This window comes from Morganella sp. GD04133 (assembly GCF_029835375.1).
Lineage (GTDB): Bacteria > Pseudomonadota > Gammaproteobacteria > Enterobacterales > Enterobacteriaceae > Morganella > Morganella morganii_B.
Map to the genome: position 1 here is coordinate 1 of NZ_JAODZS010000010.1, position 57065 is coordinate 57065.

The following is a 57065-nucleotide window of genomic DNA, read 5'->3' on the forward strand; positions in this document are numbered from 1 at the left end:
ACTTTTATGCCAGGGTTTTTTTATGCCCGAAAGAGGAACAGCACTATATCATCAGCATGATCAGGCCCTTTGTGAGCATGAATAACTGATTTTCGAAATTAAGCACCAGTGGCAGCGGGGAGTCCGTTAACGGGGAAAAGGCAAGAACGTGCAGCAGACTGAATGTTGACATAGTGGCTCCGGAAAGAGGAAAGATAAGCCATCATGCAGAAAAAGAAGGGAAAATGGAAGCTGCGCCCGCAGATTGCCTGAAACGGACGCAGAGCAGGCTTAAAGCGGATTAACGGTGTAATTCACCGGCAGCTTCAGGCTGATAGATAATTTCTGATACTTTTACGCGCGTTGCTTCACCGTTCGGCAGTTCCCATGAGATCTCATCGCCGACAGAAAGCCCGAGTAACGCAGCTCCCAGTGGTGCCATCACCGACAGCTGTTCTGCGCTGTCTTTCAGTGATGCCGGGTACACCAGGGTGCGGATACTCTCTTTTCCGCTCGATAAATCTTCAAAGCGCACGCGGCTGTTCATCGTCACAACCGTGGCCGGCATTTCTGCAGGCGGCAGGATTTCCGCGCGATCTAACTCGTCATTCAGGGCTTCAGCCACCGGATTGTCAGCATAAGCCGGCTGTTCCAGCAGCATATCCAGACGCTCCGCGTCCAGTTCATTAATAATTATATTGGGCTTTTTCATACCACACTCCAAATCATTTCCAATACAAAAGAACACCCCCACACCAGAAGGAGGGGGGTGCTCATTTGATAATTAATCTGATAGTAGGCTGTTCTCTCCGGAAAGGGAAGAGATCAGGATCACGAACCGCCGGGCTGCGTGAACGAAACAGCGTATCAGTTTTCTTTAAGTAAAATATTTCGGTTAGTATAACTAATCTTCATCAAAACCTGAATCAAAAAGGGAAATAATTGCCTCAATGGCAGAATTTTCATCAGGCCCTGTTGCTTCCACTTCAATAAAACTGCCCTGTTCGGAATCCAGCATCAGCATGGCAAGCACACTGTCTGCCCGGGCTTCTTCATTTTGCTTATTACGGAATACCACCGTTGACCGGAAGGTCTGGATCAGTTCAAACAGCTTCATGGCCGGCCGGGCATGCAGCCCCAGCCGGTTTTTGATTTCAACCTGACAACGGATGGTCATGGATTACTTCCGTTTTTCCAGGGTCCGGTGGCGCGACTGTACGTTTTTCCCGCGTGAGCGGAAGTAATCCGCCAGCTGTTCCGCCACATAGACAGAACGGTGTTTGCCGCCGGTACAGCCGATAGCGACGGTCAGGTAGCTGCGGTTGTTGGTTTCCAGCATCGGCAGCCACAGTTCCAGATAACTGCGGGTCTGGTAGATAAAGTTGTGTACTTCGGTATGGCGGTCGAGGAACGCCGCCACCGGTTTATCCAGACCGGTCATCGGACGCAGTTTCGGATCCCAGTGCGGGTTCGGCAGGAAACGGACATCAAACACATAATCCGCATCGATCGGAATACCGTGTTTAAACCCGAACGACTCGAACACCATGGTCAGCTCGCGTTCGCGCTTGCCGAGCAGGCGGGTTCTCAGCATCTCTGCCAGTTCATGCACTGACATCTCAGAAGTATCGATAATCAGATCGGCACGGGAACGCAGCGGCTCCAGCAGATCGCTCTCTTCGTCAATCGCACTTTCCAGCGAGAGATTTTTACTGGAAAGGGGATGCAGACGGCGGGTATCACTGTAACGGCGGATCAGGGTGTTGCGATCCGCATCCAGGAACAGCAGCTGGGGAGAGAAACTGTCCGGTAATCTGGTCAGGGCTTCCTCAAAGACTTCCGGGGACTCCGGCATATTGCGGACGTCAATACTCACTGCAGCAGAGATATCGCGTGTTGCCAGGGTAGCGGCAAGCTCCGGCAGAAGAGTGACCGGCAGGTTATCAACGCAGTAGAAACCCATATCTTCCAGCGCCCGCAGGGCAACAGATTTACCCGAACCAGAGCGGCCGCTGACAATCATCAGCACCATGAGGGGACTCCCTATCGTTTCTCTTTCAATGGCAATACGCCATTATCTGTTGTCGTCAGCCGGTTATCATCACTCTGTGATGATACTGTACAGCTCTTCATCACTTTGCGCCTGACGCAACCGGCGGCAGAGCGCTTTGTCAGCCAGTTTTTTGGCTACTAACGACAGTGTGTGTAAATGCGTCTGACACTGATCAGACGGAACAAATAACGCAAACAGAATGTCCACATTCTGATTGTCAATCGCATCAAACGCGATAGGTTGCTCCAGATGTAAAAATACGCCGCAGGCAGTTTGTGCCTCGCTTTTATCCAGTTTTCCGTGGGGGATGGCAATCCCGCCACCGATACCGGTTGTCCCGACTTTTTCCCGTGTAAGGAGTGCCTCAAACAGCGTGTTTTCCGGCAGCGCCAGCGCGGTGGCAGCCAGTTCACTGATAATCTCCAGCGCGCGCTTCTTACTGGTACAGTGAATATTATTGCGTGTACAGCTGATACTCAGTACATCGCTCAGGGACAAATTTGCTTCGTTATTCATTTCATTGTTCACTTAGGATCAGAATCCCGGCAACCACCATGGTAACCGGGATCAGAGCACTGCTTTTTCCTGAGAAAATTCAGACTGTTAATTCAGTCATGCACCCGGGTGCAGAAAGTTTACCGGTTTCTCAGTTTTTCTTTGTGTTTGGACAGCTGGCGGCCGAGTCTTTCTGCCATCTCATCAATTGCCGCGTACATATCCTCTTTTTCCGCTGAGGCGTGAAGATCCGCACCGTTTACCTGAGCCGTTGCCTCCGCGATTTTACTGACTTTCTCAACCTTAAGGATCACCTGAACGCTGTTGATTTTATCGAAATACTGCTCCAGTTTTTTACACTTGGCTGTCACAGTCTCACGTAAAGCATCTGTAATTTCAACGTTGTGGCCGGTAATTTGTAATTCCATAGTGTCTTCCTTCTCAATGTGTATCAAATCAGCTGTTTACGCTGATTTGAGGGCGGGATGGATAACGACTCGCGATATTTTGCGACAGTTCGTCTGGCGACCTGAATACCCTGTTCGGCAAGCATGTCGGTCAGTTTGCTGTCGCTGAGCGGTTTCGCCGGATTCTCGGCGGCAACCAGTTTTTTCACCAGTGCACGGATGGCGGTGGAGGACGCCTCGCCCCCGCTGTCAGTGCTGACGTGGCTGGAGAAAAAGTACTTCAGTTCAAAGATCCCCCGCGGACTGTGCAGGAATTTCTGCGTTGTTACCCGGGAAATCGTGGATTCATGCATCTCAACCCGCAGTGCGATATCCGCCAGCACCATGGGCTTCATATATTCTTCGCCCTGTTCAAAGAACGCCTGCTGCTCTTCCACAATACAGGTCGCGACTTTGAGCAGCGTATCGTTCCGGCTTTCCAGACTTTTAATGAGCCACTTTGCTTCCTGCAAATTATTACGGATAAACTGACTGTCGCTCTCACTGCGGGCCCGCGAACCCATTGCGGCATAGTGATTATTGACCCGCAGACGGGGAATGCTGTCGGAATTGAGTTCCACTGCCCAGCGTTCGCCGTGTTTTCTCACAAGGACGTCAGGAATAACATACTCTGATTCTCCGGTGTTGACTACCAGGCCCGGACGCGGTTCCAGCGACTGAATCAGATCAATGGCGGATTTCAGTGCCTCTTCTTTCAGTTTGGTCACCCGGCCCAGGGTGCGGAAATCCCGGTTCCCCAACAATGCCAGATGCTGATCCGTAATAGCAAGGGCTTCTTTCAGGCTCGGGGTCTCCGGCGGCAGAATTTTCAGCTGCACCATCAGACACTCCCGCAGGTCACGGGCGCCCACACCCACCGGATCAAAACGCTGAATACGCTTGAGTACTGCTTCGACATCTTCGGTGGTGACGTCATCGTCACCGATACTCAGGCGGATATCATCGACAGAGACGGTCAGATAGCCGGTTTCATCAATCGCATCAATGATTGAGAAGGCAATCGCGGCATCGGTTTCGGTAAAGGGGGTCAGGCGGGCCTGCCAGATCAGATAATCCTGTAAGGTTTCGGTGGTTTCGCCCTGATAGAGCGGCAGTTCATCGTCGCCGTAATCATTGCCGGTGCCGGACGGCGTACCGGCGGTGTAGATTTCTTCCCACTGCGCATCCAGCGGCAGATCATCCGGCATGGCGGTCTGCTCGAGTGCTTCGGCGCTGTCCAGTTCTTTTTGTGTTTCAGATTCAGCAGGCGTGTCAATTTCCTGATGGTTATCATCAAGTTCCAGCAACGGATTAGATTCCAGCGCCTCGCGGATCTCCTGCTGGAGTTCAAGCGTGGAAAGCTGCAACAAACGGATAGCCTGCTGAAGTTGTGGCGTCATCGCCAGTTGCTGGCTGAGTTTAAGCTGCAGACTCTGCTTCATTACGGACACGGGCTCCTTACGGCATTACAGGCGGAAACCTTCGCCTAAATAAACACGTTTAACCTGCTCATTATTCAGAATGGATTCCGGGCTGCCGTGGGCAATCATATGGCCCTGGCTGACAATGTAAGCCCGTTCACAGACATCCAGCGTTTCGCGGACGTTGTGGTCGGTGATCAGGACGCCGAGCCCGTAATCACGGAGGTGCTGAATAATCTTTTTAATATCAATAACGGAAATCGGGTCAACACCGGCAAACGGTTCATCCAGCAGGATGAATTTCGGGTTGGCGGCCAGCGCGCGGGCAATTTCCACACGGCGGCGTTCACCCCCGGAGAGTGACTGGCCCAGGTTATCGCGCAGATGACTGATATGGAACTCTTCCATCAACTCTTCCGCCCTGTCCCGGCGTTCATCATTGTTCAGATCTTTGCGGATTTCAAGCACCGCCATCAGGTTCTGCCATACCGTCAGACGACGGAAAATAGAGGCTTCCTGCGGCAGATAGCCAATCCCTTTGCGGGCACGTTCGTGCAGCGGCAGCAGGGAAATATCTTCATCATCGATGCTTATTGCACCGGCATCACGGGGAACAATACCCACGACCATATAGAAGGTCGTGGTTTTCCCGGCACCGTTCGGGCCGAGCAGTCCGACGATTTCGCCGGAACTGACTTCAAGCGTCACATCTTCGACGACTTTGCGCCCTTTGTAGGCTTTGGCTAATTTGCTTGCAATTAATTTTGCCATAAATCGTTACTTACCTTTCTGGCCGGTTGCCGCCGGGCCTTTTTCCTGAATCTGTGACGGCAGCAGTACGGTAGTCACCTGTTTGCCTTTGTCACTGAATGCCTGCATTTGTTGTGTCGGCACCACATAGGTAATCTTGTCACCGGTGATATTGCTGTCCAGCTGTTCCAGATAGGCATTACCGGTCAGCGTGACCAGCTCATTGGCCATTTCGTAACGCAGTTTGCTGCCGCGTCCTTTGATTGGCTTGCCGTTATCCTGCATCTGGTAGAAGGTCACCGGATTACCGAATGCTTCGATCACCATTTTGTTGGAATCGCCGCCCGGACGGGTGACCACCACTTTGTCAGCGCGGACATCAATCGTTCCCTGTTTTACCACAACATTATCCGTAAATGTGGTGATATTTTTTTCTAAATCAAGGGCTTGTTTTAATGATGTTACCGTCACCGGCTGCTGTGTATCTTCTTTTAACGCCAAAGCAGGGACACTGACGGCCAGAATTGCTGTTGCAATCAGAGTATTAAGGATGTTTGCTTTCATTTGGGATCTCATAGTAAGTCTGTACATCTTTGATCAGTTCCGCATTACGACTGCGTAAATTACCCCGCATCTGCAATCCGGCGGAACGCAGTCCTGTGCCCGTGATGGTGACTTTGTCGTCAGAACTCACATCCTGGGTTATCAGATTGACTTCGGCGTTATCCGTGGTGATCTGCCTGAGCTGCGTATCGGTGGTCAGGCTGTCAACCTGCACATCACCGTATAAATATAACATTCTGTCATTGGTTAATTTGGCCCGCTTTGAACGTATCGTCCAGGTGGCGGTTTTATCAGGATCGTAGGTGGTCAGCACCGGATTAGTAAACCATGTTACTTTTTCCTGAGCAAAGTTCTGCACATCATCTGCATTCAGCCGGTACGCCAGCAGCCCTGTCGGTTCGTAAGCCAGGGTTGAGGACGTTTGGGTTTTATACGTCGGCGTACCGTCTTCCACAATTCTGCCGTCGGCGTCACCTGAACGGGTGACCGACAGGTTCCAGCCGAGCAGACCGAGGGCGATAAGTGCCAGAATAATGATCAGCCAAAGCTTAAATTTACTCATGAGATCCCTGATAAAGCCATTATAACCAATAAAATACTTTTCAGACGGACAGGCCTTTCGCCGCATCCAGCTTATTTTGTGCCAGCAGAATCAGATCACACAATTCGCGGACAGCGCCGCGGCCGCCTGCAATCTGTGTAACATAATCCGCTTTGGGTAACAATAACGGGTGGGCATCCGCCACTGCGGCGGATAAGCCGACCTCTGCCATAACCGGCCAGTCAATCAGGTCATCGCCGATATAGGCGACGTCGCCGGGGCGAAGCGCCAGTTTAGCTAATAGTTCGTGATACGCCAAAAGCTTATCGCTCTGTCCCTGGTAAAGATGTGTAATGCCGAGTGTATTGGCCCGATCTTCCAGTAATTTTGCGTTGCGGCCGGTAATTATAGCCACTTCTATGCCGGAGGTCAGCAGGCAGCGGATACCGTAGCCGTCACGGACATTAAATGCCTTCAGTTCTTCACCGTTGTTGCCCTGATAAATCAGGCCGTCAGACATCACGCCGTCCACATCACAGATAAGAAGCCGTATTTTAGCGGCTTTTTCCATTACTGTTTGCGCTATCGGGCCATAGCAGGTGTCAATAGTGGTAATTTGTGTCATCGTCAGTCCTTATACCACCCCGGCCTGGAGCAGATCATGCATATGCAGTACGCCGAGCAGTTTATCACCTTCTGTGACTAATAAAGAGGTGATATGACGGGACTGCATTAAATTCAGTGCCTCAACCGCCAGGGTATTGGCTTTGATGCGGATCCCGCCCGGGGTCATCACATCGGCAATCTGGCAGTTATTGAGGTCGGTGCCCGCATCGAAAATCCGGCGCAGGTCACCGTCAGTGAAAATGCCCTGAATAATCATGTCATCATCACAAATCACGGTCATGCCCAGTTTTTTACGGGTGATTTCCACCAGCGCTTCGCGCAGTGAGGCGGTTTTCGGTACACGCGGGATGTCATCCCCGGTGTTCATCAGGTCGGAAACCAGTAACAGCAGTTTACGGCCGAGCGCGCCGCCCGGATGCGAGAGGGCAAAATCTTCAGCAGTAAAGCCGCGGGCCTGCAATAAGGCAATCGCCAGTGCGTCCCCCATCACCAGTGTGGCGGTGGTGCTGGTGGTCGGCGCAAGACCGAGCGGACAGGCTTCCTGCGGAACTTTAATACACAGATGGACATCCGCTGCTTTTCCCATGGTACTGTCCGGGTTGCCGGTCATGCAGATAAGCGGGATGTTCTGACGTTTGATAACCGGGATCAGCGCCTGAATTTCTGAGGATTCACCGGAGTTTGAAATCGCGATAACCACATCTTTCTTTGTGACCATTCCCAGGTCGCCGTGCGCGGCTTCGCCCGGATGCACAAAGAAGGAGGAGGTACCGGTGCTGGCAAATGTCGCAGCCATTTTGTGGCCGATATGACCGGATTTTCCCATCCCCATGATGATCACTTTGCCTTCACAGCGGAATATCAGTTCACAGGCTTTATCGAAATCATCATTAATATACTGCTCGAGTGACGCGAGACCTTCACGTTCAATCCGGAGGACACGTTTACCTGTTAGTTGAAAATCAGTTCGGGACATCAGTTTTTTCTCACTTTCAGTATCTGTCTGTGTATTCATGGCTGACGCTTATCAGCCGGTAAAAAGACTTATCAGCCAGGCGGTGAACGCGCTGAGCAGAATAATGCCTTTCAGCCGGTTCAGCCGCTGGTTCCGTCCGGCCGCGAAGAAAATAAATAACACACCGGCGGCGAACATCACGGCGAAATCGGTCATAAAACGGTCTGCCGCCATCGGCGCAGTGGCTAACAGCGCCGGGATCCCCGCCACGACCGTGGTATTAAACAGTGTCGCGCCGATAAGGTTCCCCAGCGCGATATCTTTTTCACCTTTGACTGCCGCCGCAATCGTGGTGCACAGCTCCGGCAGACTGGTACCGATAGCCAGGATAGTCAGCCCGGTGATACGCCCGCTGATCTCCGCATAGCGGGTGAAGGCAGAGGCGTTATCGATCACAATCCGGACCGCTACCGGCATAATCAGCAATCCGGCGACCAGCCACAATAAAGCAACCGGTAAATTATTTTCCTGCGGCAGTTCATGGTTTTGTTCAGTCGTGAAGCCGTCATACTGATCACGCCGCGCCATTGCGGCAATTTTCACCACCAGCCAGAGACTGGTGAGTCCCGCAAGCACCAGAAACCCGCCCTGAACCCGCGTGATACCGCCGGACCAGATAAACAGCCCGAACAGCGCCATTACCGCCAGCATCAGCGGAAGCTCACGGCGCAGCACCGCAGACTGCACACTCAGCGGACGGATAAGGGCGGCAAGCCCGGCAATCAGCAGTAAATTGATAATATTGGAACCGATAATAGTGCCGAGCGCCAGATCCGGCTGCCCTTCAAGCACCGCACCGGCGGAGGTCAGCAGTTCCGGCAGCGATGTGCCGGGACCGGCCACCAGAATACCGGTGATAAACGGGGAGATGCCGAGCGCGCGGGAAAATACCGCGGCACCGTACACAATCCGGTCAGAGGCATAAACCAGCAGAATCAGCCCGGTCAGTAAAAGGATGCTGGTGAGTAACATGGCTCTCCTCCGGGCTGAAAAACAGTCAGAAATAATGAAATGCGGGAAATTGAGGGTATTGTACGGGCTGAGACGCAAAAGTAAAACAGACGTTTTGTACCCGGCAGAGCGTTAATGTTAAATGCTGATATACTTGTGTATCACGCTGTTTATGTCCCGTTACTCAGGGGGGATAAATAATTCAGACAGTAACACCCGCATTTAAAGGCGAAAACTGCCGGATTTTTTTATATTATGATGGGTCAGTCCTGTATGTGTTGTAAAAACACGAAAAACATAACGTTAAGGTTGTGAGGTCATGAACCGACAGACGGAAAATATTATTGAGATCCGGAACATGTGTTTCCGGCGCGGTTCGCGCATGCTGTTTAATGATATCAGCCTGGATGTGCCGCGCGGCAAAGTGACCGCGATTATGGGGCCGTCCGGGATCGGGAAAACCACGCTGTTGCGTCTGATCGGCGGGCAACTGCGCCCGGACAGCGGTGAAATCTGGTTTGACGGTGATAATATCCCGGCACTCTCCCGCAGCAAACTGTATCAGTCGCGCCGTAAAATGAGCATGCTGTTTCAGTCCGGGGCGTTATTTACCGATATGACAGTCTATGACAACGTGGCATTCCCGCTGCGTGAACATACCCGGCTGCCGGAATCCCTGATCCGGACAACCGTGATGATGAAACTGGAAGCGGTCGGTTTACGGGGGGCGGCAAACCTGATGCCGTCTGAACTCTCCGGCGGGATGGCCCGCCGTGCGGCACTGGCGCGGGCCATTGCACTGGATCCGGATCTTATCCTGTTTGATGAACCATTTGTCGGCCAGGATCCGATTACCATGGGTGTGCTGGTAAAACTGATTGATGAACTCAATCAGTCGCTGGGTGTAACCTGCGTTGTGGTTTCTCACGATGTGCCGGAAGTGCTCAGTATTGCGGATAAGGCCTATATTGTCGCGGAGCAGTCCGTGATCGCGCAGGGTACCGCAGAAGAGTTGCAGGAGAACACCGAACCGCGTGTGCGCCAGTTCCTGGATGGTATCGCTGACGGGCCGGTTCCTTTCCGCTATCCGGCGGGTGATTACCAATCAGATTTATTAGGATAAACGAGACATGTTGACACAGGCACTTGCTGCTTTGGGACGCCGCGCGTTAGCGACATGCGCGTCTTTCGGGCGGTCAGGATACATGCTGTTCCGTGCGCTGTTCGGCAAACCGCAGTTTGCCCGGCAGTGGCCGCTGCTGCGCAAGCAGCTGTACAGCGTCGGTGTGCAGTCCCTGCTGATTATTTCAGTGTCCGGGCTGTTTATCGGGATGGTTCTGGCCTTACAGGGATATCTGGTTCTGAAAACCTTCAGTGCGGAAGCCAGCCTCGGCATGATGGTGGCGCTGTCGCTGCTGCGTGAACTGGGGCCGGTGGTGACCGCACTGCTGTTTGCCGGACGCGCCGGTTCCGCACTGACAGCAGAAATCGGGCTGATGAAAGCCACAGAACAGTTATCCAGCCTGGAAATGATGGCGGTCGATCCGCTGCGCCGTGTGATCGCACCGCGTTTCTGGGCGGGTTTGATCAGTATGCCGCTGTTATCCATGATTTTTGTCGCCGTGGGTATTCTTGGCGGGGTCATGGTCGGGGTGGACTGGAAAGGGATCGATGAAGGGTTCTACTGGGCTTCCATGCAGGCCAATGTGGACTGGCAGAAAGATGTGATGAACTGCATTTACAAGAGTGTGGTTTTCGCCTTCACCGTCACCTGGATTGCCCTGTATAACGGGTATGACGCTATTCCGACGTCTGAAGGGATTAGTCGGGCAACAACACGCACGGTCGTTCATTCATCGCTTGCCGTGTTAGGGTTAGATTTTGTGCTTACGGCACTGATGTTCGGGAATTAAACAATGCAAAGCAAGAAAAATGAAGTTTGGGTCGGGCTTTTCGTCTTAATTGCCATTGCGGCGATTATCTTCCTGGCACTGAAAGTGGCGGATATCCGCTCTGTCGGCAGCGAAAAAACCTACCGCGTATCTGCCACCTTTGATGATATCGGCGGCCTGCAGGCCCGTTCACCGGTAAAAATCGGCGGTGTGGTGATTGGCCGCGTCAATGACATCCGTCTGGACAAGGACTATAAACCGGAAGTGACGCTGGACATCTACAGCCAGTATGACCAGATTCCGGACACCAGTTCGTTGTCTATCCGTACCTCCGGTCTGCTGGGTGAGCAGTATCTGGCACTCAGTAAAGGGTTTGAGAATACAACAGACCCGGATCTGCCGATGACTGAAATGCTGAAAGACGGCAGCCGTATTCAGGACACCAAACCAGCGATGGTGCTGGAAGATTTAATCGGTCAGTTCCTGTATAAGAGCGGTGACGGCGAAGGGGGGAATACCCCGGAAGCGGCACCGGCTGCACAGCACTGATACGAAAAGTAATGTAAAAGCGGATGTTTTTGCCCGCAGGGGCGGACATCCTGCATAATACTGTTTACCGAAGATACCTTCACGGCGGAAAGTGCCGGTGATTAATCAGGAGTTGATTATGTTTAAGCGTTTACTGATAGCGGCAATGCTGGTGGTGATAGCCCCGTTTGCCGGCGCTGTTGACCAGACAAACCCGTATACACTGATGAATGATGCGGCGGCGAAAACCTTCAGCCGTCTGAAAGCAGACCAGGCGCAAATCCGGCAGAATCCGGACTATCTGCGCACCGTGGTTCAGGAAGAATTACTGCCGTATGTGCAGATCAAATACGCCGGTGCGCTGGTGTTAGGTTCTTACTACAAAGATGCGACACCGGCACAGCGCGACGCCTATTTCAAAGCCTTTGAGGCGTATCTGGCCCAGGCATACGGCCAGGCACTGGCAATGTACACCAACCAGACTTATCAGATTGATCCGGCACAGCCGCTGGGTGATAAAACCATCGTGGCTATCCGTGTGACACTGACCGAGCCGGGCGGGCGTCCGCCAATCCGTCTGGATTTCCAGTGGCGTAAAAATACCAAAACCGGTCACTGGCAGGCGTATGACATGATTGCTGAAGGCGTGAGTATGATTACCACCAAACAAAATGAGTGGGCCTCTATTCTGCGTCAGAAAGGGGTTGATGGTCTGACTGCGGAGCTTGAGCGCAGTGCGAAAACCCCGATTACCCTGGATCAGAAATAATGACGGCTGCGCTGACGTGGGAAAAACAGGGTGAAACCCTCGCCCTGAACGGGGAACTGGATCGCGATACACTGCTGTCGTTCTGGAATGCACGTCAGCAGCAGATGAACGCCGTGCAGACGGTGGATGTTTCCGGTCTCAGTCATGTGGATTCCGCCGGGCTGGCTATGCTGGTCCGTCTGCGGGGAGAGCGTCCGGAAGCACCGTTTGTGTTATCCGGAGTAAGCGCTAATTTGCAGATGCTGATGTCACTCTACAGTGTTGAGTTCGAATTCAGTCAGAACGCGTGAATTAAAAATAATGTAAATAACGGCAGGACAGATACTTATTTGCCGTTATTTTCCGTAAGGTAACTGCCTCCGCCTGTGTCACCACAGCCGGAGGCATTTTTAATGGTTTAAGAGCGGGGCATATTCGATTACGATAGTGCCTATAACACACAATCTGATAACCAATTTGAGAAATTATGGATACGAATGAAATCAAACAGGTGCTGATGGATAAGTTAGCACTTACTGACGCAATTGTGACCGGTGACGGCAGCCATTTTCAGGTGATCGCTGTCGGCGATCTTTTTGACGGCATGAGCCGCGTTAAACAGCAGCAGGCCGTGTATGCGCCGCTGATGGAATATATTGCCGATAACCGTATCCACGCGTTGTCTATCAAAGCCTATACCCCGGCTCAGTGGGAACGGGATCGTAAACTGAGCGGGCTGTAACCGCGGCGGCTGACAATGCAGTGACAAGTCACGCGGCAGCAATTAATGATAATGAGAGTGTCTACAGATGGATAAATTTCGGGTAAAAGGTCCTTCCGTTCTTCAGGGCGAAGTGACTATCTCAGGGGCAAAAAATGCGGCATTGCCTATCCTGTTCGCGGCAATTCTGGCGGAAGAGCCGGTTGAGTTACACAATGTGCCGGAACTGCGGGATATCGACACCTCTGTGAAGCTGTTAACGCGGCTGGGTGCCAAAATTGAGCGCAAAGGAACCACACTGCGTGTGGATGCCTCTGCGATTAATGAATATTGTGCGCCTTATGATCTGGTCAAAACTATGCGCGCGTCCATCTGGGCGCTGGGGCCGCTGGTGGCCCGTTTTGGTCACGGTCAGGTTTCTCTGCCGGGCGGCTGTGCTATCGGCGCCCGTCCGGTTGATTTGCATATCACCGGCTTAGAGCAGTTAGGGGCGAAAATCACCCTCGATGAAGGGTATGTCAAAGCGGAAGTGGATGGTCGTCTGACCGGCAACACTATCGTGATGGATAAAGTCAGCGTGGGTGCCACCATCACTATTATGTGTGCGGCGGCCCTGGCGAAAGGCAAAACCATTATCGAAAACGCGGCCCGTGAACCGGAAATTGAAGATACCGCTGCATTCCTGAATGCACTGGGTGCCAAAATCACCGGTGCAGGGACTGATCACGTGGTGATTGAAGGTGTTGAACGCCTCGGCGGCGGCTCTCACACCGTTGTGCCGGATCGTATTGAAACCGGGACCTTCCTGATCGCTGCAGCGGTTTCACGCGGTAAAATTCTGTGCCGTAACGCCAAGCCGGATACACTGGATGCTGTGCTGGCCAAGCTGCGCGAAGCCGGGGCGGAAATCAAAACCGGTGACGACTGGATAAGCCTGGATATGAAAGGGCAGCGTCCGAAAGCAGTCACCTTCCGTACCGCGCCGCATCCGGGTTTCCCGACAGATATGCAGGCGCAATTCAGCCTGCTGAACCTGGTGGCGGAAGGATCCGGCATGATCACGGAAACCATCTTTGAAAACCGCTTTATGCACATTCCGGAACTGATCCGTATGGGCGCACACGCGGAAATCGAGAGTAATTCGGTGCTGTGTCACGGTGTGGAAAAACTGTCCGGTGCTCAGGTGATGGCGACCGATCTGCGTGCATCTGCAAGCCTGGTACTGGCGGGTTGTATCGCGGAAGGCACCACAATCGTTGATCGTATTTATCATATCGATCGCGGTTATGAGCATATTGAAGAGAAATTACGCGGCCTGGGTGCGGATATCGAACGTATTCATTCAGCAGAGTAATTCCCTGATATAAGTGATAAACAGAAAAGAGCGGATATCCGCTCTTTTTTTGTGCCTTATTCCTGTCCGCCGGGGGAGGGAGTGAACTCTTCGATGGTCACATCGACAGACCGCATCTGGCCATTGCGTAACAGGGTGACCGGCACAACACTGCCCGGGCTCAGTTCCGCCACCTGATCCATCATTTCCAGTGGTGAGGTGCTTGGCTTGTTATTGACGCTGGTGATGATATCCCCGACCTGAATCCCGCCTTTATCTGCCGGGCCGTCACGGGCAACCTGAAAGACCCGCAGACCGGTTATCTGATTGATATCACTGTTGTTAGTCCGGATCGGTGGCAGCTCTTTGGAAGTGATACCAATGTAGCCCCGGATCACACGGCCGTCTTTTATCAGTTTATTCATAATGCGCAGGGCAAGCTCTGCGGGGATCGCCAGCCCGATGCTGTCACTCATCCGTGACGGATCGTTGCTGTCGTAAGACATGGTATTGATGCCGACTAACTCGCCCTCAGTATTGACGAGGGCACCGCCGGAGTTACCGGCCATAATCGAAGCATCAGTCTGGAGAAAATTCTGGCGGCGGGTCGGACTCAGCCCGACACGGCCCATTGCACTGATAATGCCCTGATTGACCGTTTGTCCGACATTAAACGGGTTACCGATTGCCAGCACCACATCACCCACATGGGACTGACGTTTCGGGTTGATCGGGATCACCGGCAGTTTATCGGTGGTATTGATTTTCAGCACCGCGAGGTCAGTCAGATCATCCGCACCAATCAGCATACCTTCATACAGGCGGCCGTAATTGCCGTATTGCAGTGCGATCAGAATCTGATCGGCATTTTTAATCACATGCTGGTTGGTCAGGATGTAGCCCTGATCATTCATGATCACGCCGGAGCCGAGGGAGTTCAGCTCGGGGCCCTGCTGGGAGAGGCTGCCCATACTACTGCTGTAAACGTTGACCACGGCAGGTGCGGCACGGCGTACTGCCTTGTTGTAGCTGACCGGTTCGTCATTATTAAACAGATTCGTAAACCACTGGGTCACAAATTGCGGGCGAATAGACGGGACGCTGGCCAGAAGCAGGGCAGCCACAAGAAGTCCCATAAAAACGGAGCGCAATAATTTAAACCACATAGTCCTTAACCGGTGTTGTGAGTACGGGAAGAAAATACTCCCGGCAGAATAGCATAATCCGGGCGAATTATATGTGGGTAATTGCGGTATTTTATGATGTGGTACAAATAAACAGGTGCGGTATCAGGCGGTTATTTATCACTTCCGGTCATGACGCGCCGGGCCGCCGGCTGCGTCATGTTATACAGGTGTTTAAAACGGTTTATCACCGATCACGGTTGCTCTGTGCATAATGCGGTGAAAATCGCCGTAATCAAAACTGGCGAGATGCTGGGTGCAGCGGTTATCCCAGACGGCCATATCACCGTTCTGCCAGTGCCAGCGGACAAAATATTTCGGCTGTGTGCTGTGTTTAAACAGGAACGTCAGCAATGTATCACTCTCTTCCGGACTTAATTCACAGATACGGCGGGTAAAACCTTCGGTTACAAATAAGCCCTTCTTACCGGTAACCGGATGGGTTCTGACCAGCGGGTGGCGTTTCGGCGGGAAATCACGGCGGGCTTTTTCCAGCGCGTCTTTTGCTTCGCCGGTCTGCGCAAAGCGGCTGTCCGGGAACGAGAGGCTGATATCATGCTCCGCCGTCAGGCCGGATAAAAATGCCTGTAACGGCGGTGATAAATCATCATAAGCACGGGTCAGACTGGCCCACAGGGTATCGCCGCCGAAAGGGGGAACCTGTACGGCGGATAATACACAGCCCATGGCCGGTTTTTCCAGAAATGTCACGTCGGTGTGCCACAATTCGTTATCTTTCAGATCCAGAAGATGGCTGTCGAGCACAATCAGTTCCCGCACGTCTTTATGGGAAGGAAAAACCGGATGGATATGCAGCTCACCCAGCGCGGCGGCAAAGTCCCGCTGGGCTTCCGGCTCAATATACTGCTGACGGAAAAACAGCACCTGATGTTCCAGTAACGCATCCTGTAATGCAGCCAGTGTGGCGGCATCCGGTGTTTTATTCAGGTTAATCCCTCCGACCTGTGCGCCGATAGCGGGTGTTAACTGTTGGATTTCCATATGCATGACCTCTCTGTCAGTTAAGATTCTTTGCCGTACCACGGCACTAATGCCTGCTGCAAATGACGCAATGCCAGTTCGATGGCCAGCGCCACCACGGCAATCACAGCGATGCCGGTGATGACGATGCCGGTGTTAAGAAACTGCGCGGCGGACTGCACCATAAACCCCAGTCCCTGCTGTGCCGCGACCAGCTCTGCCGCCACCAGGGTTGACCAGCCCACGCCGAGGCCAATCCGGATGCCGGTCAGCATCTGCGGCAGTGCTGACGGCAGGATCACATATCTCAGTACCTGAAGCCGGTTTGCCCCCAGAGACTGTACAGCGCGGATCCGGTTTCCCGGCGCAGCCATAATGCCCTGCATTGTTGAAATCAGAACCGGCGCAAGGATCGCCAGCCAGATCAGCAGGATCTTGGTGGTTTCTCCGATCCCGAACCAGATCACGATCAGCGGCAGATAGGCAAGCGGGGGAACCGGGCGGTACAGTTCAACCACCGGATCCAGTATGCCGCGTATCCGGGAACTCAGTCCCATCAGTACGCCCAGCGGGATCCCAGTGATAACCGCCAGAAGCAGCGCTTTGAGCATGCGGTCAAGACTGGCTGCCAGGTGCTGCCACAGCGTGGCATTCATATAACCGGATTCGGATAACGCCAGAAACTGGTGTCCTATCTGAGCCGGGGCGGGTAAATAGAGGGGATTAACCCACTGAAATGCGGTGATCAGCCACCAGCCGGCAATCAGCACGGATAAACTCACGATACTGAGAAATACACGGCTGTAGCGGGTCTGTTTATTTATATCTGCCATTGATGTCACTCCGTACCGGTGAATTAACCGCGCTGGTATGCCATTATTTTGTCTGACAGTGTGTCGCGGTGATGAATAAAGGCCGGGTCTGATTTAATTTGCCGGATCGGCCGGCCCTCTGACCATTGTTTATAAAACGGGGGTTCTTCGTCCGATATTATCCGTCCGGGAGACGGCGCCATTAATATCAGCTTCGTCGCCATTAACAGCGCCTCTTCAATATCGTGAGTGATAATAAAAAAGGCACTCTGCTGTTTTTGCCACAAGGTCAGAATTAAGGTTTGCATCTGCTCCCGGTTGGCGGCATCGAGTGCGCCGAAGGGTTCGTCCATCAGAATAAAATCAGACTTTACAGCCAGTGCCCGGGCAATGCCGACCCGCTGCCGCATTCCGCCGGACAGTGACCAGATATTATCGGTAATGGCATGCAGTAATCCGACTTTTTGCAGATTCTCTTCGACCACTGCTTTTTCTTCCTGTTTACCGAGTTTTTTAATTTTCAGTCCCAGTGCGACATTTTCATAGACATTCAGCCAGGGCATCAGGGCGTCATTCTGAAATACCACGGCTCTGTCAGAGGCGGGATGCCGGATTTCGTTTCCGTCCCGTGTTATTTTTCCGCCGGAGGGCGGCAGAAAACCGGCGACAATATTCAGCAACGATGTTTTTCCGCAGCCGGACGCACCGAGGATCACGGTAATACCGTTATCCGGAATGGTTAAATCAATACCGGATAAGGTTGTCTGCGGCTGACCGTGATATATCAGATCAATATTCTCCAGTACGATATCCGCCATGGTTATTTCCCCGCTGCCGTGGTGACAGCGTCCGTATTGATATTGCCGGCATAGGAATCTTTAACCGAATCAATACTGCCCTGCTGCTGTAAAAACAGTGCGGTATTGCGGATATCATCCGCCAGGGTGGTCGTCAGGATCTGTTTTTGCTCTTTCAGCGCGGGATAATCACTACCCGCCATTACACCCGCCACATCCTCCGGACGGGCACCGGTCAGTTGAGCAATTTTGTCTGTGATGTCAGGAAAGTCCGCAATAGTACTTTTATTCCGCTGATACCACTGAACCTCAATGTCAGTAACGGCGGCAAACTGCGTCAGCACATCAGGATGCTGTGCGGCAAAGTTGCTGTCCGCGACCCACAGGTCATAGGTTGGTTTACCCCATGCCCGTACGTCGCGACCGGAAATCAGGATTTGCCCGTTGGCTTTCAGCTGACTTAAGGCCGGTTCCCAGACATACGCCGCGTCAATATCGCCTCTCTCCCATGCCGCGACAATGTCAGCAGGGCGCAGATTGACCAGCTGTACGGATTTTTCATCAATATTCAGGTTCTCCAGTGTCGCAAGCAGGCTGTAATGGGCAGTGGAGGTAAAGGGTACGGCAATTTTTTTACCGGCCAGTCCGCCGGACGGATCACGGTCATTGCGGATAATCAGTGCTTCGGCGGTGTCCGGGATGCCGGAAATATAAAAAACCTCCACCGGCAGTCCGCGGCTGGCGGCAACAGTAAACGGTGCGGATCCCATATTGGCAATATCCGCTTCACCGGCAGCCAGGGCGGTCAGCACATCCGCACCGCTGTCGAATTTCTTCCAGATGAGCGGTTTACCGGTGGCGGCTTCGTAGGCATGGTTTGCCTGCGCGATTTTACCGGGGTCGATAATCGCCTGATAAGCGATCACCACCGGTTTTTCCGTTGTTGCCGGAGGTGCCGGTGCTTTCTGGCTGTAAATAAACCCGCTGATAATGACCAGTGCTGCCAGCAAAGAGATAACCACCTTTACTTTATTTTTTCTCTGAGGCTGATATAACGACATTGTTCTCTTCCGTTGCGAAGTCACGAATAGTTATCTATTTAGTGTTATGGAATATATTCCGGGAAAGAATTACTTCTTATATTGAAATTCCTTTTTGTTATACATGAAGAATATTCCCGGCAGAGATCCTTATTTCATTAAAATGAAGGGTGGGTTCGTTATTTTTTTATACGTAATTCATTGTTTATCTGTGTGTAACCCGGAGAGATACGGTTGGTAAATAATCATCATGATATATCAGATTATTTTGTTATGAGTTATGGCTTTATTTTCTTATTCTCAATAGGCCGTAATGCGATAACCTGGAAAATAACGGAATAATAATCACAATGAGCAATGCGGGAGTAACGGGATTATGGCAGCACAGATACCGCCGGAGCAGGTATTTCCGGTTTCTGCGGAGCAGCTTGCGGCTTTGCAGACAGCAACAGCAGGTTTTACCTCTCAGCAACTGGCCTGGTTATCCGGTTATTTGTGGGGACGGGGAAATACGTCTGTACCGGCAGATATTTCTCCGGCATTAAATACAACAGACCGTGAGATTATTACGCTTATTTCTGCCTCGCAAACCGGTAATGCACGTCGCGTGTGTGAAGAATTAAAAACGCGTTTTCTCAGTGAGAAATTCGCGGTTAATTTAGTGAATGCCGGAGACTATAAATATAAGCAACTCGCCAAGGAGAAGATTGTCATTATTGTGACATCTACTCAGGGGGACGGTGAACCACCGGAAGAAGCGGTGGCATTTTATAAATATCTGCATTCATCAAAAAGGCCGGATCTCAGCGGAACTGCTTATGCTGTTTTCTCGCTGGGGGATTCGTCATACGAAAAATTCTGTCAGGCAGGAATCGATTTTGATACTCAGCTGACAAAGGCCGGTGCAACCGCACTTGTGCCGAGAACAGATGCGGATGTGGATTATCAGGCAGCGGCAGCGGCGTGGACTGAATCACTGACACAGGTGCTGAAAGCGCGGGGCAGTGCGGCGGGAAGTTCGCTGCAGACTGTCGCTCAGGCGGTTAGTGTCACTGAAAACCGTTACAGCAAAGAGGCACCGCTGACGGTATCTCTCTCCGTTAATCAGAAAATTACCGGTCGTAATTCACTGAAAGATGTGCGGCATATTGAAATTTCTGCGGGGGATTCCGGTCTGCATTATCAGCCCGGTGATGCGCTCGGGGTCTGGTTTGAGAATAACCCGGTACTGGCGGATGAGATTATCAGCCTGCTGCATGCGGATGCGGCAACGGCGATCACGGTATCCGGCAATACCTGCAGCCTGCGCGAGGCATTGATCCGGCATCTGGAGCTTACACAGAATAACGGGGTGACGGTCAGCAAATACGCTCAGTTATCACAGCATGACGTGTTATCCGCTCTGATCAGTGATAAGCAGGCTGCGCTGCATTACGCGCAGACTACGCCTGTCGCGGAAATGCTGCGTCAGGCACCTTCCCGGCCTTCTGCACAGGCTTTTGCCGATATTCTCCGGCCACTGACTCCAAGGCTTTATTCAATTTCATCCTCACAGGCAGAGGCGGACGATGAAATTCATCTGACGGTCGGTGTGGTGCGTTATGACACGAATGGCCGGGCGCGGACCGGCGGGGCTTCCGAGTTTCTCGCCGACCAGATACAGGAGGGCGGGGAGGTGCGGGTTTTCATTGAATCTAATGATAATTTCCGCCTGCCTGCCGACCCGGATGTGCCGGTCATTATGATCGGCGCGGGTACCGGTATTGCGCCGTTCCGCGCCTTTATGCAGCAGCGGGAAAATGACGGTGCCTCTGGTAAAAACTGGCTTTTCTACGGCAATCAGCATTTTACCGAGGATTTTCTGTATCAGACCGAATGGCAGCGTTATGTCCGTGACGGCGTGCTGACCCATATCTCGCTGGCCTGGTCGCGGGATAAACCGGCGAAAACCTATGTCCAGGACAAACTGCGCGAGCAGGGAGCGGACGTGTGGCGCTGGATTGAGGACGGCGCACATATTTACGTCTGCGGTAATGCAGGCCTGATGGCCCGTGATACCGAGGACGCATTACTGGCGATCATCAGCCGGTACGGTAACCGGGATCATGAATCAGCCGATGAGTTTTTAAGTGAGCTGCGCACAGCGCGCCGGTATCAGAGGGATGTCTATTAATGAGCGATAAACACAACGGGCCTTTAATCGTGGAAGGCAAACTGAGCGACAGCGAAAGAATGAAGCGCGACAGCAACTATCTGCGCGGCACCATCAAAGAGGATCTGAGCAACGGGCTGACCGGCGGATTTGAGGGGGATAACTTCCTGCTGATCCGCTTTCACGGCATGTATCAGCAGGATGACCGCGATATCCGGACGGAACGCACAGAACAGAAACTGGAGCCGCGCCACGCCATGATGCTGCGCTGCCGATTGCCGGGAGGGGTGATCACCCCGGAACAGTGGCTGAAAATAGACAAGTTCGCCGCAGAGCAGACGCTGTACGGCAGTATCCGGATCACCAACCGGCAGACGTTTCAGTTCCACGGTATTCTGAAAGGGGATGTTAAACCGGCGCATCAGATGCTGCATGAGGCGGGGCTGGATTCACTGGCGACCGCCAATGATGTGAACCGCAATGTACTCTGCACCTCAAATCCGGTTCAGTCCGGCCTGCACCGGGAAGCGTATGAATGGGCGAAAAAAATCTCCGAACATCTGCTGCCGCGTACCCGCGCTTATGCTGAAATCTGGCTGGATAAAGAAAAAGTGGCGGCAACCGATGAGGAACCGATCTTAGGTGAAACCTATCTGCCGCGTAAGTTTAAAACCTCGGTGGTGATCCCGCCGCTGAATGATGTTGATTTACACGCTAATGATATGAACTTTGTGGCGATTGAGGAAAACGGCAAACTGATGGGTTTTAATGTGCTGGTGGGTGGCGGTCTGGCAATGACCCACGGAGATACCGCGACGTTTCCCCGTCTCGCCAGTGAATTCGGTTTTATCCCGCTGAAAGACACACTGGCGGTGGCGGAGGCGATAGTCACTACCCAGCGCGACTGGGGAAACCGGACGGAGCGCAAAAATGCCAAAACCAAATACACGCTGGAGCGGGTGGGGGTTGACACATTTAAACAGGAAACCGAACGGCGTGCCGGTATCACGTTTGCCCCGATCCGCCCGTATGAATTCACCCTGCGCGGTGACCAGATCGGCTGGTTAAAAGGGATTGATGATCACTGGCATCTGACGCTGTTTGTTGAAAACGGGCGTCTGATCGATTTACCGGGTAAGCCGTTAAAAACCGGTGTGGCGGAAATCGCCAGAATCCACTGCGGGGATTTCCGGTTAACCGCCAATCAGAACCTGATTATCGCCGGTATTCCGGAGGCGGAAAAATCCCGCATTGAATCCATTGCACGGGCACACGGCCTTATCAGCGATAATGTCACGCCGCTGCGGGAAAATTCCATGGCCTGTGTGTCATTCCCGACCTGTCCGCTGGCAATGGCGGAAGCGGAGCGCTTTCTGCCTGAGTTTGTCACAGAGGTTGAGAAAATTATGTCTTCACACGGTGTGGGGAATGAAGAGATTGTTCTGCGGGTCACCGGCTGCCCGAACGGCTGCGGAAGGGCCATGTTGTCAGAGGTGGGATTGGTCGGTAAAGCGCCGGATCGCTATAACCTGCATCTCGGTGGTAACCGCACCGGCACCCGTATTCCGCGCATGTACCGCGAAAATATCAGCTCAGCAGCTATTTTATCGGTGCTTGATGAGCTTATCGGTCGCTGGTCACAGGCGCGGACGGACGGGGAGGATTTCGGTGATTATCTGATCCGCGCCGGGGTGGTGAAACCGGTTCTGAATTCCGCCGTGGATTTTTATGAGGCCGGCGCCGCCTGAAATAAAAAACCGCGCCGTGTTACGCGGCGCGGTTTCAGTACTCACTGCAAAAATGTATCAGCGACCGGCATTATTCAGCAGCAGATAGATATTGTCGTCGCCGCGTAAAATATTCAGTGCCAGCACGCTTGGCTTGCCGTCGATAATTTTGCGCAGTTCAACAATGGTCATCACACGCTGATTGTTGACGCCGATAATCAGGTCACCCGGCTGAAGGCCGGACATGGCCGCCGGAGAATCTTTCTGTACCGCGTCAATATTAACGCCTTTATTACCCTCTTTATTGCTGCCGTTACTCAGGGTTGCGCCCTGCAGCAGAGTGGTCAGGTTTTCCGCTTTGGTGGTCTGGCCTTCGCTGTCATCCAGTATCACGGTGACTTCCTGCGGTTTGCCTTTGCGCAGCAGACCAATTTTCACTTCTTTGCCCGGCGCGGTGGTGCCGATTTTGGCTCTCAGTTCCGCAAAGCTGCTGACACGTTTGCCGTCAACGGAGACCAGCACGTCACCGGATTTAATCCCCGCTTTGGCGGCGGCAGATTTCGGGATCACTTCACTGACAAACGCTCCGCGCTGGGCTTCCACATTCATTGCCTTGGCGATATCGGCGTTCATTTCAGTCCCGCGGATGCCGAGGGAGCCGCGTTTGACTTCACCGGTGGCAATCAGCTGGGAGGTCAGGTCTTTGGCCATGTTACTCGGGATAGCAAAGCCGATCCCGATATTACCGCCGCCCGGTGCCAAAATCGCGGTGTTGATACCGATCAGTTCACCGTTGAGATTTACCAGCGCACCACCAGAGTTACCCCGGTTGATGGAGGCGTCGGTCTGGATAAAGTTTTCCAGCCCTTCCACATTCAGGCCGCTGCGGCCTAATGCTGAGATAATCCCGGAGGTTGCGGTCTGACCCAGACCAAACGGGTTACCGACAGCAACGGTGAAATCACCGACGCGCAGTTTATCGGAATCCGCCAGGGTGATGGCGGTCAGGTTCGGGGCATTTTTCACCTGTAACAGGGCAATGTCGGTCTGCGGATCACGACCGATTAAGGTCGCGTCATATTTGCGGCCGTCATTGAGCTGGATCTGAATTTTATCTGCATTCTGGATAACGTGGTTGTTGGTCAGAATATAGCCTTTCTGTGCATCAATAATGACGCCGGAACCCTGTCCCTGGAAGGGACGGACACTTTCCTGCTGTGACGGCATATTCGGACCGAAGAAGAATTTAAACTCTTCCGGCACCTGCTGACGGGCAACGGCTGTCCCGGAGACTTCTACGCTGACCACCGCAGGCAGTACTTTTTCCAGCATCGGTGCCAGGCTCGGCAGCGATTCGCCGGTGGCCATTTTGGCCGGTAACGCTGCATTGGATACCGCAGGCAGTGCCGCGAGGGATAACCCGAGGCTGATGGCAACAGCACTGAGCAGGTTTTTTTTCTTTTTATTCATCATTCGTTTTGTGTCTCATCAATTAATAAGCTGAATCTGCAGGCATGAGAAGCCGCAGCATACGCAGATACTCCTATGACTCTATGTGTGTGTAAAAGTTCCGCATTCAACGGAAATAAAATAACCTTTACAAGGCTTTACGTGAACTGAAGATTAGTGCGGGGAATGGTTCGGGAGGCTGCATTAAGCGGCTGAATTCAGGCGGAAAAAAACCGCAGTCGCCTGCGGTTTTAATGATTAGCTTTCTTTGTTTTCGACGGGACGGAACAGGCCGGATGAGCCGTCTGAATAATCCCGCGGCGGCATTTTTACCGGCGCCTGATCATTATCGGCCTCAGCTTCCGTCAGGCGGTAGCTGAACGGATTATCCTGTGCGGACAGTTCCGGCATCAGTTCTGATGAACTTTTCGCCATGTGCTGATATAACTGGCGGTAATCTTTCGCCATGTTATCCAGCAGTTCTGCACTGCGGGCAAAGTGGCTGACCAGCTCTTTGCGGTACTCTTCCAGCTCGGCCTTGTTCTTTTCCAGGTCCCGTTTCATGGCTTCCTGCTCTCTGAACTTAGAACTGCCCAGACGAACGGCCAGCGCACCAATGATTAAACCAACTGCTAATCCGATGAGTGCATATACCCAAATCATGGCTACTCCTTTAAGTGCATCATGCGCGTTAGAATCTGTTGTCACTATAACCGGATTTGCTGTCCGGGGGGAATAGTGAAGGTAAGGCTTTCCGGCATTATCCCGGATTTCCGGGTATAATACCCGCCGCTACATCATAAAAATCTCAATAAAAACCTCTGATAATATTAAGGGATTACTGTTTATGAGCACAACACCGCGTGAGTTGTATCAGCAGGCACTGAACGGCAGCGGATTTGCGCCGGACGAGGTGCAGCGGCGTACCGTTGAACGGCTGACAGAGATGCATCAGGCGCTCCTGATGCGCACACCGAGTTCCCCCGGGCCGGAAAAAGGGCTGCGCGGCACCCTGAGCCGCTGGCTGAAAAAAGCGCCTGAACCGGTGAGTTGTCCGCCGGTACAGGGCATTTATATGTGGGGCGGGGTCGGGCGCGGCAAAACCTGGCTGATGGATCTGTTTTATGACAGCCTGCCCGGGCCGCGCAAGCTGCGGCGGCATTTCCACCGTTTTATGCTGCGGGTGCATGAGGCGCTGACGGCGCTTCAGGGACATGAAAATCCGCTGGAAAGTATCGCCGACGGTTTTGCACAGGAAACGGATGTTCTCTGTTTCGATGAATTTTTTGTCTCCGATATCACCGATGCCATGATCCTCGGCACTCTTCTGGAAGCGCTGTTTCAGCGCGGTATCGCGCTGGTGGCGACCTCCAATATCCCGCCGGATGACCTGTACCGTAACGGATTACAGCGCGCCCGGTTTCTGCCGGCCATTGAACAGATCAAAAAATATTGTGATGTGCTGAATGTGGATGCGGGAATTGATTACCGCCTGCGTACCCTGACACAGGCGCATCTGTGGCTGACCCCTGTGGATACGGAAACGTCAGCGGCAATGGACAGCATATTCTCCCGGCTGACCGGTGGGCAGAAAGCCGGACAGGCGGCACTGACCATCAATCACCGTCAGCTGCCGGTGGTGCGGGAAACGGACGGCGTGCTGGCGGTGACCTTCCGGACGCTGTGCGAGGATGCGCGCAGCCAGCTCGACTATATTGCGCTGTCGAAAATCTATCACACCGTACTTTTATATGATGTTCCGGTGCTGACAACGGAAAATGAGAATGCCGCACGGCGTTTTCTGGCGCTGGTGGATGAGTTTTATGAGCGGAAAGTAAAACTGGTTATTCAGGCGCAGAACGCGATGGATTCTCTCTATCAGGGGCAATTATTGTCCTTTGAGTTCGCCAGATGCCTCTCCCGGTTACAGGAAATGCAAAGTGAAGAGTACCTGAAACTGCCGCATCTGATATAATGCGCCCCCCGAAAAGGGTTTCGGGGAAATTTTTTTAATTTGGGGTCGATTTTTTGCAGGGACTTCTCTATAATCTTGCGACCCCACGTTACAGCGGTTTTCTTTATTTCCCAAAGAAGACTGCAACTAGCGCCAGATGATTCTGCTCGAAGGGGTAGGTTTACTGGACAAGCGTCGTGTGAGCCTCAGTTTCTGAACATTGGTTCACCAACATGTAACTTATTTATTGGGTAAGCTTTAATGAAAACTTTTACAGCTAAACCAGAAAGCGTACAACGCGACTGGTTCGTTGTTGATGCAACCGGCAAAACGTTAGGCCGTCTTGCAACTGAATTAGCCCGCCGCCTGCGCGGTAAGCACAAAGCGGAATATACTCCTCACGTTGACACCGGTGATTACATCATCGTTCTGAACGCAGAAAAAGTTGCTGTAACCGGCAACAAGCGTACAGACAAAGTGTACTATCGCCACACTGGCTACGTTGGTGGTATTAAGCAAGCGACCTTCGAAGAGATGATCGCACGCCATCCTGAGCGCGTTATTGAAATCGCTGTGAAAGGCATGTTGCCGAAAGGCCCTCTGGGTCGTGCAATGTACCGTAAACTGAAAGTTTACGCAGGTAACGAGCACAATCACGCGGCACAGCAACCGCAAGTTCTGGACATTTAATCGGGATTATAGGCAATGGCTGAAAATCAATACTACGGCACTGGTCGCCGCAAAAGTTCATCCGCTCGTGTCTTTATTAAGCCGGGTAGTGGTAACATCGTCATCAACCAACGCAGCCTCGAAAACTATTTCGGCCGCGAAACAGCACGCATGGTCGTTCGCCAGCCGCTGGAACTGGTTGAAATGTTAGAAAAACTGGACCTGTACATCACTGTTAAAGGTGGTGGTATCTCTGGTCAGGCAGGCGCAATCCGTCACGGTATCACCCGTGCTCTGATGGCGTACGACGAATCTCTGCGTTCTGAGCTGCGTAAAGCCGGCTTCGTAACGCGTGATGCACGTGAAGTTGAACGTAAAAAAGTGGGTCTGCGCAAAGCACGTCGCCGTCCACAGTTCTCCAAACGTTAATCACTGGTTTCGTTGGAATACAAAAAACCCGCCACCGGCGGGTTTTTTTATAACCGTACAACTGCCGCAAATTATCCCGTCATAACCTGTAGTTTCATGTTTATTTCATGAATCTGTCGCTGTTAACCCCCATTTCTGGTGTTTTTGAATGATTTTTTGCCCGGAGTCACCCTAAGTTGGGCAAAATCTGGTAAACTGGCACAAACATTTTCTCGCCCCTGAACACACTGCCGCGCGCCCGGATTGGCTCGCTGTGGTTTTCTTTCCCGGATTCAGTGAGAGATTACAGGTAGGAATGGCGTAGTGCGCTGTTCATTCCTTTATTTTGATAAACTTGGAGGTTTTCATGGCTGTCGCTGCCAACAAACGTTCGGTAATGACTCTGTTCTCCGGCCCGACCGATATTTTCAGCCACCAGGTACGGATTGTACTGGCGGAAAAAGGGGTAAGTTTTGAAATTGAGCATGTCGAAGCAGGCAATCTGCCACAAGACCTGATCGATCTGAACCCATACCAGACGGTACCGACACTCGTGGATCGCGAGCTGACCTTATATGATTCACGTATTATCATGGAATACCTTGATGAGCGTTTCCCGCATCCGCCACTGATGCCTGTTTACCCGGTGATGCGTGCGCAGAGCCGTGTGATGATGCACCGCATCGAGCAGGACTGGTACTCGCTGATGAATAAAATTGAAAAGGGCTCTGCCCAGGAAGCGAACCAGGCCCGCAAACAGTTAACGGAAGAGCTGGTTGCCGTTTCGCCGGTATTCAAAGAATATCCGTATTTTATGAATGAAGAATTCAGCCTGGTGGACTGCTATCTGTCCCCGCTGTTATGGCGTCTGCCGGTACTGGGTATCGACCTGTCCGCACGTCCGTCTTCGGATACCAAACATCTGCAGTTCTACATGCAGCGCGTGTTTGAGCGTGACTCTTTCCTGGCTTCCCTGACGGAAGCTGAGCGTGAGATGCGTTTACAGTCACGGGGTTAATCACTGATGGATATTCAGGAATTAACACCGCGCCGCCCTTATCTGTTGCGGGCACACTATGAGTGGTTACTGGATAATGAGCTGACACCCCATCTGGTGGTGGATGTGAACACCCCCGGTGTCAATGTGCCGATGGAGTATGCTCAGGATGGACAGATTGTCCTGAATATTGCACCGCGTGCTGTGGGCAATCTGGAAATGACCAACGAGTGGGTCGGTTTTAATGCCCGTTTCGGCGGCGTTCCGCGTCAGGTGGATGTGCCGATGGCCGCCATTATTGCGGTCTACGCCCGTGAAAACGGTGCGGGTATGATGTTTGAGCCGGAAGTGGCTTATGAGGCTGCGGAAGACGAAGACATTCTGACCCCGGCGGTGGATAACATCACCCTGATCCACGACGAACCGGCAAAACCGGCGGAAGAAAGCACTGACGGGGATGACCCGGAGCCGCCGAAACCACCGCGTGGCCGTCCGAACTTACGTGTCGTGAAGTAACAACCGATAAATAAAAAAGACCGCTTTCGCGGTCTTTTTTATTGAAATTCTGCGGAGGCTACCGGAGTATCGGGCAGGTAAATGTTTTTGCTTCTTTGTCTGCAATAAACGTCTCAATGCAGGCTATTTTTGTGCGAAGGTGTTGTTTTTCATCTGCGGATAACTGATTAATCTGATTATCCACGGTTTCAGCCGAGCGGTAATAGAGAAGTGTATCCGGTACAACCACGGTATTAAACTCAGTTAAGGCATTGTTCCGGGTTTTTACGTCTTTAAGCATTAATAACCGGGCATCAGCATAGTGCACGATAGTGTCAGGTGAAGGATAACGCAGCATCTTTTCACCATACATTTTTCCGGCAGCTGACCAGTTTTTTTTTGCCATTGCGTTGACAGCCGGCGTATTAAATTGCGAAAGCACGGCATCATCAGGTGATATCGCAGCATTTTTCAGGCCATCAAGAACCAGGCCGGGTTGCCGGGCATCAGCCGTATTTTTCAAAACAAGCGTATCAATACCGGCACTGGCAGGTGCAATAAAAAGACTATTAACGAGTAACAGTAACACGACCGACAGTTTTTCCATCTCCGCTCCTGCAACGAATAAGATATTCGTATAATTCTGTCCATTTGGTAGGGTCAACAGTAATACAGCCTAAAGTACCTCTTCCGGGATGTAAATACCGGTCATTATTACCCGGGACTGCATTTCCTGTTCCCAAATAAAACCAATTTTTGGCAAACGGTGATTGTACGGTATATCCCAAACCGCCATCATGCGGGAAATCAGGTATTTGAATATTGTGAATACCCACGGGGATTGGGTTGATATCATCGGTGAAGGCATGTATTTTCCCGTAAGGATATTCCAGTATTTCATTTGAAACAGAAAAACTGAGTGACGCGGCTGATCGGTAATTCGGACTGACCCGTGATAAATATCCCTCTTTAACAGAAAAGTTTTTCCCTTTTTCAACACCTTCTAACGCTGTAAAATAGTCGCGACCATTCTTATTACTGGTCACATCAACTTTTAATGTACCGGGGAGTGCAATAATATTTTGTGCGGGTTCTCTTTTGACATTAAGCCAGCCATCTGCACCGCCTGTAATATAGCGTAAATCTGCCATTGGATATTTCCTTATGATCCGAAATTCAGATAATACTAACAGCCGGTAATTAAAAATAAATGAGTAGTAATAATTAGACAATAAAACGGTGCCGTCAAATCTGAAACACAAAACCGGATTTCAGGGGACAGACAATAACGGGAAGGGAAATTTTCAGCCTTCCCGTTACCGGGTTTTATAGAAGTGTGGATCCGTTTTTATACATGCAGATAATCCAGAATACTTTCTGCCGCCCGGCGGCCTTCGGCAATAGCGGTAACCACCAGATCCGAACCGCGTACCACATCCCCCCCGGCGAAAATGCCGCTGACAGAGGTTTCAAACGGATAGGTTGCCTGTGCCGGGGCGCTGATCCGCCCCTGCTGATCCCGTGTGACACTGAGAGCATCCAGCCACGGCATCGCGTGCGGCCGGAAACCGAACGCGATAATGACCGCATCGGCATCAATAACAAAAGCGGAATTATCATCCGTTTCAATCTGACGGCGGCCGCTGCTGTCCGCATCACCCAACCGGGTGGTTAATACACGGACACCACAAGCGTTACCCGTTGCATCGGTTTCAATAGCCGATGGCTGACAGTTAAAACGGAAAGTAACCCCTTCTTCTTTGGCATTTTTCACCTCACGGCGCGAACCCGGCATATTCTCCTCGTCGCGGCGGTATACACAGGTCACTTCCGCCGCCCCCTGACGGATGGCGGTCCGCAGACAATCCATTGCGGTATCTCCGCCGCCGAGGACCACGACGCGTTTATTTTTCAGGTCAATAAACGGGGCAGAATCCTCATCCGGCAGTCCCATCACCTGGCGGGTATTGCCAATCAGATACGGCAGGGCGCTGTATACCCCGGCGGCATCTTCATTTTTGAGCCCGCCGCTCATCGGCTGATAGGTGCCCGCGCCAATAAAGACGGCATCATAATTCTGCTGTAATTCACTGAGCGTGATCTCTTTTCCGATCTCGGTATTCAGCTGAAATTCCACACCCATCTCTGTGAACAGTTCACGGCGGCGCTGCATAATGGATTTTTCCAGCTTAAACGACGGAATACCAAAGGTGAGAAGTCCGCCGATTTCCGGGTGCTTATCAAACACCACCGGGGTGACGCCGTTGCGGATCAGGACATCGGCACAGGCCAGACCGGCAGGACCGGCACCGATCACGGCAACTTTTTTTCCTGTCGGGCGGACAGCAGAGAGATCCGGTCTCCAGCCCATCTCAAAGGCTTTATCGGTAATGTAACGTTCAATATTGCCGATAGTGACCGCACCGAACTCGTCATGCAGGGTGCAGGCACCCTCACATAGCCGGTCCTGCGGGCACACCCGGCCGCACACTTCCGGCAGACTGTTGGTCTGGTGTGACAACTCAGCGGCCTCAATAATCCGGCCTTCCTCCGCCAGCCGCAGCCAGTTGGGGATATAGTTATGTACCGGGCATTTCCATTCACAGTACGGATTACCGCAGCCGAGGCAGCGGGTTGCCTGCGCTTTCACCTGCGGCGGCGAAAAAGGCTCATAAATCTCGATAAATTTGGTTTTACGGAGTGCCAGCGGCAGCTTTTGCGGATCTGTACGCTGTAATTCAATAAACTGATAAACATTGCGGCTCATCTTGATTCCCCTTACTGTGCCCGGACCCGTAATTCACTGTCTGACCGGTTGTTTATCCCGGCAAGTGCATGAATATCCGCAGATTTCGGCTTGACGAGGATAAACCGCCCGGCCTGTTCTGTCCATTCTCTGAGAAGTGCATCTGCTCTGGCGGAGCCGGTCAGGCGGCGGTGGTCTTCCAGCATGCCGCGCAGGTGTTCCTGCAGAACCGGCAGCCCGCTGATATCGCGGGTTTCCGCCATTTCCGGATTAACACGCCCGGCGGCGGTGCCGTCTTCATCATAGAGATATGCGAATCCGCCGGTCATCCCGGCAGCGAAGTTAATCCCGGTTTTGCCGAGCACACAGACAATCCCGCCGGTCATATATTCACAGCCGTTATCACCGACACTCTCGACCACCGCGAGAGCGCCGGAGTTACGGACAGCAAAGCGCTCTCCGGCACGGCCTGCGGCATAGAGTTTGCCGCCGGTGGCACCATACAGACAGGTATTACCGGCAATCGTGGTGTCATGAGCGGCAAAGGCGGAGCCCAGGTGAGGATGCAGAACAATCTGCCCGCCCGCCATGCCTTTACCAACGTAGTCGTTGGCATCACCCGTGAGCGTCAGTTCAATCCCGGCGGCATTCCAGACGCCGAAACTCTGCCCGGCAGTGCCGGTAAAATACAGTTTCAGTGGTGAGGCGGCGATCCCGCTGTTGCCGTACAATTCCGCCACAAAGCCGGAGAGGGCAGCCCCCACCGAGCGGTCGGTATTGCGGATATCGTAATAAAAAGCGCGGGATTGCTGTGTTTGCACGCAGGTACGGGTATCTTCCAGGATGCGGCGGTTCAGTTCACCCTTATCAAACGGCGGATTGGTTTGTGAACAGAACAGAGCAGCACCCTCATGCGGCACCGGGGAGACCAGCAGATCAGACAGATTCAGTTTTTGCTGGCGGGCGGTGGTGCCTTCAATCCGAACCAGCAAATCTGTGCGGCCGATAAGATCAGTCAGTTTTCTTACACCCAGTTGCGCCATCAGCTCACGGGTTTCCTGCGCAATAAAGCGGAAATAGTTCATTACCCGCTCCGGCAGGCCGTGATAGTGATCGCGGCGCAGCGTTTCATCCTGGGTTGCCACGCCGGTGGCGCAGTTATTCAGGTGGCAGATGCGCAGATATTTGCAGCCGAGCGCGACCATCGGTCCGGTGCCGAAACCGAAGCTTTCCGCGCCGAGAATGGCGGCTTTGATGATATCCAGCCCGGTTTTCAGCCCGCCGTCTGTCTGTAAGCGGATTTTATGACGCAGACCGTTGCTCACCAGTGCCTGCTGGGCTTCCGCCAGCCCCAGCTCCCACGGCGTACCCGCGTATTTGACAGAGGTGAGCGGGCTGGCGCCGGTGCCGCCGTCATACCCCGAAATGGTGATAAAATCGGCATAGGCTTTCGCCACACCGGTGGCAATGGTGCCGACACCCGGTTCAGAAACCAGTTTGACGGAAATCAGTGCGTCCGGGTTGACCTGTTTGAGATCGAAAATCAGCTGAGCCAGATCTTCTATCGAGTAAATATCATGATGCGGCGGCGGAGAAATCAGGGTAACGCCGGGCACCGAATAGCGCAGCGAGGCGATATACGGCGTGACTTTATCACCGGGAAGCTGACCGCCTTCACCGGGTTTCGCGCCTTGTGCCACTTTGATCTGGATAACCCGCGCACTGCGCAGATACCCCGGTGTCACACCAAAGCGACCGGAGGCCACCTGTTTGATTTTAGAGTTTTTTTCCGTACCGAAGCGCGCCGGATCTTCGCCGCCTTCGCCGGAATTGGAACTGCCGCCGAGCCGGTTCATGGCGACAGCCAGTGCTTCATGGGCTTCCGGGCTGAGGGCACCGATAGACATGGCGGCGGTATCAAAGCGGGAAAACAGGGATTCAGCCGATTCGGTTTCATCAATACTGATAGGTTGTGTGTCGGTGCGCAGCGCCAGCAAATCGCGCAGCATAGCCGCCGGACGGCCGTTTACCAGGGCAGCGTAGTGCTGGTAATCCGCATAATGTCCGCTGTGAACCGCTTTTTGTAATGTTGCGATCACATCCGGGTTATAGGCGTGATATTCACTGTTATGAATGTATTTCAGCAGACCGCCCGCATCGAGCGGTTTGCGCGGCAGCCAGGCGAGACGGGACAGGTTATGCAGATCCTGCTGGAAATCACTGAAATCCGCACCGCCGATCCGGTTCGGCACACCCCGGAAACAGAGTTCCGCCACAGAATCACTCAGGCCGACCGCTTCAAACAGTTTGGCGCAGCGGTATGAGGAGACAGCAGAGATCCCCATTTTGGACATGATTTTATACAGTCCCTTGTTGATGCCGTTGCGGTAGTTGAGTAACACCTGCGCCGGTGAGTGCGTGAGGACGTTATCGCTGCACAGTTTCAGCAGGGATTCACAGGCAAGATAAGGGTAAATGGCGGTAGCGCCGAACCCGAGCAGGACGGCAAAATGGTGCGGGTCACGGGCACCGGCGGTTTCGGCAATAATGTTGGCATCACAGCGCAGGCTCCGGCTGACAAGGCGCTGCTGTACCGCACCGACAGCCATCGGTGCCGGGATAGGCAGGGTATCCGGGGAAGTCTGCCGGTCACTCAGCACCACCAGGACGGCACCGGCGCGGACAGCGGCTTCCGCATTATCACACAGGGTGCGGATTGCCTGCTCCAGTGTGGTTTCCTGCGGATCAAAGCAGAGTGACAGATGTTCCGCGCGGTAATAATCCGGATCGCGGCTCAGCAATTGTTCAAAGTCCGTGTGCATCAGTACCGGCGAGGCCATACTCAGCCGGTGTGCCTGGCCTTCCGCTTCGCAGAAAACATTCATTTCCCGGCCGATGCTGGTGGCGAGCGACATAACGTGGGCTTCCCGCAGCGGATCGACCGGCGGGTTGGTTACCTGGGCAAACTGCTGGCGGAAATAGTCATAAATCAGACGCGGGCGGGTGGAGAGTACCGCAAACGGGGTATCATCCCCCATCGAGCCGACCGCTTCCTGGCCGTTTTCCCCCAGCACGCGCAGCACTTGTTCCAGCTCTTCCAGGGTGTACCCGAACTGCTTCTGATACACCGCCAGTTGTGCATCATCCAGCGCACGCTGCGGCGGTGTTTTATGCATCAGATCCTGATACGGCGTGAGACGCACAACGTTTTTTTCCAGCCACGCCTTGTACGGATGACGGGTTTTGAGATCGTTATCGGTCTCGCGGGTATGCAGAATGCGGCCTTCCTGTGTATCGATCACCAGCAGTTCTCCCGGTCCGACACGGCCTTTTTCAGTGACCTCATCCGGCTGATAATCCCAGATGCCGATTTCAGAGGCGCAGGTGATCAGTTTATCTGTGGTGATCACATAGCGGGCGGGGCGCAGCCCGTTGCGGTCAAGGTTACAGGCGGCATAGCGCCCGTCAGAGATAACAATCCCCGCCGGGCCGTCCCACGGCTCCATATGCATGGAGTTAAAATCAAAAAAGGCGCGCAGATCATCATCCATGTCCGGATGATTCTGCCAGGCAGGCGGTACCAGCAATCGCATGGCGCGTACCAGATCCATCCCGCCGTTGAGAAACAGTTCCAGCATATTATCCAGTGAGCTGGAATCCGAACCGGTTTCATTCACAAACGGGGCGGCAGTGATGAGATCCGGGATCAGCGGCGTGCGGAATTTATAAGCGCGGGCACGTGCCCATTCGCGGTTACCGGTGATAGTGTTGATTTCGCCGTTATGAGCGAGATAGCGGAAAGGCTGTGCCAGCGGCCAGCGCGGAACGGTATTGGTTGAAAAGCGCTGATGAAACAGACAAATAGCAGATTCCATTCTTAAATCGGCCAGATCCGGATAAAAACGCGGCAGATCGGCGGCCATGCACAGGCCTTTATAAATCGTCACCAGATTGGATAAACTGCAGACATAAAAATCCGGGTCGCTGATGCGTTTTTCAATCCGGCGGCGCGCCATAAACAGGCGGCGTTCCAGATCCCGGGCCCGCCAGCCTGCGGGCGCATTGATAAAAACCTGCTCAATCTGCGGCATACCGGCGAGAGCGATTTCGCCGAGGATTTCCGGTCTGACCGGCACTTTACGCCAGCCTGCGATAAACAGCGTCTCGTCCGCCAGCTCTTCTTCGATAATATCGCGGCAGGCTTGTGCAATGACCGGATCCTGACTGAGAAACAGCATCCCGACTGCATAATTACGCGCCAGCCGCCATTCATTCTCCGCAGCAATCATCTGAAAGAAACGATCGGGTTTTTGTAATAACAAACCGCAGCCATCCCCGGTTTTGCCGTCGGCAAGGATCGCACCGCGATGCTGCATCCGCGCCAGTCCGCTGATGGCGGTACGCACAACTTTGTGGCTGGGGTGTCCTTCGAGGTGGGCAATCAGGCCGAAACCGCAGTTGTCCTTATCCTGTGACGGGTTATAAAGCATAAGTGGCCCCTTTTGCATGTCTCACATTAGGCCGCATTCCTGCGGCGAAGCTGTTTCCGGGCCTCAGTCAGCCCTGCTGACGACAGATATCTCAGCAAAGGGTATTGTGATGTTGTGTATATAATTATTATATCGGTGCTGACCACAGGTGATCCGGAACGTCATTTTTCAACTTACCGGGAAATACGGTGACGGTCAAATATCAGGGGGCTGACAGTATGTGAGCCTGATTTTTGCGATAATTGAATGAAAAAAAACTATTTTCAGGATTTTAATCCGCTGTTTCCGCAACCGGAGTGCCAATTTTTTGTGTGATGCACATCACTGTTTTTTGCGGGTTATTACCGCGCAGCGTGGGCATTTTTATTTATAACCTGATTTTATCTGCTCTGTTTCTGCTAATTTGCAGATAAATGTCGTATTTTTAATTTTATTCAGATAAAAAAACAGTGCCGGGGGATAATCCGGTCATATTATCCGGCGGAAAATGCGTACAGCGCCGGTGAGTTTGATTTTTTACTTAATCCGCGCCGGAAACGCGGTGATCCGCCAATTTTACGCTATGATACTAATCCTCATTCAGCGGGTGGAGCAGGTATGAAATTGCTACGCGGTTTAGCACAATATTATGTTGATTTACTGATGAAACTGGGCCTGGTCCGGTTTTCGTTATTGCTGGCATCGGGACTGGTGGTACTGGCAATGGTGGTGCAGATTGCTGTCACCATGCTGCTTCAGGGGGAAGTGCAGAGTATTGACCTGGTGCGCTCGGTCTTTTTCGGCCTGCTGATCACGCCGTGGGCGGTCTATTTTATGTCGGTAGTGGTTGAACAGCTTGAGGAGTCCCGCCAGCGCCTGTCCGGGCTGGTCAGTAAACTGGAAGTGATGCGTAAGCGGGATCTTGAGCTCAATGAACAGCTGAAAGAGAACATTACCCAGCTGAATCAGGAAATTACCGAGCGCGAAAAAGTTGAGGATGAACAGGTTGTTCTGCTGGATAAACTGAAGAAAGAGATCAGCCGCCGCGAACAGACCCAGCTTGAGTTTGAACAGCAATCAGTCCTGCTGCGTTCCTTCCTTGATGCCTCGCCCGATCTGGTTTATTACCGCAATGAGAAAAATGAGTTTTCCGGTTGTAACCGCGCCATGGAACTCCTCACCGGCCGCAGCGAAAAACTGCTGCGCGGCCTGACCCCGCGCGATATTTATGACCCCGAAATCGCCGATAAAGTGATGGAAACCGACGAAAAAGTGTTTCGTCATAATGTCTCGCTCACCTATGAACAGTGGCTGGTCTACCCGGACGGGCGCAAAGCCTGCTTTGAGCTGCGCAAAGTGCCGTTCTATGACAGTGTCGGCAAGCGCCACGGCCTGATGGGTTTTGGTCGTGATATCACCGAGCGCAAGCGCTATCAGGAAGCGATTGAAAACGCCAGCCGCGAGAAAACCACCTTTATCTCCACCATCAGCCATGAACTGCGCACACCGCTGAACGGCATTGTCGGGCTGAGCCGCATTCTGCTGGATACGGATCTCAATCCGGAGCAGGAAAATTACCTGAAAACCATTCATGTCAGCGCCGTGACCCTCGGCAATATCTTCAATGACGTGATTGAGATGGACAAACTGGAGCGGCGCAATGTCCGCCTCGATACCCAGCCGGTGAATTTCACTGAATTCATTTCTGATCTGGAAAACCTGTCCGGCCTGCTGGTGCAGCCGAAAGGGTTGCAGTTCACCCTCGATCTGATCCAGCCGGTACCGACCGTGATCATGGCAGACGGCACCCGTCTGCGCCAGATCCTGTGGAATCTTATCGGTAACGGTGTGAAGTTTACCCGCGAAGGCGGCATTACGGTGAAAGTGTGGCGCGAAGCCAATGACATGCTCTGTTTTGAGGTGCGGGATTCCGGCATCGGTATTCCGAAGGATGAACTGGAGAAAATTTTCGCCATGTATTACCAGGTCACGGACAGTGCGGGCGGACGCCCGGCCACCGGCACCGGTATCGGCCTGGCGGTCTCCCGTCGTCTGGCACAGGCAATGGGCGGTGATATCACTGTGACCAGTGAGCCGGGCAAAGGCTCCTGCTTCACGCTGTCGGTCTGCGCACCGGCCCGGGAGGCACCGGAAGAGGAAGATGATGGTGACCTGCTGCCTGCCCTGAATATCCTGCTGGTGGAGGATATCGAGCTGAATGTGGTGGTGGCGCGTTCTGTCCTGGAAAAACTGGGTAACACGGTGGATGTTGCGATGAACGGCCGTGACGCGCTGGCGATGTTCTCGCCGGAGGAGTATGACCTTGTGCTGCTGGATATCCAGCTGCCGGATATGAGCGGGCTGGATATCGCCCGTGAGCTGCATCAGCGTTATCAGGCGGATGAGTTACCGCCGCTGGTGGCACTGACCGCCAATGTGCTGAAGGACAAAAAAGAGTATCTGGATGCCGGGATGGATGACGTACTGAGTAAACCGCTTGCTGTGGGCGCTCTGACGCAGATGATAGCGAAATTCTGGGGGGATGGCAGCGAGGCACTGCCTGCGGAGGAAAGCCGCTCAGCGGCATCTGAGGACGTGTATGCGCAATCACTGGATCTGGAGATGCTGAACCAGTATATCGAACTGGTGGGACCGAAACTGATTGCAGACAGCCTGGATGTATTTGAAAAAATGATGCCGGGCTACCTGGCGATTCTCAATTCCAATATGGTGGCGAAAGATCGCAAAGGTATTGCGGAGGAAGGGCACAAAATCAAAGGCGCGGCCGGGTCTGTCGGGCTTATCCGTCTGCGGCAGGTTGCGCAGCAGATTCAGTCACCGGAACTGCCGGCATGGGATGATAACGTGCAGGAATGGGTCGATGAACTGAATCACGATTGGGAAAGTCAGGTGGGGATTTTAAGAAACTGGCTGGCAAATCGCAGGTAAAAAATAACCCCAACCGAGGTTGGGGTGCGCGAATACTGCGCCAACACCAGGGAAACTGGTTCACCCGCGACAACTATTTATCGTTATTTAGGCGAGTGATGAAATAGGCTCTTACATCATACAGGCTTCAACATAGCAAAGATAAGTATTTTTGTTACAAGATTCATTAAAAACTGTGATGAAGATTGGTGTTTGGGCCTCTAAAGGGTTAAGCATTAATCTACTACAAAAGGAGTCAGATATGAAATCGGTTGGTATCGTTTTAAGCGGATGCGGTGTTTTCGACGGCAGTGAAATCCATGAATCCGTTCTTTCACTGCTCAGTGTAACCCAATCCGGCGCACAGGTGTATTTTTTTGCACCGGATGAACCTCAACGCACTGTTATCAATCACCTTTCCGGTGAGGAAAAGTCAGAAAAACGTAATATGCTGGAAGAGTCTGCACGGATTTCCCGCGGAGAAATCCGTTCGCTGGCTGACGCGGATGCCTCACAGCTGGATGCCCTGATTGTTCCGGGGGGATTTGGGGCGGCAAAAAATCTGTGCGATTTTGCGGTAAAAGGCGCTGACTGTGAAATAGATAAATATTTTTTATTGTTAACGCGTGAGATGTTGTCTCAGGGCAAGCCGATGGGATTTATGTGTATTGCACCGGTAATGATCCCGAAAATCGTTAATTCATCAGTGCAACTTACTATTGGTGATGATTCGGATATTGCGGCTGCGATCGCAAAAATGGGCGGTGTGCATGTCAGTTGTACGGTGGATAATATCGTCGTAGACGAAACCCATAAAATCGTGACAACCCCTGCTTATATGCTGGCTGAGGATATCGCACAGGCTCAGATCGGGATTGATAAACTCGTGAAGAAAGTGCTGGAAATGGCCTGATAAAGGATGAGGAAAATGATGGGGAGGATATTGCGGTTTCTGCGGAAAATAGTTGTTTTTGTTATGTTGTTATGGGTAACAATGATAATTTTATTCGCATTCCTCCCGGTTCCTTACTCCATGGTGATGCTGGAAAGGCAGCTGTCGGCATGGTCAACATTCAATTTTTCTTATGTCGCCCGCAGCACATGGGCGGGCGAAGACGCTATTTCCCCGCAGCTGAAGCTGGCGGTGATTGCGTCTGAGGATCAGAATTTCCCGCACCACTACGGTTTTGATTTCGGCGCTATCTCTGATGTACTGTCAAAACGCGGTAAGAAAGGCGGGGCTGCACGCGGTGCATCCACACTGAGCCAGCAGACGGTCAAGAACCTGTTTCTGTGGGATGGGCGCAGCTGGGTACGAAAAGGGCTGGAAACGCTGCTGACACCCGGTATTGAGCTGGTCTGGTCAAAGTCACGGATCCTGACGGTGTATCTCAATATCGCAGAGTTCGGGCCGGGTATTTTTGGTGCGGAAGCGGCGGCGCAGCATTTTTTCGGTAAAAGCGCGAAAAACCTGACTGCTGCTGAGGCCGCATTACTGGCAGCCGTACTGCCAAATCCGCACCGTTTGCATGCGGATAAACCTTCTGCGTATCTTCGTCAGCGCCAGCAGTGGATATTGCATCAGATGCAGTTACTGGGCGGAACCGGGTTCCTGAAGAAAAATAATCTGGCTGACAATTAACCACGGTATAATGAATTTATCTTACGGATTTATTTTTTGCAGAAATCCTAAATAATTATGATAGTCGCTGCGGTTCAGACTGTTTCGGTATAATGTTCTTATTATTTGTTATTTACTGATATATCCTGCACTTTATCTGTTTTCGGGCGGGGGGACAAAAAGCCGGTGCCCGGTACAGGTATAAAAAAACCTGACATTAAGTCAGGTTTCTTATCGGTTTCTGAAAGCGGACGGAATTAATTCAGCCAGGTAAAGGCGGTGGTGACTTTTTTCGCGCCATCCGTTTCACTGGCCACTTTTGCAGCCGCCGCCCCTTCCTGACGGGTAACCACCCCTAACAGGAAAATCTCACCGTTTTCAGTGATCACTTTGATATTGGCGGATTTTACCGCATCACTGGTCAGCAGTTTGGAGCGGACTTTTGTTGTGATCCAGGCATCTTTGGAGGCGGTCCCCAAATCAATAGGCTCTCCCTGACGAACTTCGTTATACACCAGTTCGGTGCCGTCCACCTTGGCGGCAATCTCTTTTGCCCGCCGGGCGAGGGAGAGATCGTTTGCCTGACCAATCAGCAGAACTTTCCCCTGATAAGCCACCGGAATAATCCGCTGCTGTTTGATATCTTTATCTTTATTGAGCTGGCCGCTGACACGGGCTTCCAGTGTGCCGTCATCGACCTGTGTGCCGACAGAGCGGGGATCTGTGGCGGCTTTGGTCGCCACAGCTGCCGATCCGACAAGTGCTGCGCCGATACATCCCTGTAACAGTAACGCGCTGCAGATTAATGCTGCCACGGGCACAATTCTCATAATATCTCCTTAGTCTTCCTGGTGGGGGAAAAGGGTATTGTCGATTAAATCACATAAACAATTCACCGTCAGCATATGCACTTCCTGTATGCGGACACTGTGCTGTGAAGGTACGCGGATTTCCGCATCACGCGGACCCAGCAGACCCGCCAGCTCCCCGCCATCGTAGCCGGTCAGGGCGACGATCGTCATATCACGGGTCACCGCTGCCTCAACCGCTTTGATGATATTGCGGCTGTTACCGTGTGTGGATATTGCCAGCAGCACATCACCGGTCTGACCGATGGCACGGACCTGCTTGGCATAAATTTCATCCTGCTGCCGGTTGGCGGCGATCGCGGTCATCACCACATTATCGGTATTCAGTGCCAGTGCGGGCAGGCTCGGGCGCTCGGTTTCAAACCGGTGGATCATACTGGTGGCGAAGCGTGAAGCTGTCGCCGCCGAACCGCCGTTACCGCAGCAGAGGATTTTATTGCCGTTCAGCAGCGACTGAACCATCATAAGGGCTGCCCGTGAAATGGCATCCGGCAGGGCTTCTGCGGCTGCAATCTGCGTCTGAATACTTTCAGTAAAACACTGTTTAATTCTGTCTAACACGTATAAGTCCTGCTATCAGCAACGGATGACGACATTAACAAAAATCGGCGTGACCAAAGGCATTTTTCAGCCAGTCAATATGGTCACCGGTTATCGCGCAAATGTCAAAACGGCAGTCACAGGTCAGCATACTCAGCTGTTGCTGAGATAACCAGCAGGAAGCGGCATAAAGTAAGCGGCGCTGCTTGGTTTTTGTGACACTGGCGGCTGCTCCGCCATAGTGCGCATTGCGGCGGTAGCGGACCTCGGTAAACACCCAGGTGCCGCTGTCCCGCATAATCAAATCAATTTCGCCCCGGCGGAAACGGACATTCTGTGCAACAAATGTCAGTCCCTGCCGTTCCAGCCAGCGGCGGGCAAACAGTTCATGACGACGGCCTGTCAGCCATGTAAGCATAAATACGCTCCCTGTATATCAGCAATATCCTGTATACCGGCAAGATAAAGGTGACATCCTGTCACCTGTAAAATTCAGATAAAGACTAGTTTACAGCATCCAGCGGGGCAAGATTACCCTGCTTAAAGACCAGCCACGGCAGGTGGCGGTAAACGGTGCAGTTATCAGTGACAGTGATATCTCCGCTGGCACCATTCATGCGCAGAGTATGACGCTGCATATCACCGAACTGATTCGCCAGGCGCCATGCATCCATACCCATTGCATAGAGGCGGACACGGGTATAGTCGTTGCCGAATTTCCCGGCTGCCTGATTCAGTAACTGCGGGTTACTACCCGCAATCAGCGGAATATCCGTCAGTTTCAGCCCTTCCATCTCAAACTGAAAATCTTTACCGGTTCCGGCTTTATTGCTGCGGGAGCTGGCATAAAACGCCGGGCGTCCGCGCGCGCTGGTGGCAAATTCCAGTGCCGGTTTGATGTAAATCAGCTGATCAGAGGTGGCGATAATATAGACCGAGTCCACGCCGCCGCTGACAGGCTGCGGCTGTACCACCGTGTCTTCCGGCTGCGCTACTGCTGATGAGGACGGCTGCACCGGGACACCGGTCAGTGAAAGCGCGCTGCCCGGATTGCCGGAGAAGGTCTGGTGCAGTACCACACCACCGCCGTTTTTCTGCCACTCATCGGCAAAGCTTTGTGCGATCCGGCGGCCGAAGCTGTTATCCGGTGTCAGCACCAGCGGCGCGGTTTTATTATCCTGAAGGATAAACTGCGCCGCGTTGCGGGCTTCATCTTCCGGTGAGAGCGAGAAATAGCAGACATTAGGACGGGCGATTGGTGTATCTAATTCATTGAGCGCCAGAATGTTCAGCGGGGTGTTTGCTGCCGCCAGCGTGGCAACATCCCCTTTGAGCAACGGCCCGACGATCAGATCCATTCCGTCAGCCTGTGCCTGTGCCAGCAGGGTTGCCAGCGGCTGGCTGTCGGTATCATAGATTTTTACATCAGTCACTGTGCGGGATTCGCCGCTGTACGGCAGTGCCTGCGGGGCAGATACCGGGCTTGCAGCCGTTGCGCCGTCTGCGGTGCTGTCATTAGTCGGTGCGCCGTTTGCTTCGTCCGGGGTGGTGATGTTTTTATCCGGATCCGCCGGGCTGAGTGTGGTCTGCGCCGGTACCGGCTCTGTGCTGACCGGCTGTGCAGCCGGCATTTCAGCAGCGCGGTAACCGGTACTGTATACCGTCCCGTTTTGTGCATCGGTAAAGCCCTGACGGATAGCATCACCCATCAGTTTCGCCTGACCGCTCAGCGGCAGGAACAGGGCGACACGGGCATTGTTACCGGTCTGACCGTAGGTGCTGCTCAGTATCTGGATAAGATCCTGCGGCAGGGATTTGGCGGCCGGGTTATCCGGGTAGCGGATTTGCCAGTCACCGAGTGCAGCGGAAAGCGCTTTCAGATCCTGCTGGTTGTTCTGATACAGAAAAAGCAGGTCAATCCAGCCCTGTAATACACTTTCATCCGCGTTAACCTGAATGTTATTGCGCTCATCCGGGGTAAAACGTGTTAGCATCAGCCAGGTTTCATCAATATTCTGCTGATGTGCATCCGGATCAGAAAGCAGCGGCTCCTGCGCGATATAGGCACGGATAGCATCAACGGACGGTTTTCCGGCCGCAGCGTCAATAACCTTCTGATATTGCTGAACCAATGTTTCCGGCTGGCCTTTGCCGGTAGTACCCGCATGCTGGTTATCGGGTGTACACCCTGAGAGAACCAGTGTGGAAAAGAGTGCGGTACAAAGTAATTGCCTGCGGTAACGCGATAAAGTTAAGGAAAACATACTGTACCCGGTTATAGTTTTCTGAAAGCTCAATTCTAATGTGATCATCTGGACGAAACAATGAATCAACCTAATCAAGCCGTGGTTGCGGCAGCGACACTTTATGTTGTGCCGACACCGATCGGTAATCTGAAGGACATCACGGCACGCGCGCTTGAGGTGCTCACGAATGTCGATCTGATTGCAGCGGAAGATACCCGGCATACCGGCTTATTACTTTCTCACTTCGGTATTAATAACCGGTTGTTTGCGCTGCATGATCATAATGAACAGTATAAAGCAGATCAATTAATTACCAAATTACAGTCCGGGGTCAGTATCGCATTAGTGTCCGATGCAGGTACACCTTTAATTAACGATCCCGGTTATCATCTGGTCCGCCACGCCCGTGATGCGGGGCTTACTGTGATCCCGCTGCCAGGCGCCTGTGCCGCTGTCACCGCGCTGAGTGCTGCCGGTCTGCCGTCTGATCGATTTTGTTACGAAGGGTTTCTGCCCGCCAAAACCAAGAGCCGTCAGGACACATTGCGGGCACTGGCCGATGAACCGCGCACGCTGATTTTTTATGAATCCACCCACCGTATTCTGGACACACTGGCTGATATGGTCACCGTCTGGGGGGAAGACCGCTATGTGGTACTGGCGCGGGAGCTGACCAAAACCTGGGAGTCTATTCAGGGAAAACCGGTCGGGGAACTGCTGGCCTGGGTTCTGGAAGACGAAAACCGCCGCAAGGGGGAGATGGTGCTGATTGCGGAAGGGGCGAAACCGGTTCAGGATGAGGAATTCAGCCCGGAAATTTTGCGTGCGCTGGCGATTGTACAGAAAGAACTGCCGCCGAAAAAAGCGGCTGCCGTGGTGGCAGAGCTGTACGGTGTGAAGAAAAATGCCCTTTACCGTTACACCCTGGAGGGGAATTCCGCTGCGGAGTGATGCATTTCCCGCCATCCGCTCTTTCGTCGCGGAGTTATTCTGTACATCCGCGGGAAAGCTGCTTATAATCCGCAGCGGAGTCAGCCAGGCAATCGCTGCTTTATCGTTGTCCCTTCGGGAGACGGGTAAAGGGGAGGAAAGTCCGGGCTCCGCAGGGCAGGGTGCCAGATAACGTCTGGGAGGCGCGAGCCTACGACCAGTGCAACAGAGAGCAAACCGCCGATGGCCCGCAAGGGCACAGGTAAGGGTGAAAGGGTGCGGTAAGAGCGCACCGCGCGGCTGGTAACAGTCCGTGGCACGGTAAACTCCACCCGGAGCAAGGCCAAATAGGGGTTCACAGGGTGCGGCCCGCACTGAACCCGGGTAGGCTGCTTGAGCCAGTGCGTGAGTGCTGGCCCAGAGGAATGATTGTCCACGACAGAACCCGGCTTAACGGCTGACTCCTCACTATCACAACCCCGCGTCTGACGCGGGGTTGTTTCATTTCAGGGCCGTGTATCAGGTAAGAATATCAATCAGCAATGCCCGGCAGGGCGTTTTCGCCTGAAAGATCACTTCCCGGCTGTCCTGTATAAACGCACCGTCACCACACTCAATTATCCCCTGTTTTTGCCCGTCATCCGCCGTCACGGTGCCGTGAACTGACTGATAAAATGCCCGTTTGCCGTACAGCGGCAGTGTCAGGGATTCACCGGCAGGGAGCAGAATATGGGAAATCCGCACACCCTGCTGTAGATCAAGACTGCCGTTTTCACCGTCCGGTGAGGCAATCAGTTGTACCGGTTGCTGTGTCAGCATCAGTTTTTGTGAACTGCCGCGCAGGCTGCCGCGTGCGGCTTTCAGCCAGATCTGAATCCGGGTCAGCGGGGACGCCTGACAGGGATTGGTTTCGGTGTAACTGGTATCCTTGCGCGGTGAGAAAAACAGACACTCATCCTGTCTGCTCTCCAGATACAGCCCGTCATTATCACGAATATCGTGCTTCCCTCTGAGGATCAGGTTTACAATATCCACATCGGGATAGGATTTTGGCTGGAAACCGGCTCCGGGTGCCAGTATCTCCTGATTCAGTGCTTTCAGCGGACCGTACCCCATAAATCCGGGGTCAAAATAGTGTCCGAAAGAGAAGGCATATTTTGCCTGTAACCAGCCATAGTCGGCGGACCCGGCCTGTCCGGCGGTTCTGTGTATAATCATAATGGTCTGCCTGTTATTCAACATAGTGAAATAATAAAGGGCTGGACGCTGAATTGTTAGCCAGTTAATCTGGTGGCGACATTCAAAATTTCTGACTGAGATAATGATGAGTAAAGACAAAGCGTTAACGCTGGAATCATTGCGCGTGATGGATGCCATCGACCGCCGGGGAAGTTTTGCGGCGGCGGCAGAAGAACTGGGGCGTGTACCATCTGCCCTGAGCTATACCATGCAGAAACTGGAAGAAGAGCTGGATGTTGTTCTGTTTGACCGCTCGGGTCACCGGACAAAATTCACCAATGTCGGGCGGATGCTGCTGGAACGCGGTCGCCTGCTGCTGGAGGCAGCGGATAAACTGACCAGTGATGCGGAAGCCCTGGCAAGAGGCTGGGAGCCGCATCTGACCATTGTCTGTGAGGCGTTGATCCCGGCAGCCTCGCTGTTCCCGCTGGTGGACAAACTGGCACAGAAATCCACCACTCAGCTGACCCTGGCGACCGAAGTGCTTGCCGGGGCCTGGGAGCGGCTGGAAACCGGGCGCGCCGATATCGTGATTGCGCCGGATATGCATTTCCGCACCTCCTCTGAAATCAACTCCCGCCCGCTCTATTCCGTGGTGAATGTGTACGTGGCAGCACCGGATCACCCTATCCATAAAGAGCCGGAGCCGTTATCCGATACCACCCGGGTGAAATACCGGGGAATTGCGGTGGCGGATACTGCCCGTGAACGGCCGGTGCTGACGGTGTTACTGCTGGACAAACAACAGCGTCTGACGGTCAGTTCTATTGATGATAAACGCCGGGCTCTGCTTGCCGGGCTGGGGGTGGCGAGTATGCCGTACCCGCTGGTGGAAAAAGATATTCAGGAAGGTCGCCTGAAAGTGATCGGTTCCGAATACAGCCACGAAACCAATGTGATTATGGCGTGGCGCCGTGACAGCATGGGTGAGGCTAAAGCATGGTGTCTGCGGGAAATTCCGAAATTGTTCAGCGGAAAATAAATTTTTATATGACTGAACCGCATCAGTATGCCCGCCCTGTTATGCAGGGCGGGCATTTTTTTGCGTACCGGCGGTTTGTTGCGGCATCTTCCCGGAAACGCGTTCATCAATAATAAGAACAACAGCAATTGACGGTAACTATTTATCCGTTAGCCTTTACCGGATACCAGCGATCATAGCAGAAATATTTCATCAATGAATGTGCAGGGGGCAATGTGGATCTGAAGCGGTTTATGTCGGATGCGGATTTTGCATTTGATCATGATTTTTTTGAGAAGGTTATTTATATCAATCTTACATCACGACCGGATCGCAAATTCGATATTCTGGAAGCACTGGCAAATATTGAAATTCCGCACCATAAAATTGTCTGTTTTGAGGCGATCGCGAAAAGTCCGGGGTTTCTGGGATGTGCGCTTTCTCATGCCGCAGTGATGAAGATGATTATCGACAATGACTGGGGGCCGGTATTGGTCGTCGAGGATGATAACAATTTTTATGATGATGATGAGCATATCCGGCAGGCGAATGTTTTTTTATCGGCTTTGCGGGAAAAAGACTGGGATGTCGCGTTACTGGGCGGAAATTATTATAATGCCTATGAGCATGAACCGGAGTGGTATTCACTGAAACTGAAATATTCACATTGTACAAATGCCTATATTGTGAACCGGGGTTATGCGGAGACACTGTATCAGGCCTTTAGTGAGTCTGTTTGCCGGATTACTGCAGGCGATGAACCGAATGAATCGCACAGTATTGATGTTGTCTGGAACGAGCTGATGGATAAAGATAACTGGTATGGCTTATACCCGTGTATTGCCTATCAGGAAGCCGGATTTTCGGATATTCGTATGGCAACACTGAATTATGAATATTTGTTTAATAAACCGTTATCCGATCTGACATTCTTTACCCGCGATGGTCATATAAAAAAAACAGAAACATCCGCCGGCACGGATGTTTCATAATATTATTATTATATTGCTGTGTGGCTTTACCTGAATGTGATTACCATTTCTTTTTCAGTAAATAATCGATACTGAATTTACCCGGTCCGGTTACCGCCAGCAGTAAATAACCGCCTGCAATGGTAAAGTTTTTCATAAACATTAACTGGTTGGCACCTTCCGCAAAATTGCTGTGGAACAGCAGGGCGGTCAGCACAGTAAAAGCAAAGGTGAAAATCGCGGTTGTGCGGGTTAAGAAACCAAACAGGATGGCCAGCCCGCCGCCCAGTTCAAGCAGAATAGTTAACGGCAGTAATGCCCCCGGAACACCCATTGCCTGCATATATTGCTGAGTACCTGCATAAGCATCCCCTAATTTGCCGTATCCGGCCACAATAAATAAGACAGGCATCATGATACGGGCGACTAAAATAGCGTAGTTGTTCATTGTGAGATCCTTATTAGCTCAACAATACTGAATAGTAAATATGAGGACTGTGTCACATATTATTTTGTTTAAATGGCACGATGTGCCAATCCGTTTCGTTGGGATAATAGTAAGTGCGAATGAGAAGGATTGTTAGCAAGAATTCTTAATAAACAAATTCAAAAATTTTGAATGCGGGGGAATATATCAGTGCTGTTTATTGCGGGGTAAACTGTTCTGTAGTGTGCGGAAGACACCCCACAGTCCCAGGGCGCGTTGCCCCCAGCGGACGAGTTTTTTCGGGTGGCGGACAGCAAAGACGGAAAACAGGCTGACACCCGCCACAACCAGCGGACGCAGTTGTGATAATGTTTGCCAGGTGCGATCGAATGGCTCGGTTTTTTTCAGCCACTGATCCGTGGCCTGTGACAGATCGCTGCGCTGGGCAGCGATCGTGTCAATCAGTGCCTGTTTTTTGCGGGCGCGTTCAGCACGCTGATGCTTATTCATGATCCGGCTCCTGCTTTTTTCTTTCCAGAAGTTGCCGGTCGATAGCCAGCTGTTCGCGGGTCGCGCCCAGTAAGGATGAACGGCGGGCTTTACGGACGGCACACAGGGCAAAAATCAGCGCCCCGCCGAGAAGAACCGATGTCATGATAATCATTGCGGTCAGGCGGTAGACAGGATCGACCGCCCACATAACCAGAATCATCAGGCTCATCAGCCCGAATGCCGTCAGCAACAGAGCGGCACCGGCCAGTAAAATCAGCTGGATCAGGCTGGATTTCTCTTCTTCCAGCTCCGTGGCGACAAGCCGGAGCCGGGTCTCAGCCATGCTGATCACAATGGTGGCGATACGTGTCAGTGTATCAAGGAGCCCTTTGCCGGGCCCCTGCGGACGCTCCTGATCGGTCATAACTCAGCGGCGGGCCAGTAAAACGCCTAACACCACACCGACAGCGGCACCGATACCGACACCGGTCCACGGATTTTCGCGGACATAATTATCGGCCTTGCCGGCGATCTCTTTTGTCTGCTGCACAACCTGCTCTTTTCCTTCCGCCAGGCGGGTACGGGATTTTTCCAGTGCGGCCTGTGCTTTTTTCTTCAGCGAATCCACTTCTTCCTTGGATTTGCTTTCTGCCGTACTCAGCACAGATTCCAGGGTGTCAGCCAATGATTTCAGTTCAGCGCGTAACTCTTCATTTGTATGATGTGACATAGGAACTCCTCGTGGTGGTTATACCGTAGCAGATTCAAAATAACCGCTTTTTATCTGCAATTAAAGGTAAATTATAGTTTATTTTCCGGCATCGTTCTGCACATTACGGGGGATACCGGGATAATTCAGACGAAATGACGCTGAAATGGCGGACGGGGAGATAATGTATCCCGGCCGGCTGCTGTAATTGCACCGGCCGGAAAAATAGTCTGTTGATTTACTGCGCGTGCGTGTCGTCAGACGGCTTTGTCCGCCTGCGTTTCCACACCACCCACAGGCTGGCGATCAGACCAAAGACCAGCAGCACCACCGGGATCAGCATCAGGATATTCATCAGATGATGCTCATACTTGCGGAAAATCGGGCTGATACCGAGGCCGTAACCGAGGGTGGTTAAAATGCCGACCCACAGGAAGCCGCTCAGCCAGTTGAAAAACTGAAAACGGCGTGAATTCAGACCGGCGATCCCGGCCAGCATCGGCAGCAGGGTACGGATAAACGCCAGGAAACGACCGACTAACAGTGCCGCCAGGCCGTGACGGTGGAATAAATTGTGTGCCCGCTGATGGTAATGCGGGGGCAGATGAGACAGCCAGCCTTTCACAATCCGGGTATTACTGAGCCAGCGCCCCTGTAAATAGCCTACCCAGCAACCGAGACTGGCGCCGGCGGTGAGAACTATCAGGGTTGTCGGGAAATCGAGCGTATCTTTGGCGATCAGAACACCGACAAGAATCAGCAGGCTGTCGCCGGGTAAAAATGCAGCGGGAAGCAGGCCGTTTTCCAGGAAGAGAATGGCAAACAGCATAATGTAAATCGCCCACAACAGGGACGGATTTGACAGGGTTTCATAGTCCTGATGCCAGAGGGCAAAAAAAAGTTGCTGCATTGTTTCCATCAATTATTCCCGGATCTGAAGTAAACTTATTTTATGTTATGGGGCATTTCTGCGGATATGGCCGGAACCCCTGATATATACGCTGGTAAATCCGGCCACTTTAGCAAATTAGGCGTAGCGGAGACAGTGAATTTTTCCCGCCGCCCTGAAACAATATTAAGATTAAATTCAGCCTTTTGCAGATTATATTTTACGGAAAATCAATACGTTCTGTAATGAAATGTCAATTACCGGTCAAACCTGCTGTAAATGAAGGATTTTTCTTAAATAACGTTATGTTGAACAGCTGTTTTATTTTCCGCCGGCGGCAGTTGCAGGCGTTCACACACGGCCTGTGCCACAGTATCCAGTAACTGATAACGGCGGCGGTATTCGGCACGTTTTTTACTGGCTATTTCCTCCGCCGGTTTACGCGGCAGGGTCAGCGGAAGTATATATTCCTGCTGCGGGTTGGCGGTGCCCCCGACAGATTCCCAGAAAGTATTATAATCGGCCACCCATTGTGTCAGTTTTTTATGGCGGTAACGGCGGCTGCGGTAAATATGCGTTTCATTACTGGACGCAATAATCTGCCGGCACTGAAACAGTGAAGCGATAAGGCAGATGACTTCCGTGAGAATACGTTTGGGAAATACACCGTGGCAGTTTTTGGTCGCCGCGCGGATAGCATGGTGCGCCTGTTCGCTGACCCCGCCCTGGAGTGCGCCGATAAACAGCGTCCGTTTTTCGTTCAGGTTCAGCAGCGTGAAGGCACTGCGGGCCAGAATCTCTCCGGCATCATCCCGCATCTCCAGCGTCAGTTCACCCTCTTTGTTAAACGCATCCTGCACATCCAGCCAGAGGTGGCAAAGACCCTCTTTCCCCTCAACCGGGCAGAGATAAAAACGCTCGTTACTGTAGATTTGGCTGAATACTTCCGGCGGCAGAACGGCTTTGGTGATCCGGTAATGGTCACAGATAGCCGCAGACTTATTTTTCCGGTGAAAATTAATACTCAGATACGGACGCTGTAATTTGGTCGGCAGCAGCGGCTGCTTTTTCAGGATCGCATCACAGCAGGCGGTATCTGTCAGACCGGACAGGTATTTCATAGTAGACAGCGGCATAAACAGGCTGCGAGCCGCAAATTTAAAGCGGTTACGGGCGGAATCCCAGTGTATACCGGGGCAAAATTCTTTGGTAATGAGTTGTTTGAACAGCTGGAGGCCGGACATAGTAGTGCCTTTGATAAATGAAATTATTACACAATGAAACAATTCATCCATTTTAACGGCAGAATAAAGATAAAAATTAAAGAAAGCTTATTACCGGACCCGGGCTTAGCGAATTATAAGGGTTTCAGGGAAAAAACCAGTGGTTACAAAACCACAACAACCGGCGTAATAATAGCCGGTTAATTATGTAAAAATAATATTTTCATTTAAAATCAATTTTTTAATTATGTATTTCATGCCACGGACAGAAAATCGTTTATCAGCATTCATTAGCTATATTCAGGGTATTTTTATTATCCGGCAGTATTTTATCTGGCGGGAGAAGTGAATAGCGACGGAAAACGGAAAAAGAAGCAAAATAACCGTGATTTTTCAGCAGAAGAAAAATCACGGCAGAAAATGAATGATAATGAAAATTAAACAATACATCACCAATCATTGAGATGGTATTGTTAATATTTTGTTTTTATTGGTCTCATTCAGAATAAAAAACCAGTAAATGTCTTATTATGTAAATTTAAAATCTTATTTTTTCTTATTTTATGGATTATAAATTTGTGATCTCTTCGTCATTTCTCAAAAAAATTTAATCGCTAAAAAGGTGGGGTATTTTATCTATTTAATTGATTTTGTTTTATTTATTTTTATTTAATCACTGTGATTTATAGTTAGGCTATCATTTAAAATGCAATGAATTTGGCGCAAAGTAATGACATTACCTTAGTGTAATTTATTATTTTGGAGCTCATTGTGAATCAGTCAGAACTTATCACGCTCGCGTCCGCGAATGCGTTAAATAAAGATTTCGACGTTAAGTATCAAAATGTCATCAGTGATTTTTTCAGCCGGGATCCCGGCAAATGGCCGATTTTTAATCATCCGCAAATTCGGGCAATTACACAATTCCGTCAGACCACTGACGCGGATGTGCAGCAGATCAACCGCTATCCGCAGGGGAAAGCGCTGTTTGCTCAGCTGGCGGGTGAGTCACATGTCCGTCAGAACGTGATCCGCCCGGGAGAAGGGCAGGATGATTTACTGGTGTTTGCCTCCGCGCTGTGCAAAAACTGGGAAAACCCGCTGGCCGTGGAAAACGTGATTGCCATGCCGTCAGACCCGGCCGTTTACGGCTCCATGCTGGGATTACTGGGTAATCCGAACATGGTGTACTGCGAGTACTCCGGCGTGGCGGATAACATGGAAAAAACCGTTATCCGTAAAGTGGCTAATCTGATTGGCTATGATGCAGATAAAGCGTCCGGTCTGTTCACCCAGGGCGGAACCATGTGCAACCTGTACGGTTATCTGTTCGGGATCCGTAAATCGCTGAAGCAGTCAAAACACCTAGGAATGTCGGTTGATCAGGATTTCCGTATCATCAACTCACAGGGCGGTCACTACTCCAATATGACTAACCTGTCCCTGTTAGGTGTGGATATCACCAATAAAACAATCCGTATCCGGGTCACGTCAGATAACACCATCGACCTGGCGGATCTGGAACAGCAAATCCGTGCCTGCTATACCGTCCACTGTAAGATTCCGGTCATTTTACTGACCGCAGGAACAACCGATACCTTTGGTGTGGATGAGATCAAACAGGTTTATGATCTGCGCAACCGTCTGTGTGAAGAATTTGAAATGACCGAAAAACCGCATATTCACGTGGATGCGGCGGTCGGCTGGCCGATTATTTTCTTTATTGATTATGATTTTAATACCAACCCGCTGGCGATTAACGACGCCACCCTGGCTGGTCTGCGTCACAATGTGGCGAAATTTAAACAGCTGAAATATGCGGATTCCATCACTATCGACTTTCATAAATGGGGTTATGTGCCGTATACCTCCAGTCTGGTGATGGTACGTGACGGTGATGATTTTAAAGCACTGGAAAATGACCCGGAGAACTTCACCTATTTTGAGCATGCGCTGGAAGGGCAGACTCACCTGCAATCCACCATTGAGTGCAGCCGCAGCGGTGTCAGCGTGTTCGGCGCGTATGCCGGATTGCATTACCTGGGTGCTGAAGGCTATCAGACCATCATTGCGCACTGTCTGCAAAATGCGAACTATATGCGCAATCAGCTGTTATCGCTGGGGAATGCTTGTGTGATGGCACCGGAAAATCAGGGGCCGAGTGTCGGTTTCCGTCTCTATTCACCGAAACTGGTCAATGATCCGCAGGCAATGTTTGCGCATGAGCTGACCTGTGCCGGAGATAAAACGGCCTATGACATGATGGTGCGCAACAGTCGCTGGCACCGTGAACTGTTCCTGAAACGCGGCAAAGCGGGACTGTTTACCAACTGGGTGGATTCTATCGCCTGCTCGGCTTATGCGGAGCATAACCGGTTTGCCTATATTCCGGGGGAAAAAGCGGTCTTTATGAATCCGGTGACGCAGCGTCATCACATCGACGCGTTTACTGAAATGCTGAAAACCATGAGCGCAGAATAAAAAAGGGTGTTTTTTTCTTTTCTGTTTATGGTATAACAGAAAAAGAGCATCACGGCAGTGTCATATAACGGCACTGTCTGTGAAGCAAAATTAACGATTTTCAGAGAAGAGTAAACCGATGAACTGCATGATGAACCGTCAGCTAAGCCTAAACCTACTACTCAGTTAGGTGGCTTCGTTTATCTGTTTTTCTTCATAAGCCACCAGCAAGGTGGCTTTTTTGTGCGTGTAAACCTGCTGGTGGAACTGTTTTTTTTAGGGAGAGTTCCTATGATGTCAGGTTTTACCGCAAGGATTATTATCAGCGCAGCTTCACGATCGGTCTGTTGTTCTGCCGCCGCTTCTGTCTCTCAGATGACACCGCAGGAGGCCGTATGAGTCAGCAATGGACATCCCGTTTTGGTCATATTTTAGCCGCTGCCGGGTCGGCCATCGGCATCGGTGCTATCTGGAAATTTTCGTATGTTGCCGCCAATAACGGCGGTGGTGCCTTCCTGGTGGTTTTCCTCTTATTCAGTTTTGTTATCGGTCTTGCGGTATTACTGGCTGAAAATATCCTCGGCAGCAGCACCCGCAGCGAAGCCGTCAACGCCTTCAAAAAAATGATGGGACGCCACTGGGCGTGGATCGGGGTGATCGGCGTATTCAGCTCGTGGTGTATTTACAGCTTCTACAGCGTGGTCGGCGGCTGGACTATCGGTTACACCGTGATGGCCGCCGCCGGTGAGCTGAACATTACCGACAGCAGTCAGCTGACCGGCATTTTCACCCGCTTTATCAGTAACCCGTGGTGGCCGGTGATCGCCCACCTGGTATTTGCCGGCATGACCTGCTTTGTGGTGCTGGCCGGGGTGCAGCGCGGGCTGGAAAAATCCGTGAAAGTGATGATGCCGTTACTGTTTATTATTATGATCGTGCTGATTATCGTCGGGATAAGCTTACCCGGCTCATCCGCCGGACTGAAACTGTTCCTGTACCCGGATTTCAGCAAACTGACCGGCAAAGGCGTACTGGATGCACTGGGGCTGGCCTTCTTCTCTCTTTCTATCGGGCTGGGGATCCACATTACATACAGCGCGTATTTATCTGATAACAAAAGCATTGCCAACTCCAGCATGTGGGTAGTGATCCTCTCCTGCATGGTGTGTGTGCTGGCCGGACTGATGATTTTCCCGGCATTATCAGCAGCAGGCCTGGAGGCGAATGCCGGTCCGGGTCTGACCTTTATGACCATGCCGGTGTATTTTGCCCATCTGCCGGGCGGTTCTGTGCTGGCGGTGACATTCTTTGTCCTGTTGCTGATGGCGGCACTGACATCCGCAATCTCACTGCTGGAACACATTGTGGCGTATGTTCAGACGCGTTTTCAGTGGACACGCCGCAGAGCGGGTCTGGTGGTGACAGCATCGATTATGCTGATGGGGATCCCGGTGTCATTATCTTTCGGGCCGTTAAGTGATGTGACCTTAGGCGGGAAAACAATTTTTGATGTTCTTGATTATCTGACATCCAATATCCTGATGCCGCTGTTCGGTATTGCCGTCTGCCTGATTTTCGGCTGGTCACGTAAAGCGAATGCGCTGATCCCGGAAAATATCACCGGACTGAAGCGTCAGAGTTTATTACTGGTCTGGCGTTATGTGGGACCGATCTGTATCGGCGTGATTCTGGTACACGGTCTGATCAGTTAATAACAGACAAAAAAACGGCCTGCATGTTCGCAGGCCGTTTTGCTTTACGGACAATCAGAACCGGTAGTTCACACCCAGGAAACCGCTGTACGGCGTTTCCTGTTTACTGCCGTTGGCGTAGTTGAATTCGCCGTAGACAGCCCAGTTATCATTCAGTTTTGCATCAACACCAATGCCGTATTTCCCGGTGGTGCCGGACATATCATTGGTTCGCTTCCCTTGTTTATTCAGTTCCACATCGCCGTTTTTCAGGAACTCATGGTTCACGGCCACGCGGATATACGGTTTGATTTGTGTGCCGTTTTCCAGCACAAAATTTTTCCCGAAGGTGGCACCCAGCTCACCGCTGAACGAGCGGGCGGCATCGGCTTTGATACTCATCTCATTACTGTAGCGGTAATCCGCGCCCTGGCCGCGGAAGGCGGCAACCATGGCATACGGTTCGATAAAGTAATTCTCTTTTTCGAAGTACTTACCGGTTTCAACAGAGAAGCCGATACCGTTGGTGTTACTGTTGGCGGAGGTTTTGCCGTCATTAAACTGCGCATCATAATCACTGCGGAAATGGTTGGCTTTCACCACACCGTCCACATAGATACCGGATTTATGCTGCCAGGTGGTGTAAACGCCGAGGCTGTAACTGTTAATGGTACCGTCGTTTTTATCCATTTTCAGAGAGGAGTGAGAATACCCGGCAACAACGCCGCTCCAGAGATAGCCGTTTTCCAGCTCCGTCATTTTGTCACCACCGGCGACAATCCCGCTGATGTCATGACGGTAGGCGACTTCATTATTACTGATGTTGTGGCGTCCGCCGGTGACTTTCGACCAGACACCGAGATTCACCTGCGGGTTATTGCGCAGTTCGCCGAGACGGGCGCGCAGTGTGCTCAGTTCGCTCCGC

The 57065-nt window shown here is 52.1% G+C and carries 58 protein-coding genes and 1 other RNA gene (1 of these 59 running past the window's edge); 23 read left to right on the plus strand and 36 right to left on the minus strand.

The window, feature by feature from the left end; genetic code table 11:
* Positions 1–43: 43 nt before the first annotated feature.
* The 13 genes from N7387_RS06090 to N7387_RS06150 all read right to left on the minus strand — a co-directional run bounded on the left by N7387_RS06090 (position 44) and on the right by N7387_RS06150 (position 8863).
* A complete protein-coding gene (locus N7387_RS06090) occupies positions 44–172 on the minus strand; it encodes a hypothetical protein (RefSeq protein WP_262882685.1) in 129 nt (42 codons plus the stop codon).
* A 108-nt stretch (positions 173–280) separates the two neighbouring features.
* Positions 281–691 carry a nucleoside diphosphate kinase regulator gene (rnk, locus tag N7387_RS06095; RefSeq protein WP_025151848.1) on the minus strand — a complete coding sequence of 137 codons (411 nt, stop codon included), beginning with the start codon at positions 689–691 and terminating at the stop codon, positions 281–283.
* A gap of 192 nt (positions 692–883) precedes the next feature.
* Positions 884–1156: a PTS phosphocarrier protein NPr gene (gene npr, locus N7387_RS06100; protein ID WP_004240520.1), complete on the minus strand. Its 273-nt coding sequence runs from the start codon at positions 1154–1156 to the stop codon at positions 884–886.
* A 3-nt stretch (positions 1157–1159) separates the two neighbouring features.
* Positions 1160–2011, minus strand: a complete 852-nt coding sequence (gene rapZ / locus N7387_RS06105) for an RNase adapter RapZ (protein WP_025151847.1) — start codon at positions 2009–2011, stop codon at positions 1160–1162.
* Positions 2012–2080: 69 nt separating this feature from the next.
* Positions 2081–2548 carry a PTS IIA-like nitrogen regulatory protein PtsN gene (ptsN, locus tag N7387_RS06110; RefSeq protein WP_004236310.1) on the minus strand — a complete coding sequence of 156 codons (468 nt, stop codon included), beginning with the start codon at positions 2546–2548 and terminating at the stop codon, positions 2081–2083.
* Between the two features lie 119 nt (positions 2549–2667).
* The gene (gene hpf, locus N7387_RS06115) at positions 2668–2955 is read right to left on the minus strand and encodes a ribosome hibernation promoting factor (RefSeq protein WP_262882683.1); all 288 of its coding nucleotides are present in this window, start codon (positions 2953–2955) and stop codon (positions 2668–2670) included.
* A gap of 23 nt (positions 2956–2978) precedes the next feature.
* Entirely contained in the window at positions 2979–4415 is a 1437-nt protein-coding gene (gene rpoN / locus N7387_RS06120) for an RNA polymerase factor sigma-54 (RefSeq protein WP_279797757.1), read from the minus strand.
* A 24-nt stretch (positions 4416–4439) separates the two neighbouring features.
* The gene (gene lptB, locus N7387_RS06125; RefSeq protein WP_024474509.1) at positions 4440–5165 is read right to left on the minus strand and encodes an LPS export ABC transporter ATP-binding protein; all 726 of its coding nucleotides are present in this window, start codon (positions 5163–5165) and stop codon (positions 4440–4442) included.
* A 6-nt stretch (positions 5166–5171) separates the two neighbouring features.
* Positions 5172–5708 carry a lipopolysaccharide ABC transporter substrate-binding protein LptA gene (lptA, locus tag N7387_RS06130; RefSeq protein ID WP_036411301.1) on the minus strand — a complete coding sequence of 179 codons (537 nt, stop codon included), beginning with the start codon at positions 5706–5708 and terminating at the stop codon, positions 5172–5174.
* Positions 5689–6270, minus strand: coding sequence for an LPS export ABC transporter periplasmic protein LptC (lptC, locus tag N7387_RS06135; protein ID WP_262882682.1), 582 nt, complete (start codon positions 6268–6270; stop codon positions 5689–5691). The genes lptA and lptC overlap by 20 nt, the downstream gene beginning before the upstream one ends.
* 40 nt (positions 6271–6310) lie before the next feature.
* Complete coding sequence (kdsC, locus tag N7387_RS06140) at positions 6311–6874, minus strand: 3-deoxy-manno-octulosonate-8-phosphatase KdsC (protein ID WP_279797766.1); 564 nt, start codon at positions 6872–6874, stop codon at positions 6311–6313.
* A gap of 9 nt (positions 6875–6883) precedes the next feature.
* The gene (gene kdsD, locus N7387_RS06145; RefSeq protein WP_279797887.1) at positions 6884–7852 is read right to left on the minus strand and encodes an arabinose-5-phosphate isomerase KdsD; all 969 of its coding nucleotides are present in this window, start codon (positions 7850–7852) and stop codon (positions 6884–6886) included.
* A 51-nt stretch (positions 7853–7903) separates the two neighbouring features.
* Positions 7904–8863: a calcium/sodium antiporter gene (locus N7387_RS06150; protein ID WP_279797768.1), complete on the minus strand. Its 960-nt coding sequence runs from the start codon at positions 8861–8863 to the stop codon at positions 7904–7906.
* A 298-nt stretch (positions 8864–9161) separates the two neighbouring features.
* Between N7387_RS06150 and mlaF the strand changes: the two genes are divergently transcribed.
* From mlaF to murA, 7 genes are all read left to right on the plus strand, one after another.
* Positions 9162–9965 carry a phospholipid ABC transporter ATP-binding protein MlaF gene (mlaF, locus tag N7387_RS06155; protein ID WP_025151838.1) on the plus strand — a complete coding sequence of 268 codons (804 nt, stop codon included), beginning with the start codon at positions 9162–9164 and terminating at the stop codon, positions 9963–9965.
* Between the two features lie 7 nt (positions 9966–9972).
* The gene (gene mlaE, locus N7387_RS06160) at positions 9973–10755 is read left to right on the plus strand and encodes a lipid asymmetry maintenance ABC transporter permease subunit MlaE (protein ID WP_015422977.1); all 783 of its coding nucleotides are present in this window, start codon (positions 9973–9975) and stop codon (positions 10753–10755) included.
* Between the two features lie 3 nt (positions 10756–10758).
* A complete protein-coding gene (mlaD, locus tag N7387_RS06165; protein ID WP_024474518.1) occupies positions 10759–11283 on the plus strand; it encodes an outer membrane lipid asymmetry maintenance protein MlaD in 525 nt (174 codons plus the stop codon).
* 118 nt (positions 11284–11401) lie between these two features.
* Positions 11402–12031, plus strand: coding sequence for a phospholipid-binding protein MlaC (gene mlaC / locus N7387_RS06170; RefSeq protein ID WP_025151837.1), 630 nt, complete (start codon positions 11402–11404; stop codon positions 12029–12031).
* Positions 12031–12321 carry a lipid asymmetry maintenance protein MlaB gene (gene mlaB / locus N7387_RS06175; protein ID WP_262867898.1) on the plus strand — a complete coding sequence of 97 codons (291 nt, stop codon included), beginning with the start codon at positions 12031–12033 and terminating at the stop codon, positions 12319–12321. The genes mlaC and mlaB overlap by 1 nt, the downstream gene beginning before the upstream one ends.
* Before the next feature lie 176 nt (positions 12322–12497).
* Positions 12498–12752, plus strand: a complete 255-nt coding sequence (ibaG, locus tag N7387_RS06180) for a BolA family iron metabolism protein IbaG (RefSeq protein ID WP_004236327.1) — start codon at positions 12498–12500, stop codon at positions 12750–12752.
* Positions 12753–12819: 67 nt separating this feature from the next.
* Positions 12820–14085 carry a UDP-N-acetylglucosamine 1-carboxyvinyltransferase gene (murA, locus tag N7387_RS06185; RefSeq protein ID WP_262882680.1) on the plus strand — a complete coding sequence of 422 codons (1266 nt, stop codon included), beginning with the start codon at positions 12820–12822 and terminating at the stop codon, positions 14083–14085.
* 56 nt (positions 14086–14141) lie between these two features.
* On the opposite strand, the gene degS is transcribed toward murA, so the two are convergent.
* From degS to N7387_RS06210, 5 genes are all read right to left on the minus strand, one after another.
* Positions 14142–15230, minus strand: a complete 1089-nt coding sequence (gene degS, locus N7387_RS06190) for an outer membrane-stress sensor serine endopeptidase DegS (RefSeq protein WP_279797791.1) — start codon at positions 15228–15230, stop codon at positions 14142–14144.
* 192 nt (positions 15231–15422) lie between these two features.
* Positions 15423–16250 carry a taurine dioxygenase gene (gene tauD, locus N7387_RS06195; protein ID WP_279797793.1) on the minus strand — a complete coding sequence of 276 codons (828 nt, stop codon included), beginning with the start codon at positions 16248–16250 and terminating at the stop codon, positions 15423–15425.
* Between the two features lie 20 nt (positions 16251–16270).
* The gene (gene tauC, locus N7387_RS06200) at positions 16271–17062 is read right to left on the minus strand and encodes a taurine ABC transporter permease TauC (protein WP_279797794.1); all 792 of its coding nucleotides are present in this window, start codon (positions 17060–17062) and stop codon (positions 16271–16273) included.
* Between the two features lie 23 nt (positions 17063–17085).
* Entirely contained in the window at positions 17086–17859 is a 774-nt protein-coding gene (locus N7387_RS06205) for an ATP-binding cassette domain-containing protein (protein WP_279797796.1), read from the minus strand.
* 2 nt (positions 17860–17861) lie between these two features.
* Positions 17862–18899 (minus strand): glycine betaine ABC transporter substrate-binding protein, encoded by a 1038-nt coding sequence (locus N7387_RS06210; RefSeq protein ID WP_279797799.1) that lies wholly within the window; start codon positions 18897–18899, stop codon positions 17862–17864.
* A gap of 355 nt (positions 18900–19254) precedes the next feature.
* Here N7387_RS06210 and cysJ point away from each other — a divergent pair, with 355 nt between their 5' ends.
* Together cysJ and cysI are read left to right on the plus strand one after the other, a co-directional pair.
* The gene (cysJ, locus tag N7387_RS06215) at positions 19255–21051 is read left to right on the plus strand and encodes an NADPH-dependent assimilatory sulfite reductase flavoprotein subunit (RefSeq protein WP_279797801.1); all 1797 of its coding nucleotides are present in this window, start codon (positions 19255–19257) and stop codon (positions 21049–21051) included.
* Positions 21051–22778: an assimilatory sulfite reductase (NADPH) hemoprotein subunit gene (gene cysI / locus N7387_RS06220; protein ID WP_279797803.1), complete on the plus strand. Its 1728-nt coding sequence runs from the start codon at positions 21051–21053 to the stop codon at positions 22776–22778. Before cysJ ends, cysI begins: the two co-directional genes overlap by 1 nt.
* 57 nt (positions 22779–22835) lie before the next feature.
* Here the strand turns inward: cysI and degQ are convergent, their stop codons facing one another.
* Both degQ and zapG read right to left on the minus strand, forming a co-directional pair.
* Positions 22836–24230 (minus strand): serine endoprotease DegQ, encoded by a 1395-nt coding sequence (gene degQ / locus N7387_RS06225; protein WP_279797805.1) that lies wholly within the window; start codon positions 24228–24230, stop codon positions 22836–22838.
* Positions 24231–24464: 234 nt separating this feature from the next.
* Positions 24465–24869 carry a Z-ring associated protein ZapG gene (zapG, locus tag N7387_RS06230; protein ID WP_004236342.1) on the minus strand — a complete coding sequence of 135 codons (405 nt, stop codon included), beginning with the start codon at positions 24867–24869 and terminating at the stop codon, positions 24465–24467.
* Between the two features lie 184 nt (positions 24870–25053).
* On the opposite strand from zapG, the gene zapE reads away from it, so the two are divergent.
* From zapE to sspB, 5 genes are all read left to right on the plus strand, one after another.
* Positions 25054–26181, plus strand: a complete 1128-nt coding sequence (zapE, locus tag N7387_RS06235) for a cell division protein ZapE (RefSeq protein WP_279797809.1) — start codon at positions 25054–25056, stop codon at positions 26179–26181.
* A gap of 240 nt (positions 26182–26421) precedes the next feature.
* Positions 26422–26850 (plus strand): 50S ribosomal protein L13, encoded by a 429-nt coding sequence (rplM, locus tag N7387_RS06240; RefSeq protein WP_004236344.1) that lies wholly within the window; start codon positions 26422–26424, stop codon positions 26848–26850.
* 15 nt (positions 26851–26865) lie between these two features.
* Positions 26866–27258: a 30S ribosomal protein S9 gene (gene rpsI, locus N7387_RS06245; RefSeq protein WP_015422974.1), complete on the plus strand. Its 393-nt coding sequence runs from the start codon at positions 26866–26868 to the stop codon at positions 27256–27258.
* A 346-nt stretch (positions 27259–27604) separates the two neighbouring features.
* The gene (sspA, locus tag N7387_RS06250) at positions 27605–28255 is read left to right on the plus strand and encodes a stringent starvation protein SspA (protein WP_025151824.1); all 651 of its coding nucleotides are present in this window, start codon (positions 27605–27607) and stop codon (positions 28253–28255) included.
* A gap of 6 nt (positions 28256–28261) precedes the next feature.
* Positions 28262–28750: a ClpXP protease specificity-enhancing factor gene (gene sspB / locus N7387_RS06255; protein ID WP_025151823.1), complete on the plus strand. Its 489-nt coding sequence runs from the start codon at positions 28262–28264 to the stop codon at positions 28748–28750.
* Between the two features lie 58 nt (positions 28751–28808).
* Here sspB and N7387_RS06260 read toward each other — a convergent pair whose 3' ends face one another.
* The 4 genes from N7387_RS06260 to gltB all read right to left on the minus strand — a co-directional run bounded on the left by N7387_RS06260 (position 28809) and on the right by gltB (position 35965).
* Positions 28809–29336: a hypothetical protein gene (locus N7387_RS06260; RefSeq protein WP_262861001.1), complete on the minus strand. Its 528-nt coding sequence runs from the start codon at positions 29334–29336 to the stop codon at positions 28809–28811.
* Positions 29299–29880 (minus strand): hypothetical protein, encoded by a 582-nt coding sequence (locus tag N7387_RS06265; protein ID WP_262861000.1) that lies wholly within the window; start codon positions 29878–29880, stop codon positions 29299–29301. The genes N7387_RS06260 and N7387_RS06265 overlap by 38 nt, the downstream gene beginning before the upstream one ends.
* A 197-nt stretch (positions 29881–30077) precedes the next feature.
* Positions 30078–31496, minus strand: coding sequence for an FAD-dependent oxidoreductase (locus N7387_RS06270; protein ID WP_279797816.1), 1419 nt, complete (start codon positions 31494–31496; stop codon positions 30078–30080).
* Positions 31497–31507: 11 nt separating this feature from the next.
* A complete protein-coding gene (gene gltB / locus N7387_RS06275; protein WP_279797817.1) occupies positions 31508–35965 on the minus strand; it encodes a glutamate synthase large subunit in 4458 nt (1485 codons plus the stop codon).
* Between the two features lie 597 nt (positions 35966–36562).
* Between gltB and arcB the strand changes: the two genes are divergently transcribed.
* From arcB to mtgA, 3 genes are all read left to right on the plus strand, one after another.
* A complete protein-coding gene (gene arcB, locus N7387_RS06280; protein WP_262862485.1) occupies positions 36563–38893 on the plus strand; it encodes an aerobic respiration two-component sensor histidine kinase ArcB in 2331 nt (776 codons plus the stop codon).
* A 241-nt stretch (positions 38894–39134) separates the two neighbouring features.
* Positions 39135–39785 (plus strand): isoprenoid biosynthesis glyoxalase ElbB, encoded by a 651-nt coding sequence (gene elbB, locus N7387_RS06285; RefSeq protein WP_279797820.1) that lies wholly within the window; start codon positions 39135–39137, stop codon positions 39783–39785.
* A gap of 6 nt (positions 39786–39791) precedes the next feature.
* On the plus strand, positions 39792–40514 hold the full coding sequence (gene mtgA / locus N7387_RS06290) for a monofunctional biosynthetic peptidoglycan transglycosylase (RefSeq protein WP_279797821.1): 723 nt from the start codon (positions 39792–39794) through the stop codon (positions 40512–40514).
* 236 nt (positions 40515–40750) lie between these two features.
* Here the strand turns inward: mtgA and dolP are convergent, their stop codons facing one another.
* From dolP to N7387_RS06310, 4 genes are all read right to left on the minus strand, one after another.
* Complete coding sequence (gene dolP / locus N7387_RS06295) at positions 40751–41323, minus strand: division/outer membrane stress-associated lipid-binding lipoprotein (protein ID WP_279797822.1); 573 nt, start codon at positions 41321–41323, stop codon at positions 40751–40753.
* 9 nt (positions 41324–41332) lie between these two features.
* A complete protein-coding gene (diaA, locus tag N7387_RS06300; protein WP_025151814.1) occupies positions 41333–41923 on the minus strand; it encodes a DnaA initiator-associating protein DiaA in 591 nt (196 codons plus the stop codon).
* 34 nt (positions 41924–41957) lie between these two features.
* Complete coding sequence (locus N7387_RS06305; RefSeq protein WP_025151813.1) at positions 41958–42320, minus strand: YraN family protein; 363 nt, start codon at positions 42318–42320, stop codon at positions 41958–41960.
* An 85-nt stretch (positions 42321–42405) separates the two neighbouring features.
* Entirely contained in the window at positions 42406–44166 is a 1761-nt protein-coding gene (locus N7387_RS06310) for a penicillin-binding protein activator (RefSeq protein ID WP_279797826.1), read from the minus strand.
* 60 nt (positions 44167–44226) lie between these two features.
* Between N7387_RS06310 and rsmI the strand changes: the two genes are divergently transcribed.
* Complete coding sequence (gene rsmI, locus N7387_RS06315) at positions 44227–45099, plus strand: 16S rRNA (cytidine(1402)-2'-O)-methyltransferase (RefSeq protein WP_279797829.1); 873 nt, start codon at positions 44227–44229, stop codon at positions 45097–45099.
* 76 nt (positions 45100–45175) lie between these two features.
* An RNA gene (gene rnpB / locus N7387_RS06320) (RNase P RNA component class A) lies at positions 45176–45547 on the plus strand.
* 50 nt (positions 45548–45597) lie between these two features.
* Here rnpB and N7387_RS06325 read toward each other — a convergent pair.
* On the minus strand, positions 45598–46296 hold the full coding sequence (locus N7387_RS06325) for a pirin family protein (protein ID WP_279797832.1): 699 nt from the start codon (positions 46294–46296) through the stop codon (positions 45598–45600).
* A 106-nt stretch (positions 46297–46402) separates the two neighbouring features.
* Between N7387_RS06325 and N7387_RS06330 the strand changes: the two genes are divergently transcribed.
* Positions 46403–47299 (plus strand): LysR family transcriptional regulator, encoded by an 897-nt coding sequence (locus N7387_RS06330; protein ID WP_262882038.1) that lies wholly within the window; start codon positions 46403–46405, stop codon positions 47297–47299.
* Positions 47300–47514: 215 nt separating this feature from the next.
* On the plus strand, positions 47515–48270 hold the full coding sequence (locus N7387_RS06335; protein WP_262860990.1) for a glycosyltransferase family 25 protein: 756 nt from the start codon (positions 47515–47517) through the stop codon (positions 48268–48270).
* Positions 48271–48310: 40 nt separating this feature from the next.
* Here the strand turns inward: N7387_RS06335 and N7387_RS06340 are convergent, their stop codons facing one another.
* The 6 genes from N7387_RS06340 to N7387_RS06365 form a co-directional block, all read right to left on the minus strand.
* Positions 48311–48697 (minus strand): DoxX family protein, encoded by a 387-nt coding sequence (locus tag N7387_RS06340; protein WP_045138543.1) that lies wholly within the window; start codon positions 48695–48697, stop codon positions 48311–48313.
* Positions 48698–48883: 186 nt separating this feature from the next.
* The gene (locus N7387_RS06345) at positions 48884–49186 is read right to left on the minus strand and encodes a YqjK-like family protein (protein ID WP_262860989.1); all 303 of its coding nucleotides are present in this window, start codon (positions 49184–49186) and stop codon (positions 48884–48886) included.
* Positions 49179–49592: a phage holin family protein gene (locus tag N7387_RS06350; protein ID WP_262860988.1), complete on the minus strand. Its 414-nt coding sequence runs from the start codon at positions 49590–49592 to the stop codon at positions 49179–49181. Before N7387_RS06350 ends, N7387_RS06345 begins: the two co-directional genes overlap by 8 nt.
* 3 nt (positions 49593–49595) lie before the next feature.
* Entirely contained in the window at positions 49596–49898 is a 303-nt protein-coding gene (locus tag N7387_RS06355; RefSeq protein ID WP_262860987.1) for a YqjD family protein, read from the minus strand.
* 217 nt (positions 49899–50115) lie between these two features.
* Positions 50116–50796: a DedA family protein gene (locus N7387_RS06360; RefSeq protein WP_279797839.1), complete on the minus strand. Its 681-nt coding sequence runs from the start codon at positions 50794–50796 to the stop codon at positions 50116–50118.
* A 263-nt stretch (positions 50797–51059) separates the two neighbouring features.
* Positions 51060–52010: a VirK/YbjX family protein gene (locus N7387_RS06365; protein ID WP_274369690.1), complete on the minus strand. Its 951-nt coding sequence runs from the start codon at positions 52008–52010 to the stop codon at positions 51060–51062.
* A gap of 750 nt (positions 52011–52760) precedes the next feature.
* On the opposite strand from N7387_RS06365, the gene N7387_RS06370 reads away from it, so the two are divergent.
* Together N7387_RS06370 and N7387_RS06375 are read left to right on the plus strand one after the other, a co-directional pair.
* Positions 52761–54470 (plus strand): pyridoxal-dependent decarboxylase, encoded by a 1710-nt coding sequence (locus N7387_RS06370; RefSeq protein WP_279797841.1) that lies wholly within the window; start codon positions 52761–52763, stop codon positions 54468–54470.
* 374 nt (positions 54471–54844) lie between these two features.
* Positions 54845–56161, plus strand: a complete 1317-nt coding sequence (locus N7387_RS06375; protein ID WP_262861700.1) for a sodium-dependent transporter — start codon at positions 54845–54847, stop codon at positions 56159–56161.
* Positions 56162–56215: 54 nt separating this feature from the next.
* On the opposite strand, the gene N7387_RS06380 is transcribed toward N7387_RS06375, so the two are convergent.
* On the minus strand, positions 56216–57065 hold the end of the coding sequence (locus tag N7387_RS06380; protein ID WP_279797842.1) for an autotransporter outer membrane beta-barrel domain-containing protein. The gene runs 1883 nt beyond the window's last position; 850 of the gene's 2733 nt are visible here — the last part of the coding sequence; its start codon lies off the right edge, out of view; its stop codon occupies positions 56216–56218.

What these genes read in the sequence shown, in the direction of transcription:
- N7387_RS06090 (WP_262882685.1), bottom strand. Translation starts at nt 172, where the DNA reads ATGTCAACATTCAGTCTGCTGCACGTTCTTGCCTTTTCCCCGTTAACG.
- rnk (WP_025151848.1), bottom strand. Translation starts at nt 691, where the DNA reads ATGAAAAAGCCCAATATAATTATTAATGAACTGGACGCGGAGCGTCTG.
- npr (WP_004240520.1), bottom strand. Translation starts at nt 1,156, where the DNA reads ATGACCATCCGTTGTCAGGTTGAAATCAAAAACCGGCTGGGGCTGCAT.
- rapZ (WP_025151847.1), bottom strand. Translation starts at nt 2,011, where the DNA reads ATGGTGCTGATGATTGTCAGCGGCCGCTCTGGTTCGGGTAAATCTGTT.
- ptsN (WP_004236310.1), bottom strand. Translation starts at nt 2,548, where the DNA reads ATGAATAACGAAGCAAATTTGTCCCTGAGCGATGTACTGAGTATCAGC.
- hpf (WP_262882683.1), bottom strand. Translation starts at nt 2,955, where the DNA reads ATGGAATTACAAATTACCGGCCACAACGTTGAAATTACAGATGCTTTA.
- rpoN (WP_279797757.1), bottom strand. Translation starts at nt 4,415, where the DNA reads ATGAAGCAGAGTCTGCAGCTTAAACTCAGCCAGCAACTGGCGATGACG.
- lptB (WP_024474509.1), bottom strand. Translation starts at nt 5,165, where the DNA reads ATGGCAAAATTAATTGCAAGCAAATTAGCCAAAGCCTACAAAGGGCGC.
- lptA (WP_036411301.1), bottom strand. Translation starts at nt 5,708, where the DNA reads ATGAAAGCAAACATCCTTAATACTCTGATTGCAACAGCAATTCTGGCC.
- lptC (WP_262882682.1), bottom strand. Translation starts at nt 6,270, where the DNA reads ATGAGTAAATTTAAGCTTTGGCTGATCATTATTCTGGCACTTATCGCC.
- kdsC (WP_279797766.1), bottom strand. Translation starts at nt 6,874, where the DNA reads ATGACACAAATTACCACTATTGACACCTGCTATGGCCCGATAGCGCAA.
- kdsD (WP_279797887.1), bottom strand. Translation starts at nt 7,852, where the DNA reads ATGTCCCGAACTGATTTTCAACTAACAGGTAAACGTGTCCTCCGGATT.
- N7387_RS06150 (WP_279797768.1), bottom strand. Translation starts at nt 8,863, where the DNA reads ATGTTACTCACCAGCATCCTTTTACTGACCGGGCTGATTCTGCTGGTT.
- mlaF (WP_025151838.1), top strand. Translation starts at nt 9,162, where the DNA reads ATGAACCGACAGACGGAAAATATTATTGAGATCCGGAACATGTGTTTC.
- mlaE (WP_015422977.1), top strand. Translation starts at nt 9,973, where the DNA reads ATGTTGACACAGGCACTTGCTGCTTTGGGACGCCGCGCGTTAGCGACA.
- mlaD (WP_024474518.1), top strand. Translation starts at nt 10,759, where the DNA reads ATGCAAAGCAAGAAAAATGAAGTTTGGGTCGGGCTTTTCGTCTTAATT.
- mlaC (WP_025151837.1), top strand. Translation starts at nt 11,402, where the DNA reads ATGTTTAAGCGTTTACTGATAGCGGCAATGCTGGTGGTGATAGCCCCG.
- mlaB (WP_262867898.1), top strand. Translation starts at nt 12,031, where the DNA reads ATGACGGCTGCGCTGACGTGGGAAAAACAGGGTGAAACCCTCGCCCTG.
- ibaG (WP_004236327.1), top strand. Translation starts at nt 12,498, where the DNA reads ATGGATACGAATGAAATCAAACAGGTGCTGATGGATAAGTTAGCACTT.
- murA (WP_262882680.1), top strand. Translation starts at nt 12,820, where the DNA reads ATGGATAAATTTCGGGTAAAAGGTCCTTCCGTTCTTCAGGGCGAAGTG.
- degS (WP_279797791.1), bottom strand. Translation starts at nt 15,230, where the DNA reads ATGTGGTTTAAATTATTGCGCTCCGTTTTTATGGGACTTCTTGTGGCT.
- tauD (WP_279797793.1), bottom strand. Translation starts at nt 16,250, where the DNA reads ATGGAAATCCAACAGTTAACACCCGCTATCGGCGCACAGGTCGGAGGG.
- tauC (WP_279797794.1), bottom strand. Translation starts at nt 17,062, where the DNA reads ATGGCAGATATAAATAAACAGACCCGCTACAGCCGTGTATTTCTCAGT.
- N7387_RS06205 (WP_279797796.1), bottom strand. Translation starts at nt 17,859, where the DNA reads ATGGCGGATATCGTACTGGAGAATATTGATCTGATATATCACGGTCAG.
- N7387_RS06210 (WP_279797799.1), bottom strand. Translation starts at nt 18,899, where the DNA reads ATGTCGTTATATCAGCCTCAGAGAAAAAATAAAGTAAAGGTGGTTATC.
- cysJ (WP_279797801.1), top strand. Translation starts at nt 19,255, where the DNA reads ATGGCAGCACAGATACCGCCGGAGCAGGTATTTCCGGTTTCTGCGGAG.
- cysI (WP_279797803.1), top strand. Translation starts at nt 21,051, where the DNA reads ATGAGCGATAAACACAACGGGCCTTTAATCGTGGAAGGCAAACTGAGC.
- degQ (WP_279797805.1), bottom strand. Translation starts at nt 24,230, where the DNA reads ATGATGAATAAAAAGAAAAAAAACCTGCTCAGTGCTGTTGCCATCAGC.
- zapG (WP_004236342.1), bottom strand. Translation starts at nt 24,869, where the DNA reads ATGATTTGGGTATATGCACTCATCGGATTAGCAGTTGGTTTAATCATT.
- zapE (WP_279797809.1), top strand. Translation starts at nt 25,054, where the DNA reads ATGAGCACAACACCGCGTGAGTTGTATCAGCAGGCACTGAACGGCAGC.
- rplM (WP_004236344.1), top strand. Translation starts at nt 26,422, where the DNA reads ATGAAAACTTTTACAGCTAAACCAGAAAGCGTACAACGCGACTGGTTC.
- rpsI (WP_015422974.1), top strand. Translation starts at nt 26,866, where the DNA reads ATGGCTGAAAATCAATACTACGGCACTGGTCGCCGCAAAAGTTCATCC.
- sspA (WP_025151824.1), top strand. Translation starts at nt 27,605, where the DNA reads ATGGCTGTCGCTGCCAACAAACGTTCGGTAATGACTCTGTTCTCCGGC.
- sspB (WP_025151823.1), top strand. Translation starts at nt 28,262, where the DNA reads ATGGATATTCAGGAATTAACACCGCGCCGCCCTTATCTGTTGCGGGCA.
- N7387_RS06260 (WP_262861001.1), bottom strand. Translation starts at nt 29,336, where the DNA reads ATGGAAAAACTGTCGGTCGTGTTACTGTTACTCGTTAATAGTCTTTTT.
- N7387_RS06265 (WP_262861000.1), bottom strand. Translation starts at nt 29,880, where the DNA reads ATGGCAGATTTACGCTATATTACAGGCGGTGCAGATGGCTGGCTTAAT.
- N7387_RS06270 (WP_279797816.1), bottom strand. Translation starts at nt 31,496, where the DNA reads ATGAGCCGCAATGTTTATCAGTTTATTGAATTACAGCGTACAGATCCG.
- gltB (WP_279797817.1), bottom strand. Translation starts at nt 35,965, where the DNA reads ATGCTTTATAACCCGTCACAGGATAAGGACAACTGCGGTTTCGGCCTG.
- arcB (WP_262862485.1), top strand. Translation starts at nt 36,563, where the DNA reads ATGAAATTGCTACGCGGTTTAGCACAATATTATGTTGATTTACTGATG.
- elbB (WP_279797820.1), top strand. Translation starts at nt 39,135, where the DNA reads ATGAAATCGGTTGGTATCGTTTTAAGCGGATGCGGTGTTTTCGACGGC.
- mtgA (WP_279797821.1), top strand. Translation starts at nt 39,792, where the DNA reads ATGAGGAAAATGATGGGGAGGATATTGCGGTTTCTGCGGAAAATAGTT.
- dolP (WP_279797822.1), bottom strand. Translation starts at nt 41,323, where the DNA reads ATGAGAATTGTGCCCGTGGCAGCATTAATCTGCAGCGCGTTACTGTTA.
- N7387_RS06305 (WP_025151813.1), bottom strand. Translation starts at nt 42,320, where the DNA reads ATGCTTACATGGCTGACAGGCCGTCGTCATGAACTGTTTGCCCGCCGC.
- N7387_RS06310 (WP_279797826.1), bottom strand. Translation starts at nt 44,166, where the DNA reads ATGTTTTCCTTAACTTTATCGCGTTACCGCAGGCAATTACTTTGTACC.
- rsmI (WP_279797829.1), top strand. Translation starts at nt 44,227, where the DNA reads ATGAATCAACCTAATCAAGCCGTGGTTGCGGCAGCGACACTTTATGTT.
- N7387_RS06325 (WP_279797832.1), bottom strand. Translation starts at nt 46,296, where the DNA reads ATGATTATACACAGAACCGCCGGACAGGCCGGGTCCGCCGACTATGGC.
- N7387_RS06330 (WP_262882038.1), top strand. Translation starts at nt 46,403, where the DNA reads ATGAGTAAAGACAAAGCGTTAACGCTGGAATCATTGCGCGTGATGGAT.
- N7387_RS06340 (WP_045138543.1), bottom strand. Translation starts at nt 48,697, where the DNA reads ATGAACAACTACGCTATTTTAGTCGCCCGTATCATGATGCCTGTCTTA.
- N7387_RS06345 (WP_262860989.1), bottom strand. Translation starts at nt 49,186, where the DNA reads ATGAATAAGCATCAGCGTGCTGAACGCGCCCGCAAAAAACAGGCACTG.
- N7387_RS06350 (WP_262860988.1), bottom strand. Translation starts at nt 49,592, where the DNA reads ATGACCGATCAGGAGCGTCCGCAGGGGCCCGGCAAAGGGCTCCTTGAT.
- N7387_RS06355 (WP_262860987.1), bottom strand. Translation starts at nt 49,898, where the DNA reads ATGTCACATCATACAAATGAAGAGTTACGCGCTGAACTGAAATCATTG.
- N7387_RS06360 (WP_279797839.1), bottom strand. Translation starts at nt 50,796, where the DNA reads ATGGAAACAATGCAGCAACTTTTTTTTGCCCTCTGGCATCAGGACTAT.
- N7387_RS06365 (WP_274369690.1), bottom strand. Translation starts at nt 52,010, where the DNA reads ATGTCCGGCCTCCAGCTGTTCAAACAACTCATTACCAAAGAATTTTGC.
- N7387_RS06375 (WP_262861700.1), top strand. Translation starts at nt 54,845, where the DNA reads ATGAGTCAGCAATGGACATCCCGTTTTGGTCATATTTTAGCCGCTGCC.